Here is a 48067-nt window from a genome sequence, read left to right on the forward strand (position 1 = left end):
TGCGGACCAATCCCGAGGAAAATGAGGCCCTGGGAAGAATTCTCGCCGAAAAGGCGAATCGGTGTACCGGACCGGCGGCTGTATTTTTACCCCTAAAGGGGGTTTCGGCATTGGACGCTCCGGATAAGGAGTTTTGGTGGCCGGAAGCGGATGAGGCTTTGTTCGCCTCCATTAAAAGATATATTAGGAAAGAAATTCCGGTTTATGAATTGGACTACAATATCAACGATCCGGAGTTTGCAAAAGCGGCGACGGACAAGTTATTGGAATTGCTCGATTAGAGTGGGGAAAGCGCTTAAATCTCTCCAAAAACAAATCGAAAGCGGGGAACCGTATGCCTTTTATTTCAAGAACCGAGTCGTTAAACCGTCTCAAGAAAACCGTGGAGTCGGGGCAGCCGGTGGTCGGTTGCGGGGCAGGAACCGGATTATCGGCCAAATTTGCGGAGCAGGGTGGAGCCGATTTGATCATTATCTACAATTCCGGTCGTTACCGGATGGCGGGCCGAGGGTCCCTGGCCGGTTTGATGCCATATGGGGATGCCAACGCCATCGTCACGGAGATGGCGTCGGAGGTGTTGCCGATCGTTCAGGACACCCCTGTATTGGCGGGGGTTTGCGGAACCGATCCCTTCCGCCGGATGCCGGTGTTTTTGAAACAGCTGAAGGAGATGGGGTTTGATGGGGTACAAAACTTTCCCACAGTCGGTCTGATTGACGGGGTCTTTCGGCAAAACCTGGAGGAAACACAGATGGGTTATGATCGGGAAGTGGAAATGATCCGTCTCGCCCATGAGTTGGACATGCTCACCTGTCCCTATGTGTTCAATGAAGAGGATGCGGTTGAGATGGCCCGTGCCGGTGCCGATGTACTCGTTCCTCATATGGGGTTGACGACGAAGGGTTCCATCGGAGCGGAAACCGCCATCACCCTGGAAGAGTCGGCACAGCGGGTGCAGGCGATGCATGATGCTGCCAGGAAAGTGAATCCGGATATCCTGGTGCTCTGCCATGGCGGACCGATCGCCGAACCGTCGGATGCCCAGTATATCTACCAGTCCACGAAGGGGATTGTCGGTTTCTTCGGGGCTTCCAGTATGGAACGCCTCCCTGCGGAGCGAGCGATCCGCGCACAGGTGGAAACCTTTAAAACGGGAGATGTTTAGATTGGATTGGCGTAAAGACCGCCCCCTTCCTTCATAACAGGCAGGGGGCGGTTGTTTATCGGTGAATCCGGATTTTCGTGACACGTCCCGGAGTGACGGTAAACCTTTGTTCCGTATCGCTGAATCGTACCCGATAGTCTCCGGGCGGGAGGTCGGTAGCGACAAATCCGCCGTTTCCGTCTGTTGAAACGGTTCGGGCTTCGGGTCCGTCGACTTGGACGGTTGCCGTATCTGCTTCGCTGCAACGGATATGGCCCAAAAGGTGCCCGGTTGTGGAGGACGATTTCCAAGGCATCTCCGGCGGAGCGGCGTCTGTTTCAAAGACCGGTTCCGGGTGATCGTCATAAGGGCTCGATCGGGTTAACGCACGGTAGAATTCATTGTTGGCAACATCCTCCCGGTTGGTGACTGCATAGCTGTATAACGCAGTCCCTCCCATTCGGTTTCCGGAGGACGAAGTTGCCAGCGTTTTACGGATCTGATCGATTCCGTGAGCGATGGTATTCAGGTAGATGCCGACTCCGCCGACGGTCATCCGTTGATATTGGTGATCCTTCTCCCACCGGATCCAACGGTCGAAGGAGCTGGGAGATCGGGCTGCATCATAGTAATTCATCGGTACGGTGAAATCGATCCATCCCTGTTCCATCCATCGGCGCCAGTCTTGGAACACCTTTGTCATCGCCGCACTTCGGTTCCATTCTTCGATTGTGGCGGGACCGTTCCCCCAGGTAATGGTGGCGGCGGATATTTTCAGGTCGGATCGGATTCCCAACAAGGTGGCGTATGATTTTTTTACCAGGTTGTTGACCTGTTCCCTTCGCCACGCCTGCCATCGGGGATCTTCCGGATCCGGGAGGCCGGAAGTGCCGTGTTGGCGGTTGTAACGGGCCACGGCTGTCGGGTTGTATCCCCAATCGGTATCCATGTAACGCAGGATGTCGATATGGATTCCGTCGACGTCGTAGTTGGCCGCTACATGGGCCATCACGTCAATTGTGTAGTCAACGACTGCCGGATGACCCGGATCGACAACAGCTTCCTGATTAAAACGGTTGTTCCCCTGGCGGTCTTCGCTCAACCAGTAATCGGCGGTTCCTTTTTTGGCGTCTCCATGGGTGTTGTAGATATGATCCGAAGCGGCGGGAGGAGTGGTTTGATTCCAGATCTTCATCGTTGCAAACCAGGCGTGGACTTCAAGGTTTTCCGCATGGGCTTTGGTGATGGTATCGGCCAAGGGGTCGAATCCCGGCTGTAACTGCGGGTCCTCGGTTTTCGGTTCCAGGCTGTTGTTATAATAAGCGTCCGCCCGGCGCCGAACCTGAAGGAAAATCGCATTGGCATTGGAGGTTTTGGCATCTTGGATCAACCGGTCGACCTGCCGGGGTGCTTTGGCTCCTTCATGGAACTGATCGACCCAATAGATGCGGTACTCTCCCTTTTGGTCCCCTGAAGGTGTGTAATCGATGGTGACAGAGGGTCGAAGGGAAGTGTCCCTGGTGTAATCCGATGAATAAAACAATTTTCGGTATAGGTCTTCTCCTTGTCGCTTCAGACAGACCCCGTAGTTGGGGGTTCCGTTGTACCAGTCACGGACGAGCTGGGTGATCCAAAAGGAAACCCAGCCGCGGTCACTGACAGTATGGCTGGAATATGCAAAATACTGTTTGGGCTGCCTGTCCCAAGTGATGCTGGATTCTTCCCACACATCGGCCACCGGATACAATTCGATTCGGGCCTCCGTCGTGTCACCTCCGGTGTGAAAGAAGTTGAGCTTTGCCCAGTTGATGCGGGATCCCTTTGGAATCTCCGGTAAGTCAAACCGAAGATAACTTCTTGTCGTCCCCAGCGTAGAGTGGTTGCCCATACTGAGATAGGCAGAACCGTCATAGTTGGTATCCGAATGGGCCTGGCCTACAAAACTGTCCTGGAAGGAAGCGGGTCCCTGAACGGTGATTTGTATTTTGAAAAACCTCCTTGTTTCTTTTCTATTAATTTATGACAGGGAAAGGACGACGGTGAAAGACAGGTGTGTAAAGGGATGTAAAATTCGGAGGATTATTTCTTTTGGCGGTCGAAAGATAAAGGGGAAGGGAGTGATGGTGCGGGGATAGGTGTCGGTAGCTTAAATCCGGGAAATCACTCGAAAAAGGAAGGGGAAAAGAATGAAAAAAACAGCTTTGCTTTTGGCCTGCTTGGTTTTCAGTTTTGGAGTATGGCCTGCCGCGTTTGCCGATCAACCGCAAACAAAGCCCGGAACACCAGATGAAGGTCATTTATCCACCTCCGGTTTTCTGAGTTATGAGCAGTTGGTAAAAAAGCTGCGTCAAGTGGAGAAAAACAGTCAGGGCCGAGTCGAGGTGGAAGCGGCGGGGACTTCCAATCGGGGACGGACCATCCACCGGGCCACAGTGGGATCCGGTGACAAAGTAGTTTTGATTACCAGCCAGATTCACGGAAATGAACCCACCGGTACCGAAGCCCTGGTCCGGATTCTTCAGTTCCTCGGCGGCGATTCCCGAAAAGCGCAAAAGATGCGCGATGAGATCACGCTGGTCGCTGTACCGCAAATGAACCCGGACGCAGCCGAACGGAACCGCCGGGGCAATGACATGACCTGGGATGAAGTGGTTCAGGACTTCCCCAACCTGACCGGCGTGAAGCCGGCTTGGAACTATTATACCGGTACCCTGCAGGGACATGACTATAGTAAAAGGCCGGGGTTTGACGTGAACCGGGATTTTAACCCGGATTTGAATTACACGCCGCGTCCGGAGGATTTCCCTGGATCTTCTTCAGAACCGGGTTGGTATGTGACTCCTGAATCGCAAACCATCCGGGATACCTATCAGTCCCTGAAACAGCAACACGGAAAAGTGGATGTGTATATCGATCTGCATCATCAAGGTCCCTATTATCATGTAGGCGGAACGGATGATCTGGTGACTCTGTCGTTATCCGGCAAATTCGTGGCCGACCCGAACCGTCCCGAATCCGAATATAAGGAATACGCGGATGAATACAACTACGAATTCTCGAGACAGTTGAATGTGGCCGCTTATCAGGCGCTTCAGCAGATGGGGAATTCACCTTTTAAAAACATCTCTCTTTATCCTCAGGATATCGATTTGCCGGGAACCGCTTTGGGATCCTTCGCTCTGAACGGGAGCGGTACCGTCTTGTTCGAGGTGCGAGGCCAAACCCAGAGCATGGGGCAAAAGATGCGGGGACAGTTGGTGAAAGCGGTGAAAACCGGCCTGGAAGGGATTTTGGATTCGGTCGCAACCGGTGATGTCTATGAGATTGATCCGGAAGAATATGAACATATTCCCGAGACGGATCGGTAATAGAAAGCGATCCGTTTAGGGCAGCCGGTTTCTAAATAGGGTTGAGGAGACAAACAAATGGTGAAGGAGACGGCGATTCGGATTGCTGTCTCCCTCAGGACCGATTCCGGATCCCTGAGGCAGATACCCTTTCCGTTTCTTATGGTCCTCATGGTCACGGTTTACACATGCGATTGACGCCAAAACTTTTGAAAAGGTCTCACCGATCCGATACAATAATCTCGATTGGTTTCGTTCAGAATAAAACGCACACCGTGTAAACAGGAGGTACTTATGGCAAAGCGATTAACCTTCGATTATAACAGTGCCCTCGGCTTCTTCGGGGAACACGAATTGACACAGATGGAGCCGGCGGTTCAGGCGGCCCATGAACAGTTGCATCAGGGGACGGGTGCCGGAAATGATTTTCTCGGGTGGATCGATATCCCTTCAATGATCGATCGAGAGGAACTGGACCGGGTGAAGCAGGCAGCGGAAAAGATCCGCTCCGATTCCGACGCCTTGGTTGTCATCGGGATCGGCGGCTCCTACCTGGGCGCTCGGGCTGCACTGGAGATGCTGACTCATACCTTTTACAACCAGCTTCCAGCCTCCAAGCGGCAAGGTCCGGCGATTCATTTTGTCGGACATCATATCAGTTCCACCTATACGGCTCATCTGCTGCAGCATCTGGAAGGCAAAAAGGTGAGCGTCAACGTGATTTCCAAGTCGGGAACAACGACGGAACCGGCGATCGCCTTCCGCATCTTTCGGGATTGGATGACGGAACACTACGGACAGGAAGAGGCGAAACGCCGCATTTATGCCACGACGGACAAAGCGAAGGGGGCGTTGAAACAGCTGGCTGATGAAGAAGGATACGAGACTTTTATCATCCCCGATGATGTAGGTGGACGCTACTCCGTCCTCACTCCGGTGGGACTGTTGCCGATTGCCGCTTCAGGAATCGATGTGGACGATATGCTGGCGGGAGCGCGGGATGCTTCAGAGGCCTACCGGGAACCGAGCTTGGCGAAAAATCCCTCCTATCAATACGCTGCCTTGCGAAACATTCTTTACCGAAAAGGGAAAACCGTCGAGCTCCTGGTCAACTATGAACCTTCCCTGCAGTATTTTTCCGAATGGTGGAAGCAGTTGTTCGGGGAGAGTGAAGGGAAAGACCATAAGGGGATCTACCCCGCCTCGGTCAACTTTACGACCGATCTCCACTCCATGGGCCAATATATCCAGGAGGGGCGAAGAGACCTCTTTGAAACCGTGGTTCGGTTGAAACGACCTCAGGAGGAGATCACGATCCGGGAGGACGCTGACAACTTGGACGGCCTCAACTATCTGGCCGAGAAAACCATGGATGATGTCAACCGGCAAGCATTTCAAGGCACCCTTCTCGCCCACACCGACGGCGGTGTGCCTAACCTGGTTGTCACGGCTGAAGAGGTTGCCCCTTATACCTTCGGCCAGCTGGTCTACTTTTTTGAAAAGGCCTGCGGGATCAGCGGTTATCTGATGGGAGTCAATCCCTTTGACCAGCCCGGGGTGGAAGCCTATAAGAAAAACATGTTCGCTCTTTTGGGCAAACCCGGATTTGAACAAGAACGGCAGAATTTGCTGAAGCGGTTGGGGGAAGCCGGAGAATGAACCGATGAAGAAAGGCGGAAAGCTCGTACAGGGCTTTCCGCCTTTTTTGATCCGTGGATATGGCTGGAACTTACCTCATAAGGACTTCCCGAATCAACCGCTTCATCCGCTCCAGCTTCCCTTCCGCCTCCCTGCGGTTTTCTGCGACGGCGCTGAAGTAAAACTTGATCTTGGGTTCGGTGCCGGAGGGACGGACGGCCATCCAGCTTCCGTCTTCCAAGTGAAACTTAAGGAGGTTGGCGGGTGGAAGGTCATCCAAGCCATGGGCGTAGTCCTTGAGCTTTACAACGCGAATTCCGCCGATGGATTCAGGGGGATGTTCTCTCAGTTCAAGCATCAGCCAGTTCATTTTTGTCTGCCCGGTTTTTCCCTGAAACGTAAAAGAGAAAAGGTCTTCCGAGTAATAACCGTGTTTTTGATAGATTTTCTCCAGCACATCCAATAAAGTAAGCCCCTGCTCCTTATACCAAGCGGCCATTTCGCAGCACATCATCGCCGCCTGAACGGCGTCCTTGTCCCGGACGGATGTCCCGATCAGGCAGCCGTAACTTTCCTCGTATCCGAACAGAAATGATTTTTTTCCGGAGGTTTTATAAGCTTTGATTTTTTCCGCAATATATTTAAATCCAGTCAGGGTTTCCTCCGTTTGAACACCGAAGGAAGCCGCAACAGAGCGGCCCAGATCCGAAGTAACCACGGTTTTGATGATGACTCCATCTTCGGGAAGACGTTGATGAGCCTTTCGCTGTTCCAGCAGATAAGACAAAAGAAGAACACCGATTTGATTGCCGTTGAAAGCGATATATTCTCCGTCGGCGTTTTTGGCCAGAAGTCCGAGGCGGTCGGCGTCGGGGTCGGTACCGATTAAAATATCGGCACCCATCGTTTTTCCCTGTTCTACGGCCAAATCGAATACTTCCTGCGACTCCGGATTCGGGGAGGGGACGGTGGGAAAATCCGGGTCAGGCTGTTCCTGTTCCCGGACTCCATAAACCCGGGTGAAACCCAGCTCCCGAAGGACGCGGCGCACCGGTTGGTTGCCGGTTCCATGAAGCGGGGTAAAGACGACCCGCAGTTTTTCATTGCGGGGGGAACGCTTTTGCCAGGAAAGGGAGAGGAGATAATCCATATAAGCGGTATCCACTTCCTCCCCTAATCGATGGATGTTCCCGGCTTTCACCCCTTGTTCCACCGTCCAGGCGTTCAGATTCAGTTCATCCTCGATCCCTTCGATCTCTCGCAGGATGTTCTGGACTTGGGAAGGAGGCAACTGGGCTCCATCGTCTCCGTATACCTTATATCCGTTGTATTCCGGAGGATTGTGGCTGGCTGTTACCATGATGCCTGCAGCGGCCCCCAGATGCCGGATGGCGAAGGAGAGCACCGGTGTCGGACGGAGAGATGGAAAAAGATAGACATGAATACCGTGAAAAGCGAGGACACCGGCGGCTTCTTCGGCAAAATCCGGGGATTGACGGCGCGAATCGTAGGCGATGACGACACCTCTCTTTTTCGTTTTTTCTCCTTGTCTTCCCAGTTCTCGGGCCAACCCTTCGGTGACCCGGCGAACGGTGTAGAGGTTCATGCGGTTGGTGCCTGCCCCGAGGATTCCTCTCATTCCGGCGGTGCCGAAGTCTAAATATCGGTAGAAAGCGTCCTCGATTTCGGTTTCGGACAAGGAGGCGAGTTCCGATTTCAATTTCGGGTCCAGCTCCTTGCATTCCAACCAGCGTCGGTAAGCCGAGTTCATCTGTCACACTCCCCGTATTTGGGTTGGATGGGTGATTCACATTAAGATATGACGGTGGGAAAGGGGTTGTTAGAAATTTGTGGTCAAACGTTCCTGAAGCTATTGTAAACACCTTCGACGGCTTCTACAATCGATTTCTTCCGACCGGAAATGCCGGTGATTCCCCTTTTTATAAAAAGTAGCCCCGAAAAATGAAGATTAGCTGTTGACGGTGGAAAGAGGCACCGGTATAATAAAGTACAAGTTTTCAGATGGGAATAACAATATAATCATTGATAACACACTCTTATCGAGAGAGGCGGAGGGACAAGCCCGATGAAGCCCGGCAACCCCGGCGATGATCCGGAAGGTGCCAATTCTTGCAGGAGCCGAAAGGCCTTCTGAGAGATAAGGGAAGGGTTTGCGTCACTACAACCTCTTCTCTTATTGGGAAGAGGTTTTTTACATCCATAAGGGGGAGATCTCATGAGTGAAGAGCGAAAGTCATTCCGTCCGGAAACCCTCGCGGTCCATGCGGGGCAAGAGCCCGATCCGACCACCAACGCCCGAGCGGTCCCGATTTACCAGACCACTTCTTATACGTTCAACGATACGGAGCACGCCGCCAATCTCTTTTCCCTGGCGGAGCCGGGCAACATCTACACCCGGATCATGAACCCGACCCAGGATGTATTTGAACAGCGTGTCGCCGCCCTGGAAGGCGGTGTCGGAGCACTCGCAGTCAGCTCCGGTCAGTCGGCGACCACCTATTCTCTGTTGAACATCGCCGGTCCCGGGGATGAGATTGTCGCCTCCAGCAGTCTGTACGGCGGTACTTACAATCTGTTTCACCACACATTTCCCAAGCTGGGTATTCAGGTGCATTTCGTCGACCCGTCGGATCCGGAAAATTTCAAAAAGGCCATCACGGATAAAACCAAGGCGGTTTTTGGTGAAACCCTCGGCAATCCCAAAGTGGACGTCCTGGATATCGAAGGGGTGGTTGATGTTGCACACGAAGCCGGTATTCCGCTGATCGTGGACAATACGTTGGCGACGCCGCACCTCTTAAGGCCGATCGAGTTTGGCGCCGATGTTGTCGTTCATTCCGCTACCAAATTTATCGGCGGTCACGGGACTTCCATCGGGGGCGTGATTGTCGATTCCGGCAAGTTTGATTGGGCCAACGGGAAGTTCCCCGGCCTGGTGGAACCGGATCGCAGCTACCATGGGATTTCCTATACGGAGGCGCTCGGAGAATTGGCTTATATCACCAAGGCGCGGGTCCAGCTTTTGCGGGACTTAGGCGCTGCTATCTCCCCCTTTAACTCCTTTTTGTTGCTCCAGGGGCTGGAGACTCTTCATGTCCGAATGGAACGACACAGTGAAAACGCTTTAAAACTGGCCCGCTGGCTGCATGAACATGAACAGGTTACTTGGGTGGACCATCCGGGACTCCCGGGACACGCTTCCTATGACAAGGCTCGGAAATACCTTCCCAAAGGGCAGGGCGCGATCTTCACCTTTGGCATCAAAGGCGGGTTGGAAGCGGGCCGCCGTTTTATCGACAACCTGAATCTCTTTTCCCACTTGGCCAATGTGGGCGACGCCAAATCTCTGGTGATTCATCCGGCCAGCACCACGCATCAACAGCTGACGGAAGAGGAGCAAAAAGCCGCCGGTGTCACCCCCGAATTGATTCGCCTCTCTGTGGGAATTGAATCGGCGGATGACCTCATCGAAGACTTGGATCAGGCCTTGAAAAAAAGCCAGGATTCCGCTCTGGTTTGAGATGAGTACCGGGTTCCCGATTCAGTCGGCCGCACATCTTTATCGAGTCAATGGCCCATCCCCTGATTGCTACAGGATTTAGCTAAAATCTGTCTATCAGTCCGAACCTGCGGAAAGCCGGCGCCTTTCAAGGCGCCGGCTTTTTTATCCTATGACGGTGTCAAAGGCCTTCCAGGGCGCCAAGACTAAGCCGTCTCCTTTTCCGCATTCAGCATGCTCAACGGACTAAAGGCCTCAAAGTGAATGCGATTTTCGGGAACTCCCATTTCCTTCAATGCCCGCACAATCACATTCATGAACGGAATCGGCCCGCACACATAAAACACTCCATCGGGTGGCGTAATGATCGATTTCAGCCATTGACGATCGATAAACCCTTCTTTGTCAAAACGGCCTGCTTCCCGATCGGTTGGGGTCGGTCGTTCATAGCAAACATAAGATTGGACGTTCGGGTTTTGTTCGGCTAATCGGGATATATGTTCTCCCATGGCATGAACTTTACCGTTGATCGCGGCATGGATATACGTGAGATGGCGACCGGGGTTGATATCGGTAACGGTGTTGAACATACTGACCAGGGGGGTTAACCCGACACCGCCACTGATGAGAAACAGAGGGGTTTGATCCTCGGGATCCAGGACAAAGTCTCCGGCCGGAGCACTAAAGGAAAGCGTATCCCCTACGCCAATCTGATGGTGCAGGTAGTTGGACACGATGCCCGGCGGGTTTCCGTTGCGGGCATCTTCCCGTTTGACGCTAATGCGGTAGTAATCTCGCCCTGGCTGATCGGATAGGCTGTAATGCCGGATGTGATCGTATTTTTCTCCGGGGATCCTCGCTCTCAGCGTCAGGTACTGTCCGGGTTGGTAGCTGGCGATCGCTTTGCCATCGGCGGGTTTTAAGTAGAAGGAAGTAATCACATCGCTCTCCTTCACTTTACGATCCACGACGAAATCCCGAAATCCGCGCCAGCCTCCCGGTTGTGATTCCGCCTGTTCGTACAGCTCCCCTTCGATCTGGATAAAGACGTCGGCCAGATATTCATAGGCTTCCTCCCAGGCCGCCATGATTTCATCATTGACCTGATTACCCAGTACATCTTGGACCGCTTGTAGCAGGTTTTCCCCTACGATAGGGTATTGCTCCGGTACGATCCCGATCGCCCGGTGTTTATGAGCGATGCGGGTGATAATGGGCCGAATCGCTTCCAGATGGTCTAGATGCTCTCCCGATGCGTACACGGAGTGGGCCAACGCTTCCTGCTGAATACCCCGACGCTGGTTGGTTTGGTTAAATAGGTTGTACAGTTCCGGGTGGTTGCCGAACAGCAATTGATAAAAACGTTTGCCGATCGCTTCACTGTGTTTCTTGAGCACCGGTGCGGTCGATTTTACGATTTCGATGGTTTGAGCATTCATGATGATCGTCTCCTCCTTATGGGCTTATTATGTGAGTGAGAGGTTACGCGCATCCAAGAGGGATCCAATGGGAGGCGATTTCTATTAACCCATCCACCTCCTCTGTCCCATCTCTTTTATACACGAACAGGGCAAGAGAGAAATGTGAGAAAGATCACACCTGGGATCGGTGTCATCTTTCTGTCATCAACGGGTTGAAATTTGGCCACAAATCACTGTTTGACGGCTATTGCTTTTCCTGCGCCCCGGAATTTGCCCTATAATGATCACCGCGTGATATGTATCACAGAGACAAATGACAACTAAAAGATATGCTTAGGGTGAAGGAGGGATCATCGATGGCTATCCAATCTTGTCAACAATTGCAGGAGTTTGACGACACGCGGTTCGTCAAAAAGACCCTTCATAAAGGGTATGGAAACGTGGTTTTTCTCCTTCACCTTCTGCCGGGTCAGGAACTTCCCGCCCACACCCATTCGGGCAAAGAGGTTTTTCTTTTGGGTCTGCAGGGGAGAGGCAGTCTGTGGATTGGAGGTGATCATTACCCAGTCGGTTGTCAGGATTTTATCTATTGTAGCGATGAGGATGAATTAAGAGTCTACAATGACGGGACTGAAGGCTGGAGTCTGTATGTGGTGTTGAGTGCGAAGAAAGAGCCGGAGAACCAACAACAAGTGAAAGAGCCGATCAAGCGACCCCCGAGTCTGTTTCCGCTCTCTCGCCACCACCACCATGCCCTGGTCATGAGTCGACAGTTGAAGCATCAAAAAGAGGAATGGACGGTTTTGCGTAAAAATCTGAAGAAATTTTGGAATCAGGGAGGGCAGCAACACTTTCGGGAGGAAGAGGAGATCTTATTGCCAACTTATTCCCGATACGCTTCCGTGGAACGTCCGGAAATCCTGGAGATGCTGATGGAACATGTTCGGATCCGGGGCCAAGTCGAACAGATCCTGCAAGGGGCAGGAGTGCCATCGAAAGAGATTCTATATAATCTCGGAAATTTATTGGAATCTCATGTTCGCAAGGAGGAACGAGTCGTCTTTCCTATGATGGAAAACGAAATACCAGAGAGAGAATGGCATCGGTTGGGGGAGCTTCTTTCTCATGAATAAAAAATCCCTCGTGACATGAATCACGGCCTGCCTTATGCGCGATCCCGCAAAAGAAGGGGGATGACGAAGTGAGTCACTTTGACCGGAATCCATTTATCGTGATCTGGGAAGTTACCCGGGCTTGTGCTCTTCGATGCTTGCATTGTCGAGCAGAAGCTCAATATCGCAGAGATCCCCGAGAGTTATCGACGGAGGAAGGAAAATCGCTGATCCGCGGTCTGCGAGAGATGAATTCACCTATCTTGGTCTTTACCGGCGGGGATCCTTTGATGCGGGAGGACCTGTTCGAGTTGGCGGCCTACGCTAAGGAACAGGGGCTTCACGTCTCCTTGACCCCGAGTGCGACCCCTCGCGTGAAGCCGCGGGCGATGCGACGGGCCAAGGAAGTGGGGTTGGATCGGTGGGCGTTCAGCCTGGACGGATCGACCGCCGAAATTCACGATTGGTTCCGAGGGACGCGAGGCTCTTACAATCGGACTATCAAGGCGATCCAGTATCTCCGCGAATTGGAGATGCCCTTGCAGATCAATACCACGGTCAGCAAGTACAACCTGGACGATTTATCTAAGCTGGCCGAGTTGATGGAATCCATGGGAGTGGTGTTGTGGAGTGTTTTCTTCTTAGTTCCGACGGGTCGGGGAAGAACCGGGGATATGATCTCTCCGGAAGAACACGAACAAGTCTTTCATTGGTTGGCCGATCTGTCGAGTCATGTTTGCTTCGACATCAAAACCACAGCAGCACCTGTATATCGCCGCGTATTGGCTCAGCGGGGAGCTCTTAAAGGCGGGGGGGACATGCGTGCACCGTACAGCGTCAACGACGGAAATGGGTTCGTTTTTGTTTCCCATATCGGCGAGGTGTTTCCCAGCGGTTTTTTGCCTATCCCCTGTGGTAACGTCAGGAAGAATTCCTTGGTGGAGATCTATCGCGAACATCCCTTGTTTCAATCGTTGCGGGATCCCGATCAATTAAAAGGAAAATGCGGCATTTGTAAGTATCGGTTGATTTGTGGAGGTTCCCGAGCGTGTGCGTATGCACTTACCGGGGATCCGCTGGCGAGCGATCCCACGTGCATCTACCTGCCTGCCGTCGATCAGGTGAAGGAAGAGATGGATAGAAAAGGGCGGCATGCCTAAACGTCAAACAACATCGGGGGGAGATGCCTTTAAATATATCCGCCGATGGAATTGACGGAGACGAAGGCGAGTCGAAGTCGAGCGGATGGATGAAGAGGGGTAGTCCGAGATACGTGTAATATATACAGTTTGGATTGGGTATTTGTTCTAATTCACCTGGATGCCGGTTTTGTTCCTGCTAAAAAGGGCGGGACAAAAGTCGGGAAAACCAAAGTGGGGAAAGGGTCGAAAGTATTCAGTGTGGTGGAAAATAAAAAAGGGCTCCCAATCGCTTTGCTTGTGGAAAATGCGAATCCTCATGAGATTAACTTTGCCGAGAAAATCATAAATGAGATTCGTATTCTGCAAAGACGGGGAGCACCTATCAAAAAACCTAAGTTACTTGCAGCAGATAAAGGCTATCAAAGTCAAGCCTTTCGAGCTTTTTAAGAAAAAAAGGGATTCTCTCCCGCATTCCTAAGAAGAAAAACCAAAAATCCTCTCGTGGACGGAAGCCCACGGAGTTTCAAGTGGCCTATCGACAGCGGTTTAAAGTGGAACGTAGTTTTGCTTGGATGGACAATTTTCGCCGATTGGTGGTCCGCTATGATCGGATGGCTTCGATGTATCGTGGCTTTAATGTTCTTGTTTGTATAATTATGTGCTTAAACCATTTTTGAAATGGCTTTGGAGAAATGTTTGATGATGAGGCACCTGAGTGTGGTGTTTGTGAGCTTCGCGAATTGTGCGCTAAAAGATCGATGGGAAAACAGTTACCTACCCTTCAACACGAAACTATGGCTTTTTTGGAGGAAGCGAAAACTTGGAGAAGTAAGTGTCGTGCTTAACCAGTGAGGGCAGATGGGTGTCCATCTGTCCTTTGTTTTTTTTGTCTTGAATCATGCTCTAATTGCGTATAGTATGGTTAACGGTCATGTTAATTTTTTGATGTGGCGTTATTGAAGACCATTTATTTTTATTTGGTTTGTGTGTGGTATGCTTGGGACCACTTATTTTCTAAGGATTTTTTGGTTTTTTGGTTCACCTGGGCCAGACGCTGTTATAATTAAGTATTATGATCTTGATTTGAAATTAGGTTATTTGGTAGATAACCATCCGAAGCTTGAGGAAACAAGGATTTATAAATTTGTGATCGAACATACGATATAATTTCTCACCATATCCGATCCGTTGTGTATAATGCAGTAACAATGATTGGAGAGGTTATCTAAAAAAAAAAGAGAAGAGACTGCTGACCTTCACTTTGTCAGCAGTCTCCTGCGGCCATGTGGTCGCATTTTTTTGAGTCACTTCTATTCGATATGAGGAAGTTCACCGAGGTGTGAATTAGGGGGATTTTGATTATTTTGAGTTGGATATTGAACAAATACAAGCGTTTGATCTCTCTGTCCGAAGATGATATGGGTTAGATTCCGGCTAATGATCCTGTGACAATAACAATATTGAGGATTGAATAGGATTTTTTTGAGACAAGGAGAATACGACATATTAGGGTAAACTTTGCATCCCGCAAACAATTATAAGAACGAATTTACCATGGGGGTGAGTTTTTTGATAGAGATGTTACTGAGGAAACTGTTCGTATCCATTGTAGCCAGTTTACTTACTTTGATCGGTTATCACCTTATTAGTGAGGCGAATTTGGGAATCTTGTCACTGGTCTTTTTAGTATTCTTTTTTTACGGGTCTGTTGTTTCTGTGATCGCAGAAAAAATAACTCATGGAAGGTCTTTGACATATCTCATCATTCACCTTTTGGGAGGAATTTCATTACCTTTTTTATACGTTTGGATAGATGCAACTGATTTATCTTCCTTAAGATTTGAAGACTACAGCAAGGCAGTATTTCTTGGCTTCAAATGCTCATTTCTATTTTGGGTTATTGACATAATAGTAGGAAATGTATATCGTGGGATTAAAACCAAAAAAAGGGGTTGAACATTGTGAAAAAATTTTGGTTTGCCTCGATGTTTTTTCTGGTGGGAACAATTATTTGCGTTCCTTATGCTTTATCTGCAAGCTCTGGTGACATTAGAGATGTATCAGTAACAAGTACCAGTAAATCTATCGAAATTAATTGGAATAGTCACAGTGAGTATTTTGAATTGTATTCAAAGATAGATAATACATATAAAAAAATATGGTCAGGAAAAGATCGAACCTATAAACTGAATTCCTTGAATCCTGATCATAAATATAAATTGAAGTTAGTAGCCAAAGGTTCTAATGGTGAGAAGTTGGACAATGTTGTTATTAATACCTCTACAAATAAAACCAAAAGGCAGATTAATGAAAGAATTTCTATGTTAACCCCAACTGTAGTAATGAAAGATGAAAGGGTAACTAAGCAGATTTTTTACCCGATGGCCAATAGTAAATTAGACTCTTTTGTGAAAAAAAATGAGGTTAAACTTTCATGGTCTAACCTCCCAGATGACGATCAAATATATGAAGTTTATCGAGATGGTAAGCTATTGAAAAAAGTAAAAGGGGATTCTTTTACTGACACCTCGGTTGTGAAAAATAACATCTATTCCTACAAAATTGTGGGGTTGAAAAAAATCCCTGATGCTGAGGTGGAAAAAAAGAAAAAATGGTTAAAAGAAAAGGGGATAAAATTAAATAAAAGTCAAGAAAAAAATTTGTATTATGAAGAAAAAAGCTTAGGAACTGTTCTGCAAACATCGGATGAAACAACAATAGATATTTCGAGAGAAGATAAGAAACAGGTTACCTTACAAGGAGATGATTTCAGGGATTATCCTACTGGGTATGGTTTCACAATGAGATATACAACTTTCATCCCACTTGAGTATGCTGTCAATCCACAATGTGATTGGGTAGGCTATTGCAAATTCCATTATTTCGAAGGTGACAATAGAGGCTTTGATGTTTGGTCTGATAGATTCCGAACCCGGTCAGATGTTTATATTACATGGGATTTTGATACAAACAACCCTAATGATGTAAAACTTAACCCTTCAATTGGAACAACGGTTGGTCTTGATGAAAACAAGAATCCTGTAGAAACTGATCAAGCTGATGAATCAGATATTGAATTGTCCAGAGTCACAAATACAGGGGATTCAATTACACATTGGATCAAGTTGGAATCAAGTAACCCTTTAGTAGTTGGTGCTCCTGCAATCGATGCTGAATATGGTGCACAAGTATATAAAAATGGTACGGGACATGTTGAAGGTACTCATGACAAAGCCCCTTCACATGAGTTTTATATAGCACCGTATGCGTCAGATGGTGGCTGGAGAACAATATTAAATGATGAGCATGAAGGGTTTGAATATTTACTTCCGATTATGCCCAACGCCGAATTTAGCATTGACCTGGAGTGAAAAATTTTAACATAACAGCAATCCCTGAGATGAATGGAACATAGTACAGGGAGGAATCTTCTGGATATGATAACCGCCGTCAGGTGCGAGACTGCTGACAAAGTATGCAGGTCAGCAGTCTTTTTATGTCGAATACATAAAGAGAATTTATATGCAAAGGACGAATTTTCATGTTTCAAACGAATCCCAATCGACAAGGGAATATAGAATTTGTTTACATAGAAGAGCTGGTGCCGGAAGATCATTTGTTGCGCAAGATTGATGAAACGATCGATTTTTCGTTCATTGCCGAAAAAACACGCCCTCTTTATTCACCAGACAACGGACGCCCTTGTCTGGATCCCGTGATGCTGTTTAAGATGTTGTTCATTGGCTATTTATATGGCATTCGCTCGGAACGCAGACTGGTGGAAGAGATTCAAGTAAATGTGGCATACCGTTGGTTTGTGGGGCTGTCGTTAACGGACCCGGTTCCCCATTCTTCAACGTTCAGCCAAAACCGACGCCGGCGCTTTGTAGGCACCTTGATCTACCAGTGGCAATATAAATACGATGAGCAAAAGGATGTGTACACCTGTCCCGCCAACCACGAATTAACTTACCGTACCACCAACCGCCAAGGATACCGGGAATACAAGTCGAACCCATCCGTCTGCTAAGACTGCCCGTTACGATCTAAGTGTACGACCAGCAAAAATTGTGTGAAGACAGTAACGGGGATTGTCCCATCCGTCGTAGATTTTCGTTACGGCCATTTTCGCCGTTTTACGCAGTGATGGGTTTGTTTTCTATTTGTTCGCTACCGACCTCTTGCTCCAAGGCTTGTTTTAACAGAGGGAGTTGACGGTATCCCTTAATCCTTCGAAAACGGGTTTCCGCTTCCAAAAGGCCGGCAGCCGACCAGCGAAGAACTTGTTGACCGTTTCGCCAACGCTTCACGTTTCGAGATACATCCCGGACTGTCTTAAACGCGGATTCAATGGCATTGGTGGATCGCATCGTTGCTTGGAGAAGCTCGGGCAAACCCAAACGAATAACGGTCAAGGTTTCCTCCATGCCTTCCCGAAGGCTGGCCGCAGCCCCCGGATGAACTCTTCCAGCTGATGAGCCAGCCGCTTTAAAGCACGGAGAGCTTTGTCTGCGTCCGGCTGTTTCCATGCCTCCTTGATCTTTCGTTCTACCCAGGCTCGAGGTGATCCAACACATTTCGCATTTTATGGACCTGACACCGCTGAACGACCGCCTGTTTGCCGAATACCTTTCGTACAGCGGAACGAAGGGCTTTGCTTCCGTCGATGATGACCAGAATTCCGGAATCGATACAAAGTCCCCGATCCACCAAATCCATAAGCAAGGATTTGCAAACGGTGGCGTTTTCGGTCGCTCCTTCCCACAGACCGAGGATGTGCTTCTTTCCGTCCTCATCGATCCCCAAAGCAACGACCACGGTATGATCCGCCATGACCACGCCATCGATCATCAGCGCGAGGTACCGCTTTTCATTCAAACGTCGTTTAAGAAGTTCCGCCAACTTTTTCTTGGTTCCTTCCACGAAGCGACGGCTGATCGTACTTTTGCTAGTGGAACCTCCTTTCTCATCGGTTCCTGCCGGCTCCAATCCATGTTCGTAGTGTCGGGTGGACAGCCCATGGATCATGCGCTCCAGCGCAGCCTCTGTCAGGAGCGAAGAATCTTGAAAAGCCTGGTACGCTTCCAAGTGGAGCTCTTCTCCTTCCACCGAGCGGACCCGGGGCTTTTCCACCCGGACTTTTCGACCGCCCAAAACGACAGAACCTTGCTCTACACCATGCCGGACCGCTTTTCGATTCGGGTTGTGCTTTCCTTTGGGTCCTGCCAGTTGGGTGACTTCTTCCTGCAGCATGGCTTGAAATACTTGCAACCCAGTCTGTACAGCCAAGGCCAATAATCCCTCTTTGGCCGATTCCATGATAGTTGTCAGTGTAAGCTGGATCTCGGGATGGCTCTGGAACTTTTCTTTTCTTTCCTGTAAGCTTTTCATAGTGGCGGTTCTCCTTGCCCACCACCGTTATACCAAACGGTTTAGGAGACCGCCACTTTCAATTTCCACGATTTTCGGGACATAGCCCACCGTCCGTACCACCCGGCCTAACTCCCGGAAAGCCTTGTATAGCCGGTTCTTACGACTGTAGTTGCTCAGTTTGCGAAGCAACGTGGCGGAAGAAATTTTCCCGGCTTGGATCGAGAGCACGACCCGGAGCAGGTCTTTCCAGTGCGTCTCGATCAGCTTTCAATCGATGGTTTCGGAGAATAACCCGTTAATATGCCGAAAGCGGACATCCTCAAAGGGACGAAAGAAGGTCAGGTTCTTCAGGTTGCGAATCCGGGGCATCAACTTAATCCCAAGGAGATAAGCCAGGGTGACCACTCGGCAAGCAACCGCAGATCCCCGGCATAATCCCGAAGCGTCTTGGGGTTGAGATCATCGTGGGTTTGTAGGTCATCAATAAAGCGATTAATCCAAATGTTCTGCCTGATCGGAAATCGAAGGGGATCGACCCATTCGCACGCCTCCTTTTTAGAATTGAATCACCTTAGTGGACATGATATTCCCAGGTTATTCGAAACATTAGTGGACATCCAAGAGCCGGTTTTGGGCGGACTCATAGCCGCTAATACTGTTTAGCGGATATATACAGTCTTTTCAAACTGTTACAACACTAGCGGATAAAATATCTTGGATTTACCCCCTCGACGGGAACCGATAGCCGGGAGAACCGTCCCCAGAGTGGAAGCCAAGTGACCACTTCTTTCTCGTGGTACAATGGGGACATTAGGAGGTATTTGCTCCTTGAATATTTCTATCGATAAAGCCTCAAATAAAAAACCCCCTTCTTTTTGGACGAATCAATCCTTACTTGCTTTGTGGACGGGACAGGGGCTTTCTTCAATCGGAACAGGAATTTATCAAGCCGGGCTGGCTTGGGAAGTGGTACATATTACGGGTTCCACACTTGCTATGGGCTCCATTCTTATTGCTTCGACTATGCCAGTGATTGTATTTTCTCTTTGGGGAGGAGCATTAGGGGATCGTATCCCTAAACGAAGGATTCTGATTTTTATTGATTTTTTTCGATGGGTAGTGTCAATGATTTGGGCTTTTACCCTATTCGGGAGAGACCCAAGTGTAGGCGAATTGTACGTTTTTTCTATTTTCTTAGGTTTCACCCAAGCTTTTTTTAAACCTGCATACTCCGCGCTTATTCCTGATTTAATTGAAAAAAAACAGATCTCACGAGCAGTAGGGATTAATCAATTAATTATGCGAAGTGCAGATATCCTAGGGCCTTCTCTTGGGGGCGTGTTAATAGCTTACACATCTTTTGGAATGGTCGTAATGGTAAATGCCCTTACGTTTAGTCTTGCATATGGATTAAATTTTTTGCTCCCCAATCTATTCCCTCAAAAAACCGAAAAAGGTTCTCCACTACGCCATATAAGATCAGGAATCCGGTATTTTATTCAAGAACCCGCTGTTTTTTGGTCAGTGATTCTTATTACTTTTGCGAACCTGTCCGCTGTAACAATCCAAGTGAATCTGCCTCAATTTATACAGATCGATCTTAACTGGACTCCCCAGACCTATGGAATCGTGATCTCCTGTTATGGACTGGGAACAACAGTTGCTTTCTTGTTCCTTTCCGTATTTTCTTTAAAAAAAAGGAGGGGAATGTTGTATTTAATTACCTTGTTTACTGGCGGAACCATGTTTTTATTTTTCCCATTGGTCCATTTTTCCTGGCAACTAGGTGGATTGTTGTTCATCATGGGAGTGGTTTTCGGATTAACAGGAGCTATAAGCATCACATTAACGCAGGAACTAACCCAGCAAGCTTATCGGAGTCGGGTCATGGGAATTGTTACGGTAAGTGGAGCTCTCATGCCGTTGGGTTATGGATTATGGGGAGCTTTAGGAGATTACCTTCATAACACTGTCGTTTTTCTCGCAGCAGGAAGCTTTATATGTCTGGTGGCTCTTATAGGGGGAAAGACTCCCTTACGAAAAACAAATTGAAGAGACAAATATAGTCGATATATTTCGGATAGTGAAATAAATAGGAGTTATTAGCATTTATCTTCTGGGATAAAAGGATAAATAAGGTAATTCTGAACTAGAGGAAAAAATGAGATAATGTTACGTTTGGTTTGTCCGTACTTTTATTTGAAGATGGCTTTCGTGCGGAAGAGCTTCCCACAACACTATTCTCCTGAAGAGGCCAACCGGATACTACAAGAAACAATTGCAGCATCCAGTAGTCGTGGAGCATAAAAAATCCACAATACAACCTAACAGGTCAAAAAATCCGATTCCCTTAGCGTACAGGGAGCCGGGTTTTTTGATGGGTGAGGAGGTGATGGAGTATATACGACTACTCCCGATTAATTCTATCTAGAACTGTATATATTACACGTATATCGGACTACCCCCGAAGAGTGGCTGATCGGAACAAAAAAATGAATATTGTGAATCGATCGATTCCATATTCCACATCAGAATACTCCTTTGCGTCTCTAGGCGATCGTGACAGGCCTGAATGCAAAGGAGTTTTGTTTTTTTCTAAAATTGGTAAGGAAAGAGCATGAGTACGAGGATCAAAAGCATGGTGATCGATGCGAAAATAGCGTGAATACGCACTTTTCGTATCCATAAGTGAAATGTGAAATCCTGCGGAGAATGATGATATTTCCGGATATAGTAACCGAACAGTCCCCCGAAACCTCCGATGGACATGTAGGTGATGAACACTAGGATAATCCATAGGAAAGAATAACTTCCTTTGAAATATAAGTAACCGCCGCTAAATAGTTGAATAACGAGTACCCACTGGGTGATAAAATTCATCCAATACAGCACATGGAGGACCGGTCTCTTCTCCAAAAACGCTTTTTGCAAAAAAAAGGGCAATAAAAGATAAAAGCCCATTCCAACCGCCCCTAGTACATGAAAAAACAACATGATTCGGTTCACAATCATCCTCCCTTCCCTCATGATCCACTCCTCCCATTCTTCACTTTATCATCTTTTCAGGTCATGGTTGTGTGGTAAGTCACATTTTTATCGTCAAATTGCCACGAGAATAGAGGTCGATTTAGAGGTTGCTTATTTGAGGCCTATGCGTTCATACGATCCATTTTTTCTGGCTGATCTATACCTTATATCATGCTCGATCAGGCGTTTTACAGTAGTAAAAGGGCCGGCTCAAAGACAGGGTCGGTCTCGTTTTCTTTGTAGAAGTAGAAGAAGAGAAGTCGGCGTATGAGTGTTTCAAAATCGTGAAGGGTTCTGGTTATGTGATAATTATCACAAGCAAAGGAGGGTTGACTGCTCATACTGAAACAGAACGGAGTTATACACGGCTTCGTGGAAAGCCCCCTCCTTGTATAACGGCTGTAGTTCCAGGATTACACGGACTGCGAGCCTGGTTGGGAAAATGCGATCATTCGAGATCCATAAGAAAGAAGGTCGGAGCATGATGAAAAAATTCCCTTTGCTGAACAAACTGAAATATTTTATCCCGCGGGAATCTCACTCCGATCCGTGGAGTGAGGTATCCGCCCAAGGTCGAGAGTGGGAAGATGTTTACCGCAAGCGTTGGCAGCATGACAAAGTGGTACGCTCCACACATGGTGTCAACTGCACCGGATCGTGCAGTTGGAATATCTTTGTCAAAAACGGCATTGTGACATGGGAAAACCAGAGCATCGATTACCCCTCGACCGGACCGGATATGCCGGAGTTTGAACCGCGCGGGTGTCCGCGGGGGGCCAGTTTCTCCTGGTATATTTATAGCCCGTTGCGAGTGAAGTATCCCTATATACGCGGTGTGTTGAGGGAGATGTGGCGTCATGCTCTGAAGGAGATTGGCGATCCGGTGGCCGCCTGGGAGTGGATTGTGAATGACCCGGAGAAAGTGAAACGGTATAAATCGGCGCGGGGAAAAGGCGGGTTTGTGCGCGTTTCGTGGGATGAAGTGCTCACGATCATGTCGGCGGCGATGATTCATACGATCAAAACCTATGGCCCGGATCGAATCCTCGGATTTTCCCCCATTCCCGCCATGTCGATGATTAGTTATGCCTCGGGTGCCCGTTTTTTGTCTTTGATCGGCGCGCCGCTATTAAGTTTTTATGATTGGTATGCCGATTTGCCGCCGGCTTCCCCACAAATTTGGGGAGATCAGACGGATGTTCCGGAGAGCAGTGACTGGTTCAATTCCTCTTATATGTTGGTGTGGGGGTCGAATTTGCCGCTCACGCGTACACCGGATGCCCACTTTATGGCGGAAGCCCGCTACCGCGGAACGAAAGTGGTATCGATCAGCCCGGACTATGCGGAATACGTCAAGTTCGCCGACAATTGGATGTCGGTAAAAGCCGGCACAGATGGTGCGCTGGCGATGGCGATGGGGCATGTCATTCTAAAAGAGTTCTACGTGGAGCGGGAAACGGGTTATTTCACCCGATATGCGAAGCACTATACCGACTTTCCCTTCTTAGTGACCCTGGAACCGAAGGAAGGCGGTTATACCGCGGATCGTTTTTTGCTGGCGTCTGATTTGGGCAAATCGGTCGAACGTGCGGAATGGAAGACGGTGGTCTATGACGAGAACCGCGATGCATGTGTCATCCCCCAGGGAACGATCGGATCCCGCTGGAGTGATGATGGGACATGGAATCTAAACATGCAAGATGATGAATCGGGTCAACCGATTGAACCCCGGCTCGGTTTACTCGGCGTAGAAGATGAGGTCGTTACCGTTCAACTCCCTTATTTTGATGAGAAGGAAAAGCGCGTGCTGAATCGTGCCGTTCCGGTTAAGCGGGTGGAAGGTGAAGACGGCCGTCCCATCCTGGTGACCAGTGTTTACGATTTGATTCTGGCCCATTACGGCATCGACCGGAATTTAGAAGATGATCTTCCTGTCGGCTATGATGAGGTGGCGCCGTTCACCCCGGCCTGGCAGGAACCGATTACGGGGGTCAAGCGAGAGTTGGTGATTCAAATCGCTCGGGAATTCGCACAAAATGCGGTGGATACCAACGGACGTTCAATGGTCGTCATGGGAGCGGGGATCAACCACTGGTACCATTCGGACACGATTTATCGCGCCATTATTAACCTGGTCTTAATGGTCGGGGCACAAGGGGTGAATGGAGGCGGATGGGCTCACTACGTCGGCCAGGAAAAGTTGCGTCCGGCGGAAGGATGGCAAACGGTGGCCTTCGCCCGCGATTGGTCGATGCCGCCACGCCTGCAAAATGGGACCTCTTTCTTCTACTTCGCGACCGATCAGTGGCGGTATGAGGAAACGCCGGTGGATGAACTAGTCTCACCCTTACAGTCCAAAGCTCGTTATCGTCATTACGCCGATTACAATGTAATGGCCGCACGTTTCGGCTGGTTGCCGTCTTACCCACAGTTTGATCGAAACGCGTTGGCTCTTTATGAAGAAGCTGAACAACAGGGGGCGAGTACGTCAGAGGAAATCGGCCAGTATGTTGCTGATCAATTGAAGCGGGGCGATTTGCGCTTTGCCATTGAGGATCCCGATCGATCCGCCAACTTCCCCCGGGTTCTGTTCGTATGGCGGGCCAATCTTATCTCCAGTTCCGGAAAAGGGCACGAATATTTCCTAAAACATTTGCTCGGTACGTCACACGGGCTGATGAATGACGACACAGCCAGTCTTCGTCCCGAAGAAGTGACTTGGCGCGATAACGCTGCCGAAGGCAAACTGGATTTGCTGGTCAATGTGGATTTCCGCATGTCCGGTACGTCGCTGTATTCCGACATCTTACTACCGGCGGCCACTTGGTATGAAAAGAGCGACTTGAGCAGTACCGACATGCATCCGTTTGTTCATCCGTTCAATCCGGCGATTGCGACGCCATGGGAAGCGAAATCGGATTGGGACACCTTTAAGGAATTGGCCAAGGTTTTTTCCGAAATGGCCCAATCGCAGTTTGATGCTCCGGTTCACGATGTGGTGGCGGTGCCGCTGCAGCACGACTCCCCCGATGAACTGGCCCAGCCCTTCGGTGCGATCCAAGATTGGCATCATGGAGAAGTCGATCCGCTTCCCGGAAAGACGATGCCGCGCATCGAGGTGGTTGAACGAGATTACAGCCAGGTATACGACAAAATGACCGCTTTAGGGCCGCTGGCGAGGGAAAAACCGATGGGGGCCAAAGGGATTTCCTGGTCCGCGGAGGAAGCATACGATCTGTTGAAACGCGTGAATGGGACCGCGGTTGGAGATGGAGTGGCGCAAGGTTGTCCCGATATCAGTACCGACCGCCGCGTCGCGGAAGCGATTCTCACCCTTTCCTCCACGACCAACGGCCAGCTGGCCCTCCGAGCGTGGGAAACGTTGGAACAGAAAACAAAATTGGACCTGAAAGATCTTGCGGAGGGTCGCGGTGAAGACCGTTTCACTTTCGCCCAGATCACCGCACAGCCCAAAACCGTGATCACCTCACCGGCCTTTAGCGGTTCGGAAAAAGGCGGTCGCCGCTACTCCCCTTTTACGACCAATGTGGAACGAAGCATTCCCTGGCGAACACTCACCGGTCGACAACACTTTTATGTAGACCACGAAATGATGCGGGAATTTGGAGAAGGGTTAGCCACATATAAACCGATGCTCCACCATGCGCCGTTTCATCCTGAGGGCCACCGCCCCCATGTGGAAGGCAAGGAAGTAACATTGAATTACTTGACTCCCCACAACAAATGGTCGATTCACAGCATGTACTTTGATAACCAGTCGATGCTGACCTTGTTTCGCGGCGGCCCTACCGTCTGGATGAACAAGGATGACGCAGCGGAAGCCGATATTCAAGATAACGACTGGATCGAGTGTTTTAACCGGAATGGGGTGGTCGTCGCACGTGCCGTCGTTTCCCACCGTCTTCCTCGGGGAGTTGCCTTTATGTACCATGCCCAGGACCGGACGATTAATGTCCCGGGTACTAAATTGACCCAAAACCGAGGCGGTACCCACAACAGTCCGACGCGCATCCATGTCAAGCCGACCCATATGATCGGCGGCTTTGCCCAGCTCAGCTACGGATTCAACTATTACGGGCCCACTGGAAATCAACGGGATTTGAACGTGGTGATCCGCAAGTTGGAAGAGGTGAACTGGCTTGAAGATTAAAGCTCAAATCGGAATGGTTATGAATTTGGACAAATGCATCGGCTGTCATACCTGCAGTGTCACATGTAAAAATACCTGGACCAACCGCTCTGGTTCCGAGTATATGTACTGGAATAACGTAGAGACGAAGCCGGGGATCGGATACCCGAAAAAATGGGAGGACCAAGAGGCGTATAGGGGAGGATGGATTCTTAAAAACGGGAAATTGGAGCTGCGTTCCGGCGGTCGGGTCAGCCGGTTGGCCAACATCTTTCACAATCCGGATCAACCAACGATAGACGATTATTATGAACCCTGGACCTACGACTACGAGAAACTGACCGACAGCCCGGAAAAGAAACACCAGCCGGTAGCCCGCTCCAAATCCACCGTCACCGGTGAGTACATGGACATTGAGTGGGGGCCTAACTGGGAAGATGATCTCGCAGGTGCGCACGAGACCGGGACGCGAGATGTAAACATGAGCCAGATCGAACAATCGATACGCATGGATTTCGAGGAAGTGTTCATGATGTACTTGCCGCGGATTTGTGAGCACTGCCTCAATCCTTCCTGTGTGTCCGCATGCCCGTCGGGGGCCATGTACAAGCGCGATGAAGACGGGATCGTGCTGGTCGATCAAGAAGCTTGCCGGGCGTGGCGCTTCTGTGTATCCAGTTGCCCGTATAAAAAGGTTTACTTCAATTGGCAAACCCACAAAGCGGAGAAGTGTACTCTCTGTTTTCCGCGGATTGAAGCGGGACTGCCCACGATCTGTTCGGAGACTTGTGTAGGACGAATTCGCTATCTCGGCATTCTCTTGTACGACGCGGACGCCATTGAAGCCGCAGCCTCCGTGACAGACGAACAGGACCTATACGAATCCCAGCTGTCTGTCTTTCTCGATCCTCACGATCTAAAAGTGATGGAACAGGCCCGTCGCGATGGGATCCCAGAAGATTGGTTGGAAGCGGCACGCCGGTCGCCCGTTTATAAAATGGCGGTGGATTGGAAAATCGCTCTTCCTCTTCACCCGGAATACCGTACCTTGCCGATGGTTTGGTATGTGCCGCCGCTCAGTCCGATCATGAACTTATTTGAAGGGAAAGGCAGCCCATCCAATCCGGAAGACGTTTTTCCAGCCATCGATCAAATGCGGATCCCGATTCAGTATCTGGCCAACTTGCTTTCCGCCGGCGATACGGAGGTTATTCGGAACGTCTTAAAAAAAATGGCGGCGATGCGCTCCCATATGCGGGCGGTGAATATCGGAAGAGAGTCAAACCCGGAATGGCTCAGGGAAGCGGGAATGGATGCCGACATGGTGGAAGCAATGTACCGGCTGCTGGCGATTGCCAAATACGAGGACCGGTTTGTGATCCCTGCGGCTCACAAAGAGCAATGTTCGGACTTGATGCTGGAACAAGGCGCCTGTGGACTCGACTTCACCGGCGGCCCCGGTTCCTGCGGAATCTTCGGTTAAAGACCGAGAAGTGAAAGCCTGTGATTCGATCCTACACCTAGAGGAGGGTGTCTTTATGTGCACCGAATCAACGGAAAAGTTGCAGAGTTGGCTTCGGTTAATCTCCTTCTTGTTGCAGTATCCCGATGATTCGTGGCAGCAGGTGTTGAACGAATGCCAGGTCATCGATCCGTCAGACGGTGCAATGGCCCCTTTCATCCACCGATTTGTATGGTGTCTGGAAGAGGAGGGGATCGATGGGATACAGATGCGTTATGTGCAGACCTTCGATTTTGGCAAGAAGACCAACTTGTACCTCACCTACGCGAGGCACGGGGAACAGCGTGAGCGCGGTGCGGCGTTACTTTCCTTAAAACAGGTTTATGCTCAGCATGGGTTTCACATGGTGGATGATGAGTTGTCCGATTACTTGCCGTTGTTGCTTGAGTTTGTCTCCGTGGCCTCGCCCGATGCCGGTGTGCCCCTTCTCTGTGAGCACCGTCCGGCGATAGAAGAGATCAGGGAGCATTTAGCGAAAATGGACAGTCCTTATGTCGACATCTTTGACGCTCTTTTGTTCGTTCTGGATCAATGGGGGATTCAGCCTGTTGCGAAGGAGGGAGTACAATGAATGTGTGGGAGCAGTTTCTCTGGGTGATCTATCCTTATTTGGTCATAACCGTATTCATTGTCGGGCACCTTTACCGTTTGAACAACCACCCGTTCAGTTGGACTTCGAAGTCGAGCGAGTTTCTGGAGAAACGGGTGTTGAAATGGGGAAGCACCCTGTTTCATTGGGGGATTCTTTTCGTGGTGATCGGCCATGTGGCGGGGTTGCTCGTTCCGGTTTCAGTCTATCGAGCGCTGGGTGTATCCGATGAAGCCTATCATGTGATCGCTTTGTCTGCCGGAGGAATCGCCGGCTTGGCCGCTCTGCTCGGTGCTTTGCTTCTGATGGGACGCCGGTTCCGTGTAAAACGGGTGCGTGCGACGAGCAGTGTTGGGGATCTGTTGGTGATCGTTCTCCTGGTGATCATTCTATTGACCGGTCTCACCGCTACAGGCACCAACGTTAGCCATACAGGATTTGATTATCGGACGACGATCAATCCGTGGATACGAGGGATCCTCACCTTTCGTCCCGACGCTTCGCTGATGGAAAAGGTGCCGGTTGCCTTTAAGATTCATATCCTGCTCGCTTTCGGATTGTTTGCGGTTTGGCCGTTTACGCGGCTGGTTCATGTTTTTAGTCTCCCGATCACTTATTTAAGCCGGAGTTATGTGGTCTACCGCCGACATTCATCCCGATAACCGTTCGTCACTTTGTAATTTATTAAAAAAAATAAAAGAAAGGTGGGGACAATCTTGGATCTCAAAAAGGTACAGTTACCGCTTCAGACCTTCAGCTTGGTTGCGGGTTTTATCGTTTGGGTCATATTGTCCTCTTTGCTCCCTTTTATTAAGGAGGATCTTTCGCTGTCTGCGGTTCAAGCTTCATGGGTGACGGCCGTCCCCGTTGTTCTCGGATCCATCTTGCGTATTCCTCTCGGTTATTTAACGAATCGTTACGGAGCCAGAATGGTATTTACGGTCAGTTTTCTTTTGTTGATGGGGCCGTTATTCTATATCAGTATCGCTGATTCTTTTGCCGATTTAATTGTTGGAGGGTTTTTTTTAGGAATTGCCGGAGCTATTTTTTCTATTGGTGTCACTTCCCTACCAAAATATTATCCGAAAAATCGCCATGGTTTTGTCAATGGGGTTTATGGTCTGGGTAATATTGGAACCGCGATTACGTCGTTTTCAGCTCCCATAGCAGCTGCACAGTTCGGTTGGCCGGCAACCGTTCGCATGGCGATCGTGATCATGGGATTATTTGTAGCCTTAAATTTAATGTTGGGTGATCGTCAGGAACCGAAGGTGAAAACATCATTAACTCAACAGGTTCGTCAAGTTTATCGGAATGCAAGCCTTTGGGCTCTCAGTTTATTTTATTTTATCACATTCGGGGCGTTTGTCGCTTTCACCGTCTTCCTACCCCATTTTCTAGTGAGTAACTTTGGATTGGATAAAGTGGATGCAGGGTTGCGTACGGCTGGATTTATTGTTTTAGCTACCGGCCTTCGTCCGTTAGGGGGCTGGATGGGGGACAGATGGAATCCTTTTGTTGTGTTGATGTTTGTATTCGGCGGATTGACTCTATCCGGGGTGTTGTTATCTTTTTCGCCTACCATTGGATTGTATACGATTGGAAGCCTTATGGTTGCTGTTTTTGCCGGAATTGGAAATGGCACTGTTTTTAAACTGGTTCCGCTTTATTTTTCAAAACAAGCCGGTATAGCCAACGGAGTGGTGTCGGCAATGGGTGGTTTGGGAGGTTTTTTCCCTCCGTTGATATTGGCGACGCTATTTGAAATGACCGGACATTATGCCATCGGCTTTATGGCTTTGTCCGAAATATCTCTGGCTAGTTTAATGATTGTCTTGTGGATGTTTTACCAAGGTCGATTAAAATTGGCTACCGATATAGTGGAATATACAGCGGAAGGAATCCTAATCACCGATGCCAATGGCTTGATCCAGTCGATTAATCCCGCTTTTACAAAGCTAACAGGTTACCGTAAAGAAGAAGTGGTGGGAAAAAAAACGAGTATCTTAAAATCTGGCAAACATGAATCCTCATTTTATAAGGATATGTGGGCGGATATTGAACAGTATGGATACTGGCAGGGTGAAATATGGAACAAACGAAAAACCGGTGAACTATATCCACAGTGGCTTACAATCAGTGCGATAAAAAATGAAGCCGGAGAGGTAAAAGGTTATGCCGGAATGTTTAGTGACATTTCAAAACAAAAGACCAAATGAATAGGAGCTTTCAATCGAGACAAACTCGCCTCATCATCGCGTGCATAGGACCGGTTATACTAGAAGCGTGTCTGGTAGATCGCCAAAGGTAGCGGGCCGCCGATTTCCAGCGTAGCGACATTTGCACTCAGGGGAGCAAAAGTCTCGCCTTGGGTCGCTTTGCTTCCCGTTCGCGCTATGTACCCAAAGGGCACAAGTCTCCCTTCGTTCTTCGCTTTCGGGTTTCGCTATGCCACGACAAACCTAGCGGAGTTTTCCGAGGACCGAACCGTTTAGCGGTCACGATGCTTTTCCTCATGAATGCTGGTTCGGTCCGTAGAAAAGGTCGCGGACCGTTTACCATCTGCGGGAGGGCACCCGGCGCGGAGTCGGAAATCGACTTCCGCACCCAGTATCGTTCATGATCAGACACGCCCTAGAAGGCTTTTGTGCGATTCCAACTGGTGAGAAAGTGAACATTCGAACGTCATCCGTATAATCAGTGAGCAGAAATCCTGAAGAGCCGCTTCAAGATTTTTTATGGTTTGATTTGTTGCAAAACGTTGACGTTTTTCCTGATTTGTGTAGGTGATCACAAACTGATCGACTGGACCCTTCCATACTAAAGGTGTAGGAACGACTTTACCGTTAGGGGAGGGGTACAGCGTGAAACCGGAAGTAAAGCCCCGGCCGCAAAGAGTTCGAAGGTCGCTCTTGAAGCAATTGCTGATCTTAACCACCATCTTGGGGTTTACGGTGTTATTGGTCGGCGGGTATTGGGTATACCAGTCCATGGCTCCCCGTCCGGAAAAAGTAGTGGATCCGTCGGGGAAAGTGGTGACAACAGCGGAACAAATTCAAGGGGGGCAAGCGGTTTACCAGAAGTACGGGTTGATGGATTACGGCTCGGTTTTGGGGCACGGTTCCTATCTGGGGCCGGACTTCACTGCGGAAGCCCTGCATCTTCAAGTAAAAGCGATGCAATCTTATTACGCCCAACAGGATTACGGCGAGACATGGAAGGATCTAAGCTCCGAACAACAGGTCGTGATCAAAGACAAGGTCAAAGAGGAATTGAAGCAAAACCGCTATGATTCGGAAACAGATATACTCACATTGAGTAAAGCTGAAGTTTACGCCTTAAAAGCGGTGCGGGATCACTATGCGGAGATCTTCACCGAAGGGGATGGACACGGGATCAAACCGGGTCTGATTCAGGAGGAGCATATTCCGGGGCAGGATCGGGCCTGGGTGGGGAAAGGAGATCAACTGACGCAGATCGGTGACTTCTTCTTCTGGACAAGCTGGCTTTCCAGCACGGATCGTCCGGGAGAAAGTCATACCTACACCAATAACTGGCCTTACGATCCGGAAACTGGAAACGAAATGTCTTATGCATCCATCTGGTGGAGTGCCGCCAGTGTTGCTCTGCTCATCGGGTTCATCGGGTTGATCCTGTACTTGTATTGGCGGTACAAGTTGGATATGGAGGAAGCGTACACAGCGAAGTCGTTTCCCCGGTTTGATCTGAAAAACCTTCAAGTGACGCCCAGTCAATTGAAATCGGGTAAATACTTCGTGATCGTCGCGCTCCTGTTTTTGATTCAAGCGACGCTCGGTGGTCTGCTCGCCCACTATTATTTGGAACCGAACAGCTTTTACGGGCTGGATTTTATCGTTGACATGCTGCCATTCAATATCGCTAAAGGGTATCACCTTCAGTTGGCCATCTTCTGGATCGCCACCGCCTGGCTGGGCATGGGGATTTATATCGCCCCGCTGGTCGGTGGACGGGAACCGAAAGGACAAGGAAAATGGGTCGACTTCCTCTTCTGGGCGCTGGTGATCTTAGTGTTCGGCAGCTTAGCCGGCCAGTGGTTGGGTGTCAGCGGGTACCTGGGGAACGCCTGGTTCCTGTTTGGGCACCAAGGTTGGGAATACCTCGAATTGGGTCGGTTCTGGCAGGTGATCCTCACCATCGGCATGTTCATCTGGCTATTGATCGTCTGGCGCGGCTTGCGCGGGGCACTCCGAACCGAGGGGGACAAGGGAGGCCTCACCCACCTGCTCTTCTATGCGGCCATTGCTGTCCCGGTATTCTATATCTTCGCCTTTTTCTTCAACCCATCCAGTAACATCACCTATGCGGACTACTGGCGGTGGTGGATTATCCACCTGTGGGTAGAGGGCATTTTCGAGGTCTTTGCCGTGGTGGTGATCGGGTTTCTGATGGTCCATATGGGCCTGGTAACCAAAAAATCCACCGTGCGCGCGCTGTACTTCCAGCTGATCTTGCTGTTGGGCTCTGGTGTGATCGGTACCGGTCACCACTATTACTGGATCGGTGCTCCCGAGGCTTGGATCGGACTGGGGGCGGTATTTTCCGCCCTGGAAGTGGTTCCGCTCACCCTGTTGATCCTGGAAGCTTACGGGCAGTATCGGGTGCTTAAACACGGGGGTATTGACTTTCCCTATCGGGCTTCCTTCTGGTTCCTAATCTCGACAGCGATTTGGAACTTGATTGGCGCCGGTGTACTCGGGTTCCTGATCAACCTCCCGGCAGTCTCTTATTTCCAACACGGCTCCTTCCTTACACCGGCCCACGGCCACGGAGCGCTGATGGGCGTGTACGGGATGTTCGCCATTGCGGTTCTCTTGTACACTATGCGGAACCTGGTGAAACCGGAAAAATGGAACGACCGCTTGCTAAAGATCTCGATGTGGGGTCTCAATATCGGTTTGGCCGGTATGATTGGGGTGGCATTGTTGCCTGTGGGCATAATCCAGTTGCAGGAGTCCTACACCCAAGGATTTTGGGTGGCCCGGGATCCCTCTTTCTACGAACAGCCGTTGGTGAACACGCTGCTATGGTGGAGAGCACTGCCCGACACCATCTTCCTCCTGGTCGGGGTGCTTCCCCTCGCATGGTTTGTGATCCGCTCGTTCTTCCATCTCCGCAAACCGGCAAAAGAATAAACCATATGTTCCCTCGTTATGGTTTATGAAAAGCCCTGGCGCTTCAGCCCAGGGCTTTTCGATGTCTTTATATCTCAGATGGACATGGATAACGAGTTTCGCCCATCATATATTCGTCACACGGAAAACGTCGGAATACCATTTGATTATCCAAAAAAGAGGAGTTGGAGTTTGGCTTTCTCGGACATTCTTTCCGGACTCCATGGGGGGTTCCAAACCAGATCCGCGTCGACGTCCTGGATGTCGGGATGTTGCCGGAGGACGTGGTGAACCCCGTCGACGATGGTGTCGTGGAGTGGACATCCCGGTGTGGTTAACGTCATGCAGACAAATACGTGATCGTTATTCACTCGCAGGTCGTAGATCAGCCCGAGATCGACGATATTGATTCCCAGTTCCGGGTCAATCACTTGTTTTAACTGTTAGGTAACGTCTTTTGTCGTAACGGCCATGGTACTTTTCACCTCCTTGTGAGGGCGTCTTATTCCTCTTCTGAGAAAGTGTTTTCTGATGAGGGAGAGGCCGGTTTTTCACAACGCTTCTAGTGCCCCAACTGGTAACCAAGTTGGAAGGGTGGTAGGCCGGCGTAGATCCTTTGCACTCAGGGGAGCACAAGTCTCGCCAAGGTGGACAGCGTTCGAATCATGGGTTGGGGCGGTTCCAAGCCGCGGTTATCCAGCTCCCATAAATGGTTTTTTCCTTTGAGTGAGAGGGGAGGTACCGGTTTGTTCGGTGGGATTGGATGTCTTTTTTTTATGGACAACAGTGACCACCCAGTGATCCGGCCTCAACCGCAGATCTTCCCGAACATCCCGTTCTACCGTGTTTGGGTTTGTTCGTTTTCGGTTCAATGTCCTTCCCTTCTTTCTTCAAGGGATAACGAACCCTCTTTTGCTTTACTTCGATCATACACAGTTTCATAGAAACAGAGGGTGATTCTTATCACAAAACAGCCGTTGTTGTTGCAAAATGATGAACGGGAAAGGTTTTGTGAAGTTTGTCACACACCGAATAAAAACGTTGTGCCATCCTGGAGAGGAAAAGGATACCAGTGAGACGCAAGGGTGGACAAGGAACCGGGGTACTGGCCGCAATACATGTAATAACGAGGAGGGAGCTTGTTCATGGAACAGCCAATGGTGTTTCCGGGGGGTTTTTCTCTTCGTGACATGGTCGAGTTGTCAAATGTAATCGGTTCACTTGAAAAAGATATTTATTTTTGCAGACATTCTCTTGTATGTAATGGGAAAAGCATGTTGGGTCTTGTCACGTTCTTTTCTCATTTGAAAAAAGGGGATACCTTTATATTGAAAGTGGAGGGAGAAGATCTGCATCCATGCCTTCGGGTTGCCGAGGCATTGGATTCTATCAGGGAAGATGGTACGGTTAGGGCCACTAGAAGTCCGGTGAAAAAGTCCCCTGTTCGGGAGTGTGGACCCCCACCCCGACCCACCAAGGACGTGCTCAATCGCAAGGCTTCTAAAGGTGATGAAATGAATCAAGATCTGAGGATCAACCCCCCCGATCGCATCAGGAAGGAGATGAGATCGTGAGGAGGAGATTAATAATTGCGGTGGGTTTCCTGATAATCTTGGCGATTGTTTGGGTCACCTTTGATGGACTGATCGAGGAAACTGAATTCTCGAGGAAAGAAAAATCGGAGCCCAGCCGGGAAGAATCGATTCAGGAGAACTTAAAACCGGTACCTGCCGACGCAACTTTTGATCGTTTGCAGCCGGGCATGACCATGGAATTGGTGAACGACCATGATCCTAAACCCCTATATTATCAATTTCGAGCGGAGAGAACGGGATCCTTTGAATGGGAGTACCTCGATCAGGGCCCTGAGGTATGGCGTGTTGCCATTCGCAAAGTAGAAGATCGGGGGTAATAGTGGATGGCTTTTGTCATTACATCCCCATGCATCGGGGAAAAAGCGGCGGATTGCGTAGAAGTAATGTCCCGTCGATGCCATTCTATACAAAGGAACGCTGTTTTTTTCAAAGGATAATCATAATCGGACCATTGATGGGTTTTTCAAGGCTGCTGACTCCGTGAACGGGGTCAGCAGTTTAGATTTTTGATCCTTCATAGATGGAGAGTGTTACGAAACGCTCAAAGAAGGACCGGCAGATTGTCATAAGTTTCGACTCCAAAGAAGCGTCATTTTGGTAATATAAGGGGTAACCACCGATAAAAACGAGGTGCTCTCATGAACCAAGTGGAAAAAGCACTCCAACGGGTACCCCTGTTTTCAGAGTTGACCGAGCAAGAGATCGCTCATTTGTCTTCGATCACGATTCAACGCCGGTTTCGTAAGCACTCTTTTGTTTTTCTAGAAGGGCAAGAGCGTAAAGCGGTTTACTTTATTCAATCAGGGGTGATCAAGGTCTTTAAAGTGGACGAAGAAGGACATGCCCAGGTGATTTCCTTCCTTCACAAAGGGGATATGTTCCCGCATGTGGGCTTTTTCGATCAGGCTCCCTATCCGGGAACAGCGGAAGTGATCAAGAATACCGAGTTGTTGGCGATCCAAATTGAAGACTTTGATCGTTTGTTGGAGGACCATCCGAAAATCGCGAAAAAAGTGATGAAAATCATGGGACGTCAATTGGTTCGGCTCCAAAAACGCCTCCAGGAAATCATCTCTGGCAATGTTCAACAGCGGGTTGTCTATTCGTTACTCCGATTGTCCGAGGAATTTGGAGTGGAAAAGAAAAGCGGGACGTCGATCTCCCTGCCGATGACAAATGCGGAGTTCGGCAGCATGATTGGAGCCTCCCGCGAATCGATCAACCGGACCCTAAACCAGCTCCGGAAAGCGAACTTACTAGAATTTAACCGGGACGAAGTACTCGTTTATGATATGAAAGCCCTGCAGACTTTCATCCGATCCATGTGAATTTTTTATCAAATGACGGAAAGAATCGATCGGCAGCCATTCCCGTAAGGACAGACACTTTGCTGCCGGTTTTTTCGTTTCGGGAGGAGCGTTATTATTCCGTCTATTCCTCTTTGAAAAAATATTTGTAATAATATATGATTGATCAGAGAGGTAAATTAAACAATTTAATTTTCGGAAAGGTAGTCGGCTGTGAGGGATGTTTATTGGCCGCAGAAAAAAGGGAGACGGGGCGATGATCCACGTTTGCTGACAAAGGGAGAGGGGTGCGGTGGGGGGGAGCCGCTCGCAAAAATGCGGAGAGAAAACCGAACTCCATCTCACACCGGTAACATGGGTAACCGTATGTGCTCCATTTTCCTTTCTTTTCAGGTCGGGTTCCGAATCTCAGGCTTCGGTTCCGAAAAAGAACAGGGTGATGACACAATGAAAAGTTCCATGCTGACCGGAAATATTCGGTGGATGAAATCGATGAATAAATCGTTGATATTGAATGCGATCCGTCTTCACGGTCCCATTTCCCGGGCGGAAATATCCAAAATCACTCATCTGACTCCGCCGACGGTGACCAACATCGTGGCGGAATTACTGGAAACGGAAATAGTCGTGGAAAGCGATCTGGGGGAGTCAACGGGAGGGAGAAAGCCGATCCTGCTGGAGATCAATGTTTCCGTTTTCGGGATGGTCGGAGTGAGTGCTGGGGTCAAACGGATCAAAGCGGTTTCGGCCAACCTGGACGGAAAAGTGAGAGAGACCGTACAGTTGAGCGTTCCACCGAATGCTTCGGCGGATCAATATCTCTCTATATTGAAAAAAGCTGTTCGACAGGTAGTTGACTTGATACAGGAAGCCGGAGTTCCCCTGCTGGGGATCGGAGTAGGGATGCACGGCCTGGTGAACCCGGATCGGGGCCATTTCCTTTTTGCTCCTAATCTGAGACTGAAGAATCTTCCGATTCGGACGGCATTGGAGGAAGATTTTGAAGTTCCTGTGGAAGTGGAAAACGAAGTGCGTGCTCTGGCCATGGGAGAACGATGGTTTGGCAAAGGTTGCAGGGTAAAGGATTTTATCTGTGTTCATGTAGGGACCAGGGTGGGGGCGGCGGTCGTTTTAGATGGACAGCTCGTTCACGGACCCTCCTTCGCCGCAGGGGAAATCGGCCACACAACGGTCGATATCGGAGGCCCCCTTTGTAGTTGCGGCAATTTCGGCTGTTTGGAGACCTTCACTTCAGTTCCGTCCATGGTGAGAAGAATCCAGGAAAAGCTGGAAGAAGGGACAAAATCGGTATTACAGGGTCGGTTATCAGGGAAAGGGGAACCCTCGGCCGGGGCGAAGATCGTAGAGGCGGCTGAGGAGGGGGATACCCTCGCCAAAGACATTTTGGCGGAGACGGGACGATATCTGGGAATCAGTTTGGCTAACCTGGTCAATCTGCTTAACCCTTCCACCATTATTATCAGCGGGGAGGTGATTCGGGCGAGAGGATGGATGTTGGACCCGTTGCGAAGAGAGGTGAAGCGGAGAGCGCTTTCCACCCCATCCGGGGATGTCACCATCGTCCCCTCCGAACTGGGAGAGCATGCCGAGGAGATCGGAGCTCTCACTCTGGTATTGAAGCGGTTATTTGAGCCCCGGGCATGAAGTCGATTTGTTTATCTGAATGATTTGACATCTAAACCGGATAGCCGGGAGGGTTTCGAATGAACGGAAAAACGAGCCTGGTAAGTACGCTTCTTTCCTTGTTTCTGATCGGAAACCTGGCGGCGTGCGGAACGACCCAACCGCAGGGAGAGAGCGGAGACAACCAACAAGTGGAGATTTTCAGTTGGTGGACGGGGGCCGGTGAAGAGGCCGGTTTAAATGCGTTAATCGAACAGTTTGAGAAAAAGAACCCCGGGATTGAAGTGAAAAATGCGGCGGTGGCCGGTGGAGCGGGTACCAATGCGAAGGCGACCCTGGCCACCCGGATGCAGGGAAACGATCCTCCGGACACCTTTCAGGTTCACGGCGGATCGGAGTTGAATGACAGCTGGGTTGCCGCGGGGAAAATGAAGCCCCTAAACGATCTGTATGAACAGGAGGGGTGGAAGGATACATTTCCCGAAGAACTGATTCAGATGGTCAGCCGGGACGGCAATATTTATTCCGTTCCGGTCAATATCCACCGAGGTAATGTTCTGTGGTACAACAAAAAGGTGCTGGATCAACACGGAATCGACCCGCCCAAAACGTTCGATGATTTCTTCGATGCGGCGGAAAAGCTGGACAAAGAAGGCATTACACCCCTCGCTCTAGGTGATAAGGAACCTTGGGCGTCGACTCATCTGTTGGAAACCGTTCTCCTCGGAAAGTTGGGTCCCGAAGGGTATTCCAATCTGTGGACCGGAGAGCTTTCCTTCGATGATCCCAAGGTGAAGGATGCGTTAAAGACGTTCAAAAAAATGCTGAAGTATACCAATCAGGATCACGCCGCCCGCAACTGGCAGGATGCTTCTCAGATGGTGGCTCGGGGGGACGCCGCCATGAATATCATGGGGGACTGGGTAAAGGGTTATTTGACTACGGATTTGAAATTGGAACCGGGTAAGGATTTCGGATGGACGCCTACACCGGAAACCGAGGGAAGTTTCATGGTGATTACGGATACCTTCGGTCTGCCCAAAGGGGCAAAGAATCCCGAAGCGACCAAGAAATTTTTAAAAATGCTCGGTTCCGTTGAAGGTCAGGATACCTTTAACCCTCTCAAAGGTTCCATCCCGGCACGGGTGGATGCCGATAAAAAAAAGTACGACGCATACGGCAAAGAGACGATGGAGGCATTTAAAGAGAGTAAACTGACTCCCAGTTTGGCCCATGGCTCTGCGGCTCCGGAAGGATTTGTAACCGAAGCCAATCAAGCAGTGAACACATTTGTCACCCAAGGCCATGTGGATTCGATCGCCAATCGATTGAAACAGCAGTTTGAATCATACAAATGATCCCGATTGAACCAATCAGGTTGCAGGGGGCGATTCATTTGACGTCGCACCGGATGGAGATGCATCAGAGGGTGGACATCAGCAGGAAGCCCGCTCCCAAACCCGGCTGGAAACGAGGGGAGAAGTGGGCGGGCTTGTTGCTCCTCTGTCCATCCATTCTTGCGATCGCTGTATTTGTTTACGGGTTTATCGGTTGGACGGGAGTGGTATCCCTGACTCGGTGGAATACCCTTGTTCCGGATTTTACTTTTGTCGGTCTGCAAAATTTTGTCGCGTTGTTTCAGGATTTCCGGTTTCAGTCCGACCTCAGAAACACGCTCGTATTCACTGTTTTTTTCATTTTGGCCTGCCTGGTGATCGGTCTGCTTTTGGCAACGCTTCTGGATACCCGGATCCGCGGAGAAAATCTATTTCGCAATCTGTTTATCTTTCCGATGGCGCTCTCATTGATCGTAACCGGTGTCGTATGGCAGTGGATTTTTAACCCTTCCACCGGGGTGAATCTGTTCCTGAAAAAAATCGGACTGGAGGAGCCGCCGGTCTGGTATGTGGATACCCGTATTCTTCCAGGCGTTGAATGGGGACGAATCGAGTGGGGTATTCCCGTCGCGCTGATTGCTGTTGTTGTAGCCGCTGTCTGGCAACTGTCCGGATTTACAATGGCGATGTACCTGGCGGGGTTGCGGGCGATTCCCGACGAGTTGAGAGAGGCGGCCCGAGTGGACGGAGCAGGGGAGTGGCAAATCTTCCGTCGAGTGATTTTCCCGCTTCTCCGGCCGATCACCCTGAGCGTCGTGATCATTCTGGGACATATCTCACTGAAAATTTTCGACCTGATTGTAGCCATGACCGGCCCGGGGGCCAATTATGTCACGGATGTACCCGGTGTCTATATGTTTGAGACCACCTTTCGCGGCAACCATTACGCTCAAGGGGCCGCTATCGCTGTGATCATGCTTTTCATGATCTCTCTGTTGATCGTTCCCTATCTCCTGTCCGGCATGCGGAAGGAGGCGGACCGATGACCCTGCGACCTCGGCGGATCGTTATTTATATGTTTCTGCTCTTGGCGGCTTTCGTTTTTCTGATTCCCGTCTATGTCATGGTGGCAACCAGCTTGAAAGGTATGGAAGAGGCCGCGTTGGACCGGATGTGGGAACTTCCCTCCTCCATTCAGTGGCAAAGTTATGTCATCGCCTGGGAGAAGCTGGCCCCTCATCTGCTGAACAGCCTGTATCTGGCGGTTCCGGCCACGATTCTGTCTGCTCTGCTGGGTTCTTTGAACGGATATGTTCTGTCCAAATGGCGATTTCCGGGTGCCGACGGGCTGTTCACACTGATTTTGTTCGGCATGTTTATTCCGTACCAAAGTGTGTTGATTCCGTTGATCCAGTTTTTGCAGCAGATTCACCTTTATAACACCATACCCGGTCTCGTCTTTGTCCATGTCGTTTATGGCATTCCGATCACCACGCTCATTTTTCGCAATTTTTACGCCGGCATTCCTGATGGGATTCTGGAGGCGGCCAAAATGGACGGAAGCGGAATGATCGGAATCTACTGGAGGATCGTTTTGCCCTTATCGGTCCCAGGGTTTGTCGTGGTCGGGATCTGGCAGTTCACGCAGGTATGGAACGAATTTCTTTTTGCCGTGACACTGACATCGACTTCTCAGCAACCGGTGATGGTGGCTCTGCAAAATTTGTCCGGCAGCCAAATTGTACAGTGGAACGTTCAGATGGCCGGAGCGTTATTAGCCGCTCTGCCGACAATCCTTGTCTATATTTTTCTGGGGAGGTACTTTATCCGCGGATTGCTGGCAGGCTCTCTGAAAGGTTAGATTTTGGCATTGTGTCCATTTCGGATTTTGTATATAATTAGGGAAACCAAATGGACTGTCTAATGGCCGGAGAAATGGGAGAGGCCGTACTGCATCCGAAGTTATCCGCATCCCGTCGGGATCCGTCGGGGGTTTGGTGTAGTGCGGCCTTTTTGTGTCCTCAGGCGGTTCATTCCCAGGTTGGAAGGGAAGAAAGGAGTGTGGCCCGCTTGAAGAGGAAGCTGTGGGGTGAATGTTTGTCCGAATTTGTCGGTACCTTTATCCTTATTTTTGTCGGGTGCGGCGCTGTGGCGGGAATGGTTTTGAATGGAGCCGAGTACAGTCAATGGGATCTTTCCTTTGTATGGGGACTCGCCGTTGCCATGGCCATTTACGTGACCGGAGCCGTATCCGGAACGCACATTAATCCTGCCGTTACCGTAACCATGGCTGTTTTTCGGGGTTTTCCGTGGAAAAATGTAATCCCTTACATTACGGCGCAAGTAGCCGGTGCCTTTACCGGTGCAGGAGTGGTTTACGGACTGTACCAAGGGGCTTTTGCCCGGTTTGAACAGGCCGAGTCGGTCGTTCGGGGGACAGAGGAGAGTGTGACGACCGCTGGAATATTTTCTACTTATCCGGCATCTTTTTTAACAAATGTGAACGCTTTCTTTGTTGAGTTTGCGATTACAGCTCTCCTTTTAATAGTGATCCTGGCGGTGGTGGACGAGCGGAATCCGCCCCTGCCGGCCTTGAATCATCTCGGTCCTTTGGTGATCGGGCTGACGGTAGCCATGATCGGGGGTTCCTTCGGCACCTTGACCGGTTTTGCACTGAATCCGGCTCGGGATTTCGGTCCGAAACTGTTTGCCTGGCTGGCTGGTTGGGATGCGATGGCCCTGCCGGGACCGGGTGGTTACGCCTGGGTTCCGATTGTCGGGCCGATTTTGGGAGGACTATTTGGTGCTTTGGTCTACGATGGACTGATCCGCCGTTATCTGCAGAGTCCAAAGGAAGTTCCCGCCGGGAAAACCCAGGCCGGCAGCGACGACAGTTCCGTTGGTCCGTCTGTGTGAAGGACGGGTGAAGCAAGCGAAGCGGTTTCGTCATCAAACGAAACCCCAATCAGAAGGAGGAATCGGGTTTGAGTACGGAAAATCGGTACATGTTGGCCATCGACCAGGGAACAACCAGTACCCGGGCCATGTTGTTCGATCAGAGAGGTGAGGTCCGGGGATCGGTGCAGAGAGAATTTAACCAGATGTACCCGCAGCCGGGTTGGGTGGAGCACGACGCCGAGGAGATCTGGGAAAGTACGGTGAACGTCATCGATGAGCTATTCCGAAAATATAATCTGGAACCCGGACAGGTTGCCGGTATAGGGATTACCAACCAGCGGGAGACAACGGTGGTCTGGGATAAACAGACGGGGCAACCGATCTATCATGCGATTGTTTGGCAGAGTCGCCAAACCGCCGATATCTGCGACGATTTGAAACAGCAGGGATGGGAGTCGACTTTTCGCCAAAAGACCGGCCTGCTGATCGACGCTTATTTTTCGGGGACCAAGGTGAAATGGATTCTGGATCATGTGGAAGGGGCCCGGGACCGGGCGGAAAAAGGGGAATTGTTGTTCGGGACGATCGATACTTGGCTGATCTGGAAGTTGACTGGAGGCCGGGTTCATATCACCGATTACAGCAACGCATCCCGTACATTGCTCTACAATATTTACCGCCTGGACTGGGATGATGAACTGTTGGAGATCCTGGGAATCCCCCGGGCGATGCTGCCGGAGGTACAGCCATCCAGCAAGGTGTACGGTTATACCGAAGCGGATGTGTTTCGCGGTACCCGGATTCCGGTTGCCGGAGTTGCGGGGGATCAGCAGTCGGCATTGTTCGGCCAGGCTTGTTTTTCTCCGGGAATGGCCAAGAATACCTACGGTACCGGTTGTTTCATGCTGATGCACACTGGGGAACGGGCCGTCTCATCCGACCACGGTTTATTGACAACAATCGCTTGGGGAATCGACGGCAAGGTGGAATACGCTCTGGAAGGAAGTATCTTTGTCGCGGGGGCGGCGATTCAGTGGTTGCGCGACGGACTGGAAATCCTGGAGAACTCTTCGGATTCGGAATCCTGTGCTCGACGTCTGGACTCTAATGAAGGCGTTTACTTGGTTCCCGCCTTTGTCGGTTTGGGGGCTCCTTACTGGGATATGGAGGCCCGAGGGGCGATTTTCGGACTGACTCGGGGGACGACCCGGGATCACTTGGCACGGGCGGCATTGGAATCCCTGGCCTACCAGACCAAGGACGTATTAACGGCGATGGAACAGGACTCCGGGATTCATCTGCAACAGCTGAACGTGGATGGCGGTGCCGCTCTCAACGATTTTCTGATGCAGTTTCAGGCGGATATCCTAAAAGCGGAGGTCAAGCGTCCGGTGGTTAATGAGACGACAGCACTCGGTGCCGCTTACCTGGCGGGACTGGCTGTCGGATACTGGGGCGATAAGCGGACGATTGAGGCGAATTGGGTAGCGGATGCCGAATATACGCCCCGCATGGATGCCCGGGAGAGGGATGCTCTCTATCGGGGATGGAAGGATGCCGTACAGAGGACGATGTCCCGGTCGGAGGTAAAAATTTAGGGTTTTCTTCCGGCGTCTCAGGGTATAAAATAAATACGAATTCCATAACATTTACATCTGAGAGATTGGGACTGGAGACGAAAAGAGAGTCCCTCGTCCGGGTGCAGGTTTTTTGCGACGGCGGGGGGCTCTTTTTGCATTTTTTAGGGAAGGACGAAGGGATATGGAGTTTAAGCGAGGTATTGAGAGACATCCGGTGATCGCGGCACTGCGAAGTGAAGAGGATCTGGAAGTCCTGCGGGATTACAAGCCCGGCTTTTGCTTTCTGCTGTTCGGCGAGATTAATACATTGAGGCAGATGGTCAAGCGGGTAAAGGATATGGGGAAAAAGGCGTATCTGCATGTCGATCTCGCCCAGGGCTTCGGAAATGACCGGGCTACTCTGCAATATATTAAAAGAGAGATCCAACCGGACGGAGTGGTATCCACTCGAACCCACCTGATTCGCTTTGCCCGGGAGGAAGGGCTGTTTGCGATCCAGCGTTTATTTATCCCGGACAGCATGTCGGTAAAAACGGGTCAACATCTGATCAAGCAGTCCAGAGCCGATGCCGTGGAAGTGATGCCGGGGGTTGTTCCGGCATGGGTGTTTCAGACACTGCGGGAGAAATCGGATATTCCCATTGTCGCCGGCGGTCTGCTTCGGGGGGAGGACGATGTGAAAGCCGCTTTCCGGAACGGGGCCGATGCGGTTTCCGTGAGCAAAAGGGAGCTATGGAATATCGAAGAGAAGTATTGATAGGAGAGTGAAACACCATGCGGTTTTCTGCGAAGAATCGGTCGAAATGGCTCGAGGAGATGGCTGGGGAGAAACTGGATCTCCTGGTGATCGGAGGAGGAATCACTGGAGCGGGGATCGCCTGGGACGCCGCCACCAGAGGTCTTTCCGTCGGTCTGGTGGAAAAGCAGGACTACGCCGCCGGAACCAGCAGTCGATCCACCAAGCTGATCCACGGGGGACTGCGTTATTTGAAACAGTTGGAAATCGGTCTGGTGAAGGAAGTGGGCCGAGAGCGGGCTCTTCTCTATGAACGGGCTCCTCACCTGGTGACTCCCGCTCCGATGATGTTGCCCATCTATGCCGGAGGAACCTACGGAAAATCGGCTTCCTCGATCGGCCTCTGGTTGTACGACCGATTGGCCGGTGTGAAAAAAGAAGAAAGACGCCAAATGTTGTCTCGTGACCGAACATTGGAGAAGGAACCGCTGTTGACCTCAAGGGGGTTGAAGGGTTCCGGTCTGTATGTGGAATATCGAACCGATGATGCCCGTCTCACTCTGGAAGTGATGAAAACCGCCGTTTCAAACGGAGCCAAAGCGGTCAACTATGCGGAAGCCGAGTCCTTCCTCTATGAAGGGGAAAAAATCCGGGGAGCCCATATACGGGATCGGATCAGCGGACAAACCTATGCCGTCGAGGCCCGCCAAGTGGTCAACGCCACCGGTCCTTGGGTGGATCGATTGCGACAGACAGACGGTTCCCTGTCCGGAAAACGGCTCCACCTGACGAAAGGGGTTCACCTGGTGGTTCCTTATGAGCGGTTTCCTCTGGAACAGCCGATTTACTTCGATGTTCCCGACGGTCGCATGGTTTTTGCGATTCCGAGGGGACGCATCACCTATATCGGAACGACGGATACGGATTATGACGGTCCCATTGATTCTCCGGAGATGACGGCGGAGGATCGGGACTATCTGTTGGAAGGGGTGAACCATGTCTTTCCTGAGGTGAGGCTGACCCCGGATGACGTGGAGTCCGGCTGGGCCGGACTGCGCCCTCTGATCCACGAAGAAGGGAAAAGTCCGTCGGAATTGTCCCGGAAAGATGAGATATTCCAATCCCCCACCGGTTTGATCACGATTGCTGGAGGGAAACTGACCGGGTTTCGCAAGATGGCGGAACGGACGGTGGACTTGGTTTCCCGCCGGCTGTCGGAGGCGGGGGTACATTCCTTCACCCCTTGTCGTACCGATCAGACTTCCCTGATCGGAGGAGGCGATCTCGGCTCCGAGGGCTTCGCCCGCTACCGACGGGAGTGGACACAAAAATTGGAACAAGCCGGAGTGGAGAAGGATCGCGCCGAGGAATTGATTCATCTCTACGGCCTTCATATCGAAGAAGTGTGGCATCGTGCGGGAAAAGAGGTGCAATCTCTCCTCCGGGCCCAGGTGGAATTCGCCGTGGAAGAAGAAATGGCGGTGACGGCGGCGGATGTGCTCATTCGTCGGACCGGCGACCTCTACTTTCACCGGCGCCGTTGTGAAGAAGGTCTGGATTCGGTATTGGATTGGATGGCCCAGGAGCTGGAGTGGGATGCATCGGCCCGAGAACAACGCCGCCAGGAGATGGAGAGGGAGATGGAAAAAACGCATCCCCAAGCTTCGGCCGCTGTATAAAACGAAACATGATCCGCTGCGATCGGTTGTTCTTGACGCAGTCAAAAAGTCCATCTAAATTGATGGACTTTTTGATTTGAAGTGTGACAAAGGATGATATTTTTCGATTATAAACCGCTCCGGGATGAAGAGCAAAACCCGACGGCGAATCGAAACAAAATAAGCCTTGATACCGCAAGGGTTTTTGTGTGTATCAAGGCAATCGTCGATACGGTTCGTTTTTATTGGATGCTAGCTTCAGCCTCTTTCACCATCTTCGCAACCGAGTTGTTTCGGCGTTTTTTTAAAGTCCATATATCGGGATGTATCCACCCCTGGATAGACCGTCGGGGCGATCTGTTGAAACTCCTCGTAAAGGGCCGACTGGCTACTCAACAGAGATCTTATATGGACCGGAATTTTACCGGCACAAGTTTCGGTATGATACCATTTTAATGAAATCAAATGAAAGAAAAGAGGTGTTTATTTGAAAGATCTGAACTGTACGAGGTGCAAAGCGACTGATTCTCCCAATCGGATCACCAATGTGTGTAAGCGGTGTGCATCTCCCCTGCTGGTCCGTTACGGCCTGGACCGGTTGAAGCACTCTTGGGATCGGGAGTCTCTGCGGGAGCGCTCCTTCGACATGTGGCGGTATCGAGAGCTGCTCCCTGTGGATGATCCGGAGGAGATCGTTTCCTTAGGGGAAGGGGGGACCCCGGCCCTGCCTTTCACTCGGATCGGAGAGAACTGGGGGATTCCTCGTCTGATGATGAAGGATGAAGGTTTCAATCCCACCGGAACCTTTAAAGCTCGGGGAGCTGCCGCAGGGATCACCCGGGCCAAGGCCCTGGGCATCCAAAAAGTTGCTATGCCTACCGCCGGTAATGCCGGGGGGGCCTGGGCGGCATATGCCGCCGCCGCCGGAATGGAGCTAATGGTAGCGATGCCGGTGGATGCCCCCGAATCCAACCAGCGGGAGTGTCTGCTTTACGGCGCGGATTTGCAAATCGTCGACGGACTGATTTCCGACTGTGGCAAATGGGTGGAGAGAGCGGTGGAAGAAGAAGGATATTTTAATGCGGCGACGTTAAAGGAACCTTACCGGGTCGAAGGGAAAAAGACGCTGGGTTTGGAAATTGCCGAACAAAACGGCTGGGCCTGGCCGGACGTGATCGTCTATCCCACCGGCGGCGGAGTCGGCTTGATCGGAATATGGAAAGCAGTCGAGGAATTGGCTCGGATCGGATGGGTGACGGGGAAACCGCCGCGTATGGTAGCGGTACAGATGGAGGGGTGCGCTCCGATTGTGGAAGCCTTCCGGAATGGATGGAAGGAGTCCCGATTTTGGGAAGGAGCACGAACGGCGGCGAGCGGCCTCCGGGTACCCAAGGCTTTGGGTGACTTTCTCGCGTTGGATGCCCTGTACCGTTCAGATGGGACGGCTGTAGCGGTGAGCGATACGACAGCCAAAACCGCCCTGCGGACCCTGGCCCGGACGGAAGGATGCTGGATCTGTCCGGAGGGAGCCGCCGGACTGGCCGCCATCCGTAAGCTTCGCAGAGAAGGGTGGATCGATGGACGGGAATCCGTCTGGCTAATGAATACCGGGACGGGGATGAAAGATTCGGAATGGGCAGGCTGATGGGTGTAAGACCGTCCGAACGGAGGAAGGATAAGAACGAGTGGCCGAAAACGGTCGATCAGCCGACTCGCCCGGTAAGGGTTCAAAGTGAACCGATGAAGTGCCGGAAAGATTAATCGATCATTTCGAGCCAGAAGGAGAGGGTCGCTTGGTTGACCATACGGTCCTCTCTCGTTTTTGGATCGCATCCGGGATGAAGTCTCTGAAAGTTTGAATCGTTGGCGGCCACCCTTTTTTGTCATGAAACGGAATTCGCTCATTTGTGCGTTTCCATATACTGAGTTTTTCCACAATGGGCCATTTTATGTCGGCGTACAGGATCAGGGTATCCATAAGCGTTTATGCACCAATCGAGAAGGGAGCCGCGTATGACTCAGAACGGGAAGCGCTCGGTTCATTCAAAAGATGCGGTTGCAAACAATAAACCGTCGTTGAAGCGGAAGGAAGATCGGGATAAAAAAAATCCGCCGGTGCTGGGGCGGAAACGGTGGGCCCAAGGGGTTCTCGGGGGGCTGTTGGCGGCGGGAGT

General features: G+C 50.5%; 33 protein-coding genes, 4 pseudogenes and 1 riboswitch (1 of these 38 running past the window's edge). Of the genes and pseudogenes, 30 read left to right on the forward strand and 7 right to left on the reverse strand.

Annotated features, from left to right (window positions below; translation table 11 throughout):
• A protein-coding gene (locus CHM34_RS15230; RefSeq protein WP_094265465.1) for a Tm-1-like ATP-binding domain-containing protein crosses the window boundary here: on the forward strand, positions 1-281 show its 3' portion. The gene continues 925 nt to the left of window position 1, outside the view; 281 of the gene's 1206 nt are visible here — the last part of the coding sequence; the start codon falls outside the window, past its left edge; its stop codon occupies positions 279-281.
• Between the two features lie 53 nt (positions 282-334).
• A complete protein-coding gene (locus tag CHM34_RS15235; RefSeq protein WP_094265466.1) occupies positions 335-1165 on the forward strand; it encodes a phosphoenolpyruvate hydrolase family protein in 831 nt (276 codons plus the stop codon).
• Positions 1166-1220: 55 nt separating this feature from the next.
• Here the strand turns inward: CHM34_RS15235 and CHM34_RS15240 are convergent, their stop codons facing one another.
• Positions 1221-3161: a family 10 glycosylhydrolase gene (locus CHM34_RS15240; protein WP_338048679.1), complete on the reverse strand. Its 1941-nt coding sequence runs from the start codon at positions 3159-3161 to the stop codon at positions 1221-1223.
• Between the two features lie 169 nt (positions 3162-3330).
• Between CHM34_RS15240 and CHM34_RS15245 the strand changes: the two genes are divergently transcribed.
• A complete protein-coding gene (locus CHM34_RS15245; RefSeq protein ID WP_094265468.1) occupies positions 3331-4512 on the forward strand; it encodes a M14 family zinc carboxypeptidase in 1182 nt (393 codons plus the stop codon).
• A 273-nt stretch (positions 4513-4785) separates the two neighbouring features.
• Entirely contained in the window at positions 4786-6150 is a 1365-nt protein-coding gene (locus CHM34_RS15250) for a glucose-6-phosphate isomerase (protein ID WP_094265469.1), read from the forward strand.
• Positions 6151-6220: 70 nt separating this feature from the next.
• Here the strand turns inward: CHM34_RS15250 and CHM34_RS15255 are convergent, their stop codons facing one another.
• A complete protein-coding gene (locus CHM34_RS15255) occupies positions 6221-7900 on the reverse strand; it encodes a phospho-sugar mutase (RefSeq protein WP_094265470.1) in 1680 nt (559 codons plus the stop codon).
• 283 nt (positions 7901-8183) lie between these two features.
• Positions 8184-8294: riboswitch (SAM riboswitch) on the forward strand.
• Between the two features lie 71 nt (positions 8295-8365).
• Between CHM34_RS15255 and CHM34_RS15260 the strand changes: the two genes are divergently transcribed.
• A complete protein-coding gene (locus CHM34_RS15260) occupies positions 8366-9670 on the forward strand; it encodes a homocysteine synthase (RefSeq protein WP_094265471.1) in 1305 nt (434 codons plus the stop codon).
• 185 nt (positions 9671-9855) lie between these two features.
• On the opposite strand, the gene hmpA is transcribed toward CHM34_RS15260, so the two are convergent.
• Positions 9856-11091 carry an NO-inducible flavohemoprotein gene (gene hmpA, locus CHM34_RS15265; protein ID WP_094265472.1) on the reverse strand — a complete coding sequence of 412 codons (1236 nt, stop codon included), beginning with the start codon at positions 11089-11091 and terminating at the stop codon, positions 9856-9858.
• A 335-nt stretch (positions 11092-11426) separates the two neighbouring features.
• Here hmpA and CHM34_RS15270 point away from each other — a divergent pair, with 335 nt between their 5' ends.
• The 6 genes and pseudogenes from CHM34_RS15270 to CHM34_RS15300 all read left to right on the forward strand — a co-directional run.
• On the forward strand, positions 11427-12203 hold the full coding sequence (locus CHM34_RS15270; RefSeq protein ID WP_169713766.1) for a hemerythrin domain-containing protein: 777 nt from the start codon (positions 11427-11429) through the stop codon (positions 12201-12203).
• 68 nt (positions 12204-12271) lie between these two features.
• A complete protein-coding gene (locus tag CHM34_RS15275; protein ID WP_094265474.1) occupies positions 12272-13342 on the forward strand; it encodes a radical SAM/SPASM domain-containing protein in 1071 nt (356 codons plus the stop codon).
• Between the two features lie 129 nt (positions 13343-13471).
• A complete protein-coding gene (locus CHM34_RS20000) occupies positions 13472-13771 on the forward strand; it encodes a transposase (protein ID WP_169713767.1) in 300 nt (99 codons plus the stop codon).
• A 23-nt stretch (positions 13772-13794) separates the two neighbouring features.
• Positions 13795-14001 carry a transposase gene (locus CHM34_RS20225; RefSeq protein WP_369126365.1) on the forward strand — a complete coding sequence of 69 codons (207 nt, stop codon included), beginning with the start codon at positions 13795-13797 and terminating at the stop codon, positions 13999-14001.
• A 1284-nt stretch (positions 14002-15285) separates the two neighbouring features.
• Complete coding sequence (locus tag CHM34_RS15295; protein ID WP_094265478.1) at positions 15286-16695, forward strand: DUF3238 domain-containing protein; 1410 nt, start codon at positions 15286-15288, stop codon at positions 16693-16695.
• Positions 16696-16865: 170 nt separating this feature from the next.
• A pseudogene (locus tag CHM34_RS15300) lies at positions 16866-17231 on the forward strand (transposase); the annotation flags it as partial.
• 229 nt (positions 17232-17460) lie between these two features.
• Here CHM34_RS15300 and CHM34_RS15305 read toward each other — a convergent pair.
• A pseudogene (locus CHM34_RS15305) lies at positions 17461-18715 on the reverse strand (IS256 family transposase).
• A gap of 87 nt (positions 18716-18802) precedes the next feature.
• Positions 18803-19102 (reverse strand): annotated as a pseudogene (locus CHM34_RS19880) (Tn3 family transposase); the annotation flags it as partial.
• Positions 19103-19525: 423 nt separating this feature from the next.
• Here CHM34_RS19880 and CHM34_RS15315 point away from each other — a divergent pair.
• Positions 19526-20749: an MFS transporter gene (locus tag CHM34_RS15315; protein ID WP_169713769.1), complete on the forward strand. Its 1224-nt coding sequence runs from the start codon at positions 19526-19528 to the stop codon at positions 20747-20749.
• 543 nt (positions 20750-21292) lie between these two features.
• Here the strand turns inward: CHM34_RS15315 and CHM34_RS15320 are convergent.
• Positions 21293-21703, reverse strand: a complete 411-nt coding sequence (locus CHM34_RS15320; protein WP_169713770.1) for a hypothetical protein — start codon at positions 21701-21703, stop codon at positions 21293-21295.
• Positions 21704-22208: 505 nt separating this feature from the next.
• On the opposite strand from CHM34_RS15320, the gene CHM34_RS15325 reads away from it, so the two are divergent.
• The 6 genes from CHM34_RS15325 (at position 22209) to CHM34_RS15350 (ending at position 33159) form a co-directional block, all read left to right on the forward strand.
• Entirely contained in the window at positions 22209-25895 is a 3687-nt protein-coding gene (locus CHM34_RS15325) for a nitrate reductase subunit alpha (protein WP_141201735.1), read from the forward strand.
• The gene (gene narH, locus CHM34_RS15330; RefSeq protein ID WP_094265484.1) at positions 25885-27357 is read left to right on the forward strand and encodes a nitrate reductase subunit beta; all 1473 of its coding nucleotides are present in this window, start codon (positions 25885-25887) and stop codon (positions 27355-27357) included. The genes CHM34_RS15325 and narH overlap by 11 nt, the downstream gene beginning before the upstream one ends.
• 55 nt (positions 27358-27412) lie before the next feature.
• Positions 27413-27967: a nitrate reductase molybdenum cofactor assembly chaperone gene (gene narJ / locus CHM34_RS15335; protein WP_094265485.1), complete on the forward strand. Its 555-nt coding sequence runs from the start codon at positions 27413-27415 to the stop codon at positions 27965-27967.
• A 2-nt stretch (positions 27968-27969) separates the two neighbouring features.
• Positions 27970-28647, forward strand: coding sequence for a respiratory nitrate reductase subunit gamma (gene narI / locus CHM34_RS15340; RefSeq protein WP_094265503.1), 678 nt, complete (start codon positions 27970-27972; stop codon positions 28645-28647).
• 54 nt (positions 28648-28701) lie between these two features.
• Entirely contained in the window at positions 28702-30204 is a 1503-nt protein-coding gene (locus CHM34_RS15345; protein ID WP_094265486.1) for a nitrate/nitrite transporter, read from the forward strand.
• Between the two features lie 645 nt (positions 30205-30849).
• Entirely contained in the window at positions 30850-33159 is a 2310-nt protein-coding gene (locus CHM34_RS15350; protein ID WP_094265487.1) for a nitric-oxide reductase large subunit, read from the forward strand.
• A gap of 146 nt (positions 33160-33305) precedes the next feature.
• Here CHM34_RS15350 and CHM34_RS15355 read toward each other — a convergent pair whose 3' ends face one another.
• Complete coding sequence (locus CHM34_RS15355) at positions 33306-33569, reverse strand: metal-sulfur cluster assembly factor (protein ID WP_094265488.1); 264 nt, start codon at positions 33567-33569, stop codon at positions 33306-33308.
• Positions 33570-34732: 1163 nt separating this feature from the next.
• Here CHM34_RS15355 and CHM34_RS19885 point away from each other — a divergent pair.
• From CHM34_RS19885 to CHM34_RS15425, 12 genes and pseudogenes are all read left to right on the forward strand, one after another.
• Positions 34733-35050 (forward strand): DUF2249 domain-containing protein, encoded by a 318-nt coding sequence (locus CHM34_RS19885; protein ID WP_240512050.1) that lies wholly within the window; start codon positions 34733-34735, stop codon positions 35048-35050.
• Between the two features lie 6 nt (positions 35051-35056).
• Positions 35057-35135: pseudogene (locus tag CHM34_RS19890) on the forward strand (4Fe-4S ferredoxin); the annotation flags it as partial.
• A 236-nt stretch (positions 35136-35371) separates the two neighbouring features.
• Entirely contained in the window at positions 35372-36061 is a 690-nt protein-coding gene (locus tag CHM34_RS15375; RefSeq protein WP_094265491.1) for a Crp/Fnr family transcriptional regulator, read from the forward strand.
• Between the two features lie 426 nt (positions 36062-36487).
• On the forward strand, positions 36488-37705 hold the full coding sequence (locus CHM34_RS15380) for an ROK family transcriptional regulator (RefSeq protein WP_094265505.1): 1218 nt from the start codon (positions 36488-36490) through the stop codon (positions 37703-37705).
• Positions 37706-37764: 59 nt separating this feature from the next.
• Positions 37765-39042 carry an ABC transporter substrate-binding protein gene (locus CHM34_RS15385; RefSeq protein WP_094265492.1) on the forward strand — a complete coding sequence of 426 codons (1278 nt, stop codon included), beginning with the start codon at positions 37765-37767 and terminating at the stop codon, positions 39040-39042.
• Between the two features lie 59 nt (positions 39043-39101).
• Positions 39102-40067, forward strand: a complete 966-nt coding sequence (locus CHM34_RS15390; RefSeq protein ID WP_094265506.1) for a carbohydrate ABC transporter permease — start codon at positions 39102-39104, stop codon at positions 40065-40067.
• Positions 40064-40882, forward strand: a complete 819-nt coding sequence (locus CHM34_RS15395) for a carbohydrate ABC transporter permease (protein WP_094265493.1) — start codon at positions 40064-40066, stop codon at positions 40880-40882. The genes CHM34_RS15390 and CHM34_RS15395 overlap by 4 nt, the downstream gene beginning before the upstream one ends.
• 209 nt (positions 40883-41091) lie before the next feature.
• A complete protein-coding gene (locus tag CHM34_RS15400; RefSeq protein ID WP_094265507.1) occupies positions 41092-41937 on the forward strand; it encodes an MIP/aquaporin family protein in 846 nt (281 codons plus the stop codon).
• Between the two features lie 89 nt (positions 41938-42026).
• On the forward strand, positions 42027-43517 hold the full coding sequence (gene glpK / locus CHM34_RS15405) for a glycerol kinase GlpK (RefSeq protein WP_094265508.1): 1491 nt from the start codon (positions 42027-42029) through the stop codon (positions 43515-43517).
• Between the two features lie 163 nt (positions 43518-43680).
• A complete protein-coding gene (locus tag CHM34_RS15410; RefSeq protein ID WP_094265494.1) occupies positions 43681-44256 on the forward strand; it encodes a glycerol-3-phosphate responsive antiterminator in 576 nt (191 codons plus the stop codon).
• Positions 44257-44273: 17 nt separating this feature from the next.
• Positions 44274-45914: a glycerol-3-phosphate dehydrogenase/oxidase gene (locus CHM34_RS15415; RefSeq protein ID WP_094265495.1), complete on the forward strand. Its 1641-nt coding sequence runs from the start codon at positions 44274-44276 to the stop codon at positions 45912-45914.
• Between the two features lie 466 nt (positions 45915-46380).
• Entirely contained in the window at positions 46381-47538 is a 1158-nt protein-coding gene (locus CHM34_RS15425; RefSeq protein ID WP_094265497.1) for a threonine synthase, read from the forward strand.
• Positions 47539-48067: the final 529 nt, after the last annotated feature.

It is taken from the genome of Paludifilum halophilum (assembly GCF_002245355.1).
Classification (GTDB): Bacteria; Bacillota; Bacilli; order Thermoactinomycetales; family DSM-45169; genus Paludifilum; species Paludifilum halophilum.

Coding starts and splice junctions, on each gene's coding strand:
- CHM34_RS15235 (WP_094265466.1), top strand. CDS start 335: ATGCCTTTTATTTCAAGAACCGAGTCGTTAAACCGTCTCAAGAAAACC.
- CHM34_RS15245 (WP_094265468.1), top strand. CDS start 3,331: ATGAAAAAAACAGCTTTGCTTTTGGCCTGCTTGGTTTTCAGTTTTGGA.
- CHM34_RS15250 (WP_094265469.1), top strand. CDS start 4,786: ATGGCAAAGCGATTAACCTTCGATTATAACAGTGCCCTCGGCTTCTTC.
- CHM34_RS15255 (WP_094265470.1), bottom strand. CDS start 7,900: ATGAACTCGGCTTACCGACGCTGGTTGGAATGCAAGGAGCTGGACCCG.
- CHM34_RS15260 (WP_094265471.1), top strand. CDS start 8,366: ATGAGTGAAGAGCGAAAGTCATTCCGTCCGGAAACCCTCGCGGTCCAT.
- CHM34_RS15270 (WP_169713766.1), top strand. CDS start 11,427: ATGGCTATCCAATCTTGTCAACAATTGCAGGAGTTTGACGACACGCGG.
- CHM34_RS15325 (WP_141201735.1), top strand. CDS start 22,209: ATGAAAAAATTCCCTTTGCTGAACAAACTGAAATATTTTATCCCGCGG.
- narJ (WP_094265485.1), top strand. CDS start 27,413: ATGTGCACCGAATCAACGGAAAAGTTGCAGAGTTGGCTTCGGTTAATC.
- CHM34_RS15375 (WP_094265491.1), top strand. CDS start 35,372: ATGAACCAAGTGGAAAAAGCACTCCAACGGGTACCCCTGTTTTCAGAG.
- CHM34_RS15380 (WP_094265505.1), top strand. CDS start 36,488: ATGAAAAGTTCCATGCTGACCGGAAATATTCGGTGGATGAAATCGATG.
- CHM34_RS15385 (WP_094265492.1), top strand. CDS start 37,765: ATGAACGGAAAAACGAGCCTGGTAAGTACGCTTCTTTCCTTGTTTCTG.
- CHM34_RS15390 (WP_094265506.1), top strand. CDS start 39,102: ATGCATCAGAGGGTGGACATCAGCAGGAAGCCCGCTCCCAAACCCGGC.
- CHM34_RS15395 (WP_094265493.1), top strand. CDS start 40,064: ATGACCCTGCGACCTCGGCGGATCGTTATTTATATGTTTCTGCTCTTG.
- glpK (WP_094265508.1), top strand. CDS start 42,027: ATGTTGGCCATCGACCAGGGAACAACCAGTACCCGGGCCATGTTGTTC.
- CHM34_RS15410 (WP_094265494.1), top strand. CDS start 43,681: ATGGAGTTTAAGCGAGGTATTGAGAGACATCCGGTGATCGCGGCACTG.
- CHM34_RS15415 (WP_094265495.1), top strand. CDS start 44,274: ATGCGGTTTTCTGCGAAGAATCGGTCGAAATGGCTCGAGGAGATGGCT.